Origin of the sequence: Streptomyces sp. NBC_01390, from assembly GCF_045040105.1 — a bacterium.
In the GTDB taxonomy this organism is placed as follows: Bacteria; Actinomycetota; Actinomycetes; order Streptomycetales; family Streptomycetaceae; genus Streptomyces.
This window is the reverse complement of record NZ_CP109551.1, coordinates 1-57,671: the sequence shown is the minus strand read 5'-3', so window position 1 is coordinate 57,671 and position 57,671 is coordinate 1. Positions and strand designations below refer to the sequence as shown.

48 protein-coding genes, 2 tRNA genes and 6 pseudogenes (1 of these 56 running past the window's edge) are annotated in these 57,671 nt (G+C 68.3%); 31 read left to right on the top strand and 25 right to left on the bottom strand.

What is annotated here, in order from left to right:
• Together OG241_RS00280 and OG241_RS00275 are read left to right on the top strand one after the other, a co-directional pair.
• Positions 1-2,169 carry the 3' portion of a transglycosylase domain-containing protein gene (locus tag OG241_RS00280; RefSeq protein WP_405812680.1) on the top strand. The gene continues 9 nt to the left of window position 1, outside the view, so the window shows 2,169 of its 2,178 coding nt (coding positions 10-2,178); its start codon lies beyond the left edge, outside the window; the stop codon is at positions 2,167-2,169.
• A 417-nt stretch (positions 2,170-2,586) separates the two neighbouring features.
• The gene (locus tag OG241_RS00275; RefSeq protein ID WP_405812678.1) at positions 2,587-2,952 is read left to right on the top strand and encodes a hypothetical protein; all 366 of its coding nucleotides are present in this window, start codon (positions 2,587-2,589) and stop codon (positions 2,950-2,952) included.
• A 316-nt stretch (positions 2,953-3,268) separates the two neighbouring features.
• On the opposite strand, the gene OG241_RS00270 is transcribed toward OG241_RS00275, so the two are convergent.
• Entirely contained in the window at positions 3,269-4,516 is a 1,248-nt protein-coding gene (locus OG241_RS00270) for a hypothetical protein (protein WP_405812676.1), read from the bottom strand.
• Positions 4,517-4,720: 204 nt separating this feature from the next.
• On the opposite strand from OG241_RS00270, the gene OG241_RS00265 reads away from it, so the two are divergent.
• On the top strand, positions 4,721-4,882 hold the full coding sequence (locus OG241_RS00265; protein WP_405812674.1) for a hypothetical protein: 162 nt from the start codon (positions 4,721-4,723) through the stop codon (positions 4,880-4,882).
• 92 nt (positions 4,883-4,974) lie between these two features.
• Positions 4,975-5,050: transfer RNA gene (locus OG241_RS00260), tRNA-Trp, on the top strand.
• Between the two features lie 666 nt (positions 5,051-5,716).
• On the opposite strand, the gene OG241_RS00255 is transcribed toward OG241_RS00260, so the two are convergent.
• Complete coding sequence (locus OG241_RS00255; protein WP_405812672.1) at positions 5,717-6,409, bottom strand: hypothetical protein; 693 nt, start codon at positions 6,407-6,409, stop codon at positions 5,717-5,719.
• A 36-nt stretch (positions 6,410-6,445) separates the two neighbouring features.
• Here OG241_RS00255 and OG241_RS00250 point away from each other — a divergent pair, with 36 nt between their 5' ends.
• Entirely contained in the window at positions 6,446-7,168 is a 723-nt protein-coding gene (locus OG241_RS00250) for an RHS repeat-associated core domain-containing protein (protein WP_405812670.1), read from the top strand.
• Here OG241_RS00250 and OG241_RS00245 read toward each other — a convergent pair.
• From OG241_RS00245 to OG241_RS00235, 3 genes and pseudogenes are all read right to left on the bottom strand, one after another.
• Entirely contained in the window at positions 7,151-7,543 is a 393-nt protein-coding gene (locus OG241_RS00245) for a hypothetical protein (RefSeq protein ID WP_405812668.1), read from the bottom strand. The two genes, OG241_RS00250 and OG241_RS00245, sit on opposite strands and share 18 nt — an antisense overlap.
• Positions 7,544-7,798: 255 nt before the next feature.
• Positions 7,799-7,960, bottom strand: a pseudogene (locus OG241_RS00240) (MarR family transcriptional regulator); the annotation flags it as partial.
• Between the two features lie 81 nt (positions 7,961-8,041).
• Positions 8,042-9,907 (bottom strand): M1 family aminopeptidase, encoded by a 1,866-nt coding sequence (locus tag OG241_RS00235; protein WP_405812666.1) that lies wholly within the window; start codon positions 9,905-9,907, stop codon positions 8,042-8,044.
• 203 nt (positions 9,908-10,110) lie between these two features.
• Between OG241_RS00235 and OG241_RS00230 the strand changes: the two are divergent.
• Positions 10,111-12,705, top strand: a pseudogene (locus OG241_RS00230) (hypothetical protein); the annotation flags it as partial.
• Here the strand turns inward: OG241_RS00230 and OG241_RS00225 are convergent.
• The gene (locus tag OG241_RS00225; RefSeq protein ID WP_405812664.1) at positions 12,688-14,262 is read right to left on the bottom strand and encodes a hypothetical protein; all 1,575 of its coding nucleotides are present in this window, start codon (positions 14,260-14,262) and stop codon (positions 12,688-12,690) included. The pseudogene OG241_RS00230 and the gene OG241_RS00225 overlap by 18 nt on opposite strands.
• Before the next feature lie 99 nt (positions 14,263-14,361).
• On the bottom strand, positions 14,362-14,580 hold the full coding sequence (locus OG241_RS00220) for a DUF6207 family protein (protein ID WP_405812662.1): 219 nt from the start codon (positions 14,578-14,580) through the stop codon (positions 14,362-14,364).
• 368 nt (positions 14,581-14,948) lie between these two features.
• Between OG241_RS00220 and OG241_RS00215 the strand changes: the two genes are divergently transcribed.
• The 3 genes and pseudogenes from OG241_RS00215 to OG241_RS00205 form a co-directional block, all read left to right on the top strand.
• The gene (locus tag OG241_RS00215) at positions 14,949-15,302 is read left to right on the top strand and encodes a hypothetical protein (protein WP_405812660.1); all 354 of its coding nucleotides are present in this window, start codon (positions 14,949-14,951) and stop codon (positions 15,300-15,302) included.
• Between the two features lie 571 nt (positions 15,303-15,873).
• Positions 15,874-17,657: pseudogene (locus tag OG241_RS00210) on the top strand (reverse transcriptase domain-containing protein).
• Between the two features lie 110 nt (positions 17,658-17,767).
• Positions 17,768-17,920 (top strand): annotated as a pseudogene (locus OG241_RS00205) (IS5/IS1182 family transposase); the annotation flags it as partial.
• 66 nt (positions 17,921-17,986) lie between these two features.
• On the opposite strand, the gene OG241_RS00200 reads toward OG241_RS00205, so the two are convergent.
• Positions 17,987-19,378 (bottom strand): hypothetical protein, encoded by a 1,392-nt coding sequence (locus OG241_RS00200; protein WP_405812658.1) that lies wholly within the window; start codon positions 19,376-19,378, stop codon positions 17,987-17,989.
• A 414-nt stretch (positions 19,379-19,792) separates the two neighbouring features.
• Between OG241_RS00200 and OG241_RS00195 the strand changes: the two genes are divergently transcribed.
• Complete coding sequence (locus OG241_RS00195) at positions 19,793-20,017, top strand: hypothetical protein (RefSeq protein WP_405812656.1); 225 nt, start codon at positions 19,793-19,795, stop codon at positions 20,015-20,017.
• A gap of 119 nt (positions 20,018-20,136) precedes the next feature.
• On the opposite strand, the gene OG241_RS00190 is transcribed toward OG241_RS00195, so the two are convergent.
• The gene (locus OG241_RS00190) at positions 20,137-20,262 is read right to left on the bottom strand and encodes a hypothetical protein (RefSeq protein ID WP_405812654.1); all 126 of its coding nucleotides are present in this window, start codon (positions 20,260-20,262) and stop codon (positions 20,137-20,139) included.
• Positions 20,263-20,775: 513 nt separating this feature from the next.
• On the opposite strand from OG241_RS00190, the gene OG241_RS00185 reads away from it, so the two are divergent.
• The gene (locus tag OG241_RS00185; protein ID WP_405812652.1) at positions 20,776-21,327 is read left to right on the top strand and encodes a hypothetical protein; all 552 of its coding nucleotides are present in this window, start codon (positions 20,776-20,778) and stop codon (positions 21,325-21,327) included.
• On the opposite strand, the gene OG241_RS00180 is transcribed toward OG241_RS00185, so the two are convergent.
• Positions 21,284-22,075 (bottom strand): IS5 family transposase, encoded by a 792-nt coding sequence (locus OG241_RS00180; protein WP_405812650.1) that lies wholly within the window; start codon positions 22,073-22,075, stop codon positions 21,284-21,286. The genes OG241_RS00185 and OG241_RS00180 overlap by 44 nt on opposite strands.
• Before the next feature lie 288 nt (positions 22,076-22,363).
• On the opposite strand from OG241_RS00180, the gene OG241_RS00175 reads away from it, so the two are divergent.
• Entirely contained in the window at positions 22,364-23,074 is a 711-nt protein-coding gene (locus tag OG241_RS00175; RefSeq protein ID WP_405812648.1) for an SAVED domain-containing protein, read from the top strand.
• Positions 23,075-23,105: 31 nt separating this feature from the next.
• Here OG241_RS00175 and OG241_RS00170 read toward each other — a convergent pair whose 3' ends face one another.
• Positions 23,106-24,230, bottom strand: a complete 1,125-nt coding sequence (locus tag OG241_RS00170; RefSeq protein WP_405812646.1) for a hypothetical protein — start codon at positions 24,228-24,230, stop codon at positions 23,106-23,108.
• A gap of 410 nt (positions 24,231-24,640) precedes the next feature.
• Between OG241_RS00170 and OG241_RS00165 the strand changes: the two genes are divergently transcribed.
• Genes OG241_RS00165 through OG241_RS00150 form a run of 4 tightly spaced genes read left to right on the top strand, consistent with a single transcriptional unit; the run spans position 24,641 to position 27,946 of the window.
• Positions 24,641-25,618: a hypothetical protein gene (locus tag OG241_RS00165; RefSeq protein WP_405812644.1), complete on the top strand. Its 978-nt coding sequence runs from the start codon at positions 24,641-24,643 to the stop codon at positions 25,616-25,618.
• Positions 25,615-26,199, top strand: coding sequence for a hypothetical protein (locus OG241_RS00160; protein ID WP_405812642.1), 585 nt, complete (start codon positions 25,615-25,617; stop codon positions 26,197-26,199). Before OG241_RS00165 ends, OG241_RS00160 begins: the two co-directional genes overlap by 4 nt.
• The gene (locus tag OG241_RS00155) at positions 26,193-27,473 is read left to right on the top strand and encodes a HesA/MoeB/ThiF family protein (RefSeq protein WP_405812640.1); all 1,281 of its coding nucleotides are present in this window, start codon (positions 26,193-26,195) and stop codon (positions 27,471-27,473) included. The genes OG241_RS00160 and OG241_RS00155 overlap by 7 nt, the downstream gene beginning before the upstream one ends.
• Positions 27,470-27,946 carry a Mov34/MPN/PAD-1 family protein gene (locus tag OG241_RS00150; RefSeq protein ID WP_405812638.1) on the top strand — a complete coding sequence of 159 codons (477 nt, stop codon included), beginning with the start codon at positions 27,470-27,472 and terminating at the stop codon, positions 27,944-27,946. The genes OG241_RS00155 and OG241_RS00150 overlap by 4 nt, the downstream gene beginning before the upstream one ends.
• A gap of 20 nt (positions 27,947-27,966) precedes the next feature.
• Here OG241_RS00150 and OG241_RS00145 read toward each other — a convergent pair whose 3' ends face one another.
• The 8 genes from OG241_RS00145 to OG241_RS00110 all read right to left on the bottom strand — a co-directional run bounded on the left by OG241_RS00145 (position 27,967) and on the right by OG241_RS00110 (position 37,076).
• Positions 27,967-28,371 (bottom strand): hypothetical protein, encoded by a 405-nt coding sequence (locus tag OG241_RS00145; protein WP_405812636.1) that lies wholly within the window; start codon positions 28,369-28,371, stop codon positions 27,967-27,969.
• A gap of 82 nt (positions 28,372-28,453) precedes the next feature.
• On the bottom strand, positions 28,454-28,651 hold the full coding sequence (locus OG241_RS00140; protein ID WP_405812634.1) for a hypothetical protein: 198 nt from the start codon (positions 28,649-28,651) through the stop codon (positions 28,454-28,456).
• Positions 28,652-28,904: 253 nt separating this feature from the next.
• Positions 28,905-29,978, bottom strand: a complete 1,074-nt coding sequence (locus tag OG241_RS00135) for an ATP/GTP-binding protein (RefSeq protein ID WP_405812632.1) — start codon at positions 29,976-29,978, stop codon at positions 28,905-28,907.
• Positions 29,978-32,353 (bottom strand): Mu transposase C-terminal domain-containing protein, encoded by a 2,376-nt coding sequence (locus OG241_RS00130; protein WP_405812630.1) that lies wholly within the window; start codon positions 32,351-32,353, stop codon positions 29,978-29,980. The genes OG241_RS00135 and OG241_RS00130 overlap by 1 nt, the downstream gene beginning before the upstream one ends.
• Positions 32,350-33,057 carry a hypothetical protein gene (locus OG241_RS00125; RefSeq protein WP_405812628.1) on the bottom strand — a complete coding sequence of 236 codons (708 nt, stop codon included), beginning with the start codon at positions 33,055-33,057 and terminating at the stop codon, positions 32,350-32,352. The genes OG241_RS00130 and OG241_RS00125 overlap by 4 nt, the downstream gene beginning before the upstream one ends.
• 285 nt (positions 33,058-33,342) lie before the next feature.
• Positions 33,343-33,954, bottom strand: a complete 612-nt coding sequence (locus OG241_RS00120; protein ID WP_405812626.1) for a hypothetical protein — start codon at positions 33,952-33,954, stop codon at positions 33,343-33,345.
• A complete protein-coding gene (locus OG241_RS00115) occupies positions 33,951-35,828 on the bottom strand; it encodes a DEAD/DEAH box helicase family protein (RefSeq protein WP_405812624.1) in 1,878 nt (625 codons plus the stop codon). Before OG241_RS00115 ends, OG241_RS00120 begins: the two co-directional genes overlap by 4 nt.
• Before the next feature lie 225 nt (positions 35,829-36,053).
• Positions 36,054-37,076 carry a TniQ family protein gene (locus tag OG241_RS00110; RefSeq protein ID WP_405812623.1) on the bottom strand — a complete coding sequence of 341 codons (1,023 nt, stop codon included), beginning with the start codon at positions 37,074-37,076 and terminating at the stop codon, positions 36,054-36,056.
• Between the two features lie 271 nt (positions 37,077-37,347).
• On the opposite strand from OG241_RS00110, the gene OG241_RS00105 reads away from it, so the two are divergent.
• A complete protein-coding gene (locus OG241_RS00105; RefSeq protein ID WP_405812621.1) occupies positions 37,348-39,696 on the top strand; it encodes a Helicase associated domain protein in 2,349 nt (782 codons plus the stop codon).
• A gap of 33 nt (positions 39,697-39,729) precedes the next feature.
• Here OG241_RS00105 and OG241_RS00100 read toward each other — a convergent pair whose 3' ends face one another.
• Entirely contained in the window at positions 39,730-40,347 is a 618-nt protein-coding gene (locus OG241_RS00100; RefSeq protein WP_405812619.1) for a hypothetical protein, read from the bottom strand.
• 443 nt (positions 40,348-40,790) lie between these two features.
• Between OG241_RS00100 and OG241_RS00095 the strand changes: the two are divergent.
• Positions 40,791-40,844, top strand: a pseudogene (locus tag OG241_RS00095) (hypothetical protein); the annotation flags it as partial.
• A 235-nt stretch (positions 40,845-41,079) separates the two neighbouring features.
• The gene (locus OG241_RS00090; protein ID WP_405812618.1) at positions 41,080-41,280 is read left to right on the top strand and encodes a hypothetical protein; all 201 of its coding nucleotides are present in this window, start codon (positions 41,080-41,082) and stop codon (positions 41,278-41,280) included.
• 129 nt (positions 41,281-41,409) lie between these two features.
• On the opposite strand, the gene OG241_RS00085 is transcribed toward OG241_RS00090, so the two are convergent.
• Positions 41,410-42,426, bottom strand: a complete 1,017-nt coding sequence (locus tag OG241_RS00085) for a hypothetical protein (RefSeq protein WP_405812616.1) — start codon at positions 42,424-42,426, stop codon at positions 41,410-41,412.
• A 182-nt stretch (positions 42,427-42,608) separates the two neighbouring features.
• Between OG241_RS00085 and OG241_RS00080 the strand changes: the two genes are divergently transcribed.
• From OG241_RS00080 to OG241_RS00065, 4 genes and pseudogenes are all read left to right on the top strand, one after another.
• Positions 42,609-42,872, top strand: a complete 264-nt coding sequence (locus tag OG241_RS00080; RefSeq protein ID WP_334661510.1) for a helix-turn-helix transcriptional regulator — start codon at positions 42,609-42,611, stop codon at positions 42,870-42,872.
• 172 nt (positions 42,873-43,044) lie between these two features.
• Complete coding sequence (locus OG241_RS00075; protein WP_405812613.1) at positions 43,045-43,902, top strand: DUF6083 domain-containing protein; 858 nt, start codon at positions 43,045-43,047, stop codon at positions 43,900-43,902.
• A complete protein-coding gene (locus tag OG241_RS00070; protein ID WP_405812611.1) occupies positions 43,899-44,381 on the top strand; it encodes a hypothetical protein in 483 nt (160 codons plus the stop codon). Before OG241_RS00075 ends, OG241_RS00070 begins: the two co-directional genes overlap by 4 nt.
• Positions 44,378-45,364 (top strand): annotated as a pseudogene (locus OG241_RS00065) (UvrD-helicase domain-containing protein); the annotation flags it as partial. The gene OG241_RS00070 and the pseudogene OG241_RS00065, both read left to right, overlap by 4 nt.
• 373 nt (positions 45,365-45,737) lie before the next feature.
• Here OG241_RS00065 and istB read toward each other — a convergent pair.
• From istB to OG241_RS00045, 4 genes are all read right to left on the bottom strand, one after another.
• On the bottom strand, positions 45,738-46,556 hold the full coding sequence (istB, locus tag OG241_RS00060) for an IS21-like element helper ATPase IstB (RefSeq protein ID WP_405812609.1): 819 nt from the start codon (positions 46,554-46,556) through the stop codon (positions 45,738-45,740).
• A complete protein-coding gene (gene istA / locus OG241_RS00055; RefSeq protein WP_405825968.1) occupies positions 46,553-48,181 on the bottom strand; it encodes an IS21 family transposase in 1,629 nt (542 codons plus the stop codon). Before istA ends, istB begins: the two co-directional genes overlap by 4 nt.
• A gap of 218 nt (positions 48,182-48,399) precedes the next feature.
• Positions 48,400-49,689 (bottom strand): IS256 family transposase, encoded by a 1,290-nt coding sequence (locus OG241_RS00050; RefSeq protein ID WP_405812607.1) that lies wholly within the window; start codon positions 49,687-49,689, stop codon positions 48,400-48,402.
• 78 nt (positions 49,690-49,767) lie between these two features.
• Positions 49,768-50,367: an O-methyltransferase gene (locus OG241_RS00045; RefSeq protein ID WP_405825966.1), complete on the bottom strand. Its 600-nt coding sequence runs from the start codon at positions 50,365-50,367 to the stop codon at positions 49,768-49,770.
• 212 nt (positions 50,368-50,579) lie between these two features.
• On the opposite strand from OG241_RS00045, the gene OG241_RS00040 reads away from it, so the two are divergent.
• From OG241_RS00040 to OG241_RS00005, 8 genes are all read left to right on the top strand, one after another.
• The gene (locus tag OG241_RS00040) at positions 50,580-50,900 is read left to right on the top strand and encodes a 3'-5' exonuclease (protein ID WP_405812605.1); all 321 of its coding nucleotides are present in this window, start codon (positions 50,580-50,582) and stop codon (positions 50,898-50,900) included.
• A 197-nt stretch (positions 50,901-51,097) separates the two neighbouring features.
• Positions 51,098-51,499: a hypothetical protein gene (locus OG241_RS00035; RefSeq protein ID WP_405812603.1), complete on the top strand. Its 402-nt coding sequence runs from the start codon at positions 51,098-51,100 to the stop codon at positions 51,497-51,499.
• A gap of 116 nt (positions 51,500-51,615) precedes the next feature.
• Positions 51,616-51,903: a helix-turn-helix domain-containing protein gene (locus tag OG241_RS00030; RefSeq protein WP_405812601.1), complete on the top strand. Its 288-nt coding sequence runs from the start codon at positions 51,616-51,618 to the stop codon at positions 51,901-51,903.
• Positions 51,900-53,465 (top strand): helix-turn-helix domain-containing protein, encoded by a 1,566-nt coding sequence (locus OG241_RS00025; RefSeq protein ID WP_405812599.1) that lies wholly within the window; start codon positions 51,900-51,902, stop codon positions 53,463-53,465. Before OG241_RS00030 ends, OG241_RS00025 begins: the two co-directional genes overlap by 4 nt.
• Positions 53,465-54,037 (top strand): transcriptional regulator, encoded by a 573-nt coding sequence (locus OG241_RS00020; RefSeq protein WP_405812597.1) that lies wholly within the window; start codon positions 53,465-53,467, stop codon positions 54,035-54,037. The genes OG241_RS00025 and OG241_RS00020 overlap by 1 nt, the downstream gene beginning before the upstream one ends.
• Before the next feature lie 62 nt (positions 54,038-54,099).
• A tRNA-Met gene (locus OG241_RS00015) sits at positions 54,100-54,173 on the top strand.
• A 401-nt stretch (positions 54,174-54,574) separates the two neighbouring features.
• A complete protein-coding gene (locus OG241_RS00010) occupies positions 54,575-56,401 on the top strand; it encodes an ATP-dependent nuclease (protein ID WP_405812595.1) in 1,827 nt (608 codons plus the stop codon).
• 376 nt (positions 56,402-56,777) lie between these two features.
• Positions 56,778-57,671, top strand: an 894-nt coding sequence (locus tag OG241_RS00005; RefSeq protein WP_405812594.1) for an exonuclease SbcCD subunit D, incomplete at its 3' end; no start/stop codon positions are given.

Genomic DNA, 57,671 nt, shown 5'->3' with positions numbered 1-57,671 from the left:
AAGAAACGTCGGATCGACTACCCGCGCCGAGGCAGGACGGGCCTGCGCCGCTGGCTGCCGTCGCTACGCCAACTGCTGGCGCTCTGCCTGCTCTTCTTCGGCGGGACGGCAGCGGCCGTCGGCTATGCCTACGCCACGGTCACGATCCCCGACCCCAATCCCACGACACTGCTGCAGAGCAACGTCTACTACTGGTCGGACGGCACGGTCCTGGCGACCGACGGCAGCGTCAACCGGCAGAACATCACGCTCTCGCAGGTACCCGCCGACGTACGGTGGGACTTCATCGCCGCGGAGAACTCCTCCTTCTACACCGACCCGGGCATCGACCCGCAGGGCATCCTCCGTGCCGTCGTCCACATGGCCGAGGGCGGCTCCGTCCAGTCCGGATCGACGATCACCCAGCAGTTCGTCAAGAACACCTACCTCGACCAGTCGCAGACGGTCTCACGCAAGTTCAAGGAACTGCTGATCTCCACCAAGATCGGCGCCGCGATGACCAAGGAGCAGATCCTCCAGGGGTATCTGAACACCTGCTTCTTCGGCCGTCGGGCCAACGGCATCCAGGCGGCGGCCCGCACGTACTACAACCTCCCGGTGGAGAAGCTCGACGCGAGCCAGGGAGCCTTTCTCGCCGCGGCGGTCAATGAGCCGAGCTTCTTCCAGCACGCGGACTCCGATCCCACGGCCAGGGCACAGGCACAGGCACGCTGGTCCTGGGTGCTCGACCGGATGGTGAAGATCGGCAAGCTGACGCCTGGGCAGCGGGCACGGTACGCGGCCGCCGGATTCCCCGCCCCCAGGAAATGGACCCCCGGTTCGGGCCTCACGGGCCAGGTCGGCTACCTGGTCCAACTGGCCAGGTCGTATGCCGAGGCGCACGACCCCACCATCACCGACAGCAGCCTGAGCCGGGGTGGCTACCAGATCCACACCACCTTCGACAGGAAGAAGACGGCGGAACTGGCCGCGGCTGTCGTCAAGGTGCGGGGGCAACGCCTCGACCCCGCCCACCGGCCGGTCGACCGGGACGTCCAGGTCGGAGCCGCGTCGGTGGAACCCGCGACCGGCAGGATCCTCGCGGTCTACGGAGGCGCCGGCTTCGAACACGCCCACTACTCGAACAATGCCGACACCTCCGGCGTCCCGGTGGGCTCGACCTTCAAACCCGTCGTCCTCGCCGCCGCGCTCCAGCACGGAGCCGTACTGCGACCCGGCAGGTCCCCGGAGCCGATCACCCCGGCCAGCAAGTTCAACGGCGACGACGGCATCCAGATCAAGGACCAGCAGGGCACCTACGTAGCCGACCCCAAGGATCCCACCGGCCTCCTCCACCAGCACAACGACACCCCCCAACGCTGGGGCTACATCTCCCTGCGCACGGCGATGGAGCAGTCGGTGAACACGCCGTACGTCCAACTCGGAGAGGACGTCGGCTACGGCAACGTGGCGAGGACGGCGAAGACCCTCGGCCTGCGCCCGGGCAGCCTCGCCGCTCCCAGCGCCGGCTTCTACATCGGCACCTCCACACCGAGCGCCATTCGCATGGCAGGCGTGTACGCGACCTTCGCCGCCGAGGGGATGCAGGCCACCCCGTACTCGGTGGCGAAGGTCACCGACAACGGCTCGGCGCTGCCCGGCTTCACCGCCCCCGACCCCGTGCGGGCCCTGCAGCCAGCAGTCGCCGACAACGTGACCGACGTGCTCCGGGGTGTCATCGCCCGGGGCACCGGCACCAGGGCCCAAGCCCTCGGCAGGACGGCCGCGGGCAAGACCGGAACCACCGACGACTACCGGTCGGCCTGGTTCGTCGGCTACACCCCCCAACTCGCCACCTCCGTAGTCCTCTTCCGAGAGGACGCGACCCACCCCCAGCTGCAGTCCCTGGTAGGCGTCGGTGGCCTGCGGAAGGTGTTCGGCGGCGACATCCCCACCGCGATCTGGACCCAGTACATGCGCGACGCCCTCACCGGCCTCCCCGACGCACCCTTCCCCGCCCCGGCCACCCTGGGCCACGGCACCGACGAGCCGGGCGCTCCCTCTCCCACTCCCTCCGCACCCCCCACCAAGGGCAGCACCAAGACCGGCAAGAAGACGCCCCCCACCCTCGCCCCCACGCCAAGCGCCACGACATCCCGCCTCAAGTGCCACTCCCACAAGTGCCGTTGACAGCGATCGCGCCGGGCACCGCGGGCAGCACCGCCCGGCTCGCGCTGTTTGCCGGGCTTCGTCCGTTGTACCGTCTGCCTGTGTGGACGCCGGTCGACGCTCCTGTGGAGGTCCCGGTGGGGCGGCCGCTGTTCTGTTCCGAGTCCTGAAGCGGATTCGCATGATCTCTGTCCTGATTGTGATCACCACGACATCGTCGTCCCGACCGACTTCGCTCCGGCCGAGACGCTGGTCCGCGACCGGCGTACCCCCGGCGAGGGTGCGCAGAGTGCTCCATGGTCCGTGCCGGGCAGTCCTCGGAGTAGGCGGTGCTGATCCACCAGCACTCCGGGTCCGGACGGTGTGGTGGAGCTGTTCTCGGACCGTCGGACGCTGCCGGGTGGCACGGGCACGTCGGCGGTGCGGACGGTGCGTGTGATGACGCGTACGGAGGCGTTCGTGTGGCTGCCGGTGGCGGCCTCGGAGGACCTCACGCCCCGGCAGCTGCGTGCGTTCGCGCTGATCGCCTTCGCGCAGGCTCGGGGGATCGCGCTGACGGAGGCTGAGCTGGCGGCCGGCCTGCGGCACCACTCGGGCCGGAAGGCCGGTCAGCCGCTGTCGGTGACGGCGGCTTCGGCGGTCGTGGACGAGGTGGAGGCGGCGCGGTGGGTGACGGACTTCGATCGTGCAGGGGGGCCGCCCCTCGATCGTGCGACAACGACAGCGGCGGGGCAGCTTCCGAGGGGGGGATCACCGAGTCTGCCGCCGCGCAGGGGGACCTCGAACTGGACGACCTTTTCCTGACCATCGGGCACCGCTTCGGCCGAGTCGCTTCATTCAGGAGGACCTCGTTGCGGGTCGAGCAGCGGTCGCGGTCGGCGTCGATCCAGTGGCGGAACTTGGAGCGTTCGTAGCCGGTGCGGTCCTCGGTCTGGACGGTCAGGGAGTTCAGGGCGTCGCGTACGGGCAGGACGACGGTGGCGCCGGGGGCGGTAGTCGGGGAGCACAGGACGGCGAGGGCGCAGAACGGGGGCAGCGGCGCCGGCTCGTGAGCGGCCGTGAAACGAGCCGAGAGCATCATCGAAATAAACCGGCTCAGACCATTAAAGTAAGAACAAGCTTACGGTGCTCCGGCTACGGGAATCCCGAGTTCGGTGCGCCATTTCCAGGTCAAAGCCAGGCATGCCCGGCCTTCGGGTACCGTCGATGGGTCCTGCGCGTAGCCGAGAATGTTCTCCGACGTGAAAGGGAGTCCGTGAAAACCTCCGGTCCTCCTTCGGCCGCCTACGACAAGCACCCCCTCATCGTTCTTATGGAGCATTTCTGTGAATATTCTGTCGAATGCAGAAGCGTCCCAGATGCAGGCTACGCATATCTCGGGTTTCCACGTGAGTGGGTTGATGCCGATGCCCAGGAACCGGAACCTCACATTTCCCGATCGTCGCGCGGCCTCCATATCAGAAAACGGCCTGTCTTTGGCGTAGTTGATGACGATACCGCTGTCTCCGGAAGCATCCGGGTGGCCCAGAAATTCCTCAGCGTACTCGCGCATGACGGTGTGCCAGAGGTTGAGATCGGATGTTCGCACCGGGAGCGCGTCGGTGTGGGGTTGGAACTCTCCGGCTGGCGTGACGTGTGTTGAGTTCATTGCGGCGCCGACGCCTGTGTCAGACCGCCGTTGCATGAAGAAGAATGCCTTGTCGCCTTTAACTCTCACCGTCACGACATTGATCCCCGGTAGAGCACAGCGGCGAGCAAGAACAAAGGGATCGCCCAAGTACCGGCGCAGCGGACCTTTGAATGGTCTGGCGCTTCCCTGCAGGTGCCGTGCCGCCACCTCGTACAGCAGCGCTTCGCCGAGGTCCTGATATTCGAAGTACCGGGCCAGGCAGAGGTCCATGCTCAAGCTGCCGTTAGATTCCACCCCCACGTCCAGCAGTCGATAGACAGGCGAGTCGAACCAGATGGTCGGCGGATCATGCTTGGTGATCGCAGCCGCATACCCCACGGGCCGCTGCCCGTCGGCGCCGACCGGCCAGTAGCGAGAGGCGACCCGCCGCGCCCGCACCAAATCGGCATCCGCCGGAGCATCACGTAGCGTCAGGACTACCCGTGACGGGTCCAAGGGGGCCGGGGGAATCCACCCGGGACGTGTCAACAGCGGCAGGGCTGAATCAGCGGACCCGTGCGGCGTTTCTTGGCTGGCCAGAGTCAACTCGGGCCAGTGACCCTTCAGGTGTCGACGCACCCGCAGGAATGTCTCGACCCCAGCCTGCCGTTGGACATCTCGCTGTGGAGCCAGCGCGAGGTATGCCGCTCCAGCTGCCAGAGGTAACCCCGTCAAGGTCGCCCACGTCGCCACATCCACTCGAAGTCTCCTGCATCTTCCGTCGGGACGCGCACTAAGTATCGCGGCCAAAAGGCCATGCCGCCCCCTACCGAACGGGCCGACCTGTAGGCGTTCCGCCGTGTCGCTACAGGCCCGCCAGAGCGTTCTCCTCCCAGCCATGGCGCTGCCCGGCCCGTAACTCACCCGCCGACCTGAGCACTGATCCGCCAAGTGAAACGCTCAGTGACAGCGTCGCAGCCCGACAACATCCGCGAGCACCGATGGTGGACCCTCACCGAACTGAACGCCACGGTCGAAACGGTCTACCCGATCGGTCTCGTCGGCCTGGTCACCGGCGTCCTCGAACACGGTGCACCCGTGCGCCCCGTCGTCCTGGACGGATAGTGCTCGCTCGAGCGAACCGGAAGCCGTGCTCTGATGTGCCGGAAAACCCTTGGCGATCCGCCTGTTGATCCTGGCAAGCTGTGACGCGCCGAAGGGGTGTAGCTCAGAGGCCAGAGCGCCGGTCTCCAAAACCGGATGCCGCAGGTTCGACTCCTGCCACCCCTGCCACGACAACGTCACGACCGGTCGTCCCTTCGAGACGGGGAGCCCTTCCAGAGCAGGCACGGGCAGTAGCGGAATCCGGAAACGGCCTCTGCCGCCGCCGGCGCGCCGCGCCGCGAGACGATGACTTCGTTCCTCGCTGACCGGTGCCCCCGGAGGCCTTCGTGTCCAGAGCTGTGCTCACCACCGACCACGACCACGGTGGCGATGACCGACGGAGCTGGGCCCCTCTCATGGCGTACGAAGAGGAGCAGGAAGGCGCGATCGTCGGCCTGGTGACTCAGAGCTCTACGACACGGTTTTGGACGACTGCCAGCCGTGCCGCCAGCAACTCCTGGACCTCCTCAAAGACGACCCGGCGACCACCGGCATACTGATCCACTGGACCTGCCTGGTCACTTCCGAAACCTACGGTGAACTACCGGAAGTGCTCATGGAGGGAGCGAGCCGGCCGACGCACCCCTTCCACCCCACCGCAGCGTTCCGGAACGTGGCCCAGGCGTACGCGGGCCAACTGGGGCACCGCCAACGGGGCGACGAGGGCAGTGTGCGCAGCGTGTACCCCCGAGGAACGGCTCGCGGCGGTGGCTCTGTCGGTGAATCGGACCAGCGTCGCCTGTCCGCGCGTACGCCTGCTGTACCACTGGGCCCTGGATGTCCGCTGACAGATCGTCAAGCAGCAGATCCAGCTGGGTCTTGACTGCCAAGGAGGGCTGCCACGAGCTCCTGCGCACCGTTCGGGGACGTCAGCCGGGCCCACGACCCGTCCTGGAAGGAGATCTTGAAGTCGGTCCCGGACATGCTGAACGGCTTGAGCTCCGCGCCGATGATTTCCTTCCGGGGAAGCGACCACAGGACGACCTCGGATCCCGGAACCCTCTCGCCGCCACCCCAATAGAGGAACTGGCTGCCCCGGGCCGTGTCCTTGTACGACGTGATGCGCACGAGCCCATCAGACTCGGAAAGTTCGATCTCGGTTACGATGGGCCAGGGCCGCCGGGAGGGATCGAGCTGCCAGGGCAGCGTACGAGCCGTCTCGCCCGCTCCCGCCCACATGACGGGGAAGTCGTCGACCTCGTTCTCACGCTCCTCCAGCCTCCCCCGCTTGGCTGGGGACGAGGGACTGCCGAGAGCGTCGGCGATGATGTACAGCGGCAGCATCAGGAGTGCGGTCACGACACCAAGAACGTACTGGCCGAGCCGGCCGAAGAACCCCCGCACCGCGAAGGCCCGTCCAGGGGGCCAGCCAGGCAGTCCGGGTTCAATGTCGTTGCGCTCGCGGTCTCGGTAGGACCGCCGTTTCGCCACCGAGGCGGCCGTACCCGTGGCGAACTCAACCCGGAAGTGCTCCGGTTCCTCGTCCATGACCTTCCCTTCCCTGCCAATCTGGCAAGGTCAACTATGCCAAGCGTCTTCGGCGGCGCGGAACAGATCACCCTCAACGTCTCCGCCAAGACCTGGACCGGCCTGCGCAACATCACCGGCCCCGACGGCACCACCGTCACCCGCTCCAGCACCGGCTCCGTCAGCTACCAGATCGCCAACGGCCAGGGCACCGCCGTCACCGCCGTCGACGCCTCCACCCTGGTCGTCACCCGCCGCTCCTACGACCCCTTCGGCAACCCCCGCGGAACCAAGCCCGGCTCCTGGGTGGCAGCCGACGAGAACCACGGCTTCCTGGGCCAGCCCACCGACCCCGTGACCGGCCTCGACCTGTTGGGCGCCCGCGACTACGACCCCGTACTGGGCCGCTTTCTCAGCCCCGACCCGGTCTTCGAGGCCGGCGACCCCAACCAGATGGGCGGCTACACCTACGCCGGAGACAACCCGGCCAGCGGCTCCGACCCGAACGGTCTGATGCTGGCCCCGATGGACGGCGGTGGAGGAGGCTGCGACGCCAAGTGTGTGTTCGTAGCGGCGCGGCGCTATCGGGATGGTGTTGGAACTGCTGTTGACCTGGTTCAGGCAGTTCGCTGGCTTTTGACTCCGCTTGATCGTGGAAATGGCGATGGAATTCATGACGCGATTGAATTGGTCGGCTCAATGACGGTCGAGCAAATCTGCGAAGCTGGTCAACTATCTGGCCATTCAGATGAGGCTGAACTGCTAATCCGTAGGCGTTAGCCATAAGTGATGCTCCAGGGGTTCCTGTGACTCCAGGCAGCAACTTTGTTCTTGGCTGACTTCTCCGGTGACACGCGGGCCGGGTGCCGCCGGCGCCTGCCCTTGGCCGACCTGCACCGTTGCCGGGCCAGCCTGCTGCACACCGGCCCGGCGGCGCACCGCCTGTGCCACGGCCTTGAGCGCGGGCTTGGCCGCCTCGACAACGACAACCGCGAGCACGTTGCCGACCCCACCGATCGCTACCTGTACCAGATCCTCGGTCACCCCGCGCTCGTCGGCCAGGTAGTAGACAGCGTCCCCGGCCTCCACCAACTCCCGTGCCACGACCGCGTCGAGCTCCAGTAGCAAGGGGCGCGCCCCGTCTCGGTCCGTCATGGAATCAGGGTAGAGCTGCGGTCGTCTGGAGTGGCTTCAAACGAGTCGATTGGCTCCATGGCTCTAACAGTGGGTACTGGCCCCGCCTGTGAGCTTGGGTTCTCGAGGTGGTCGAAACACCCCTCAGGGTCTGGTGTTGCGACCACCTCTAGAACCCAAGTCGTTCCCCTGGGGCCAATGGACTCGTTCGAAGCCATTGTGGGCGTGTTTGAGACCGGTGCGGGCCGACATCCGGTCGCCGGCATCGACAGAGCTCCACCGCTCCGTCATGGCCGCGGCCTCGCCCTCGACGAACTCGAAGAAGGCGAGCGTCTCGGCCATGCGGCGACCTGGCGGGGGCTTGACGCCGAGACTGCTCACCCCCTCGCGCAGCGCGTCAACCCACCGCTTGATGACGGCCTCACGGTTGGTCAGGGCTCACCATCGTGCTTGCCCCCTGGTCGAGGAGGACGCCTCGGTGCTGACCTTCCTCGTCCCGGTCGGCTGACTTCCGCCGGCTCAGCCGTCGATACGGTGCGTGTTCCAGAAGGACGTGAGATCCGTGCTGGTCGCTGCCTGGGCCGCCGCCTTGAACTCGGCGGTGGTCGAGACGCCGTACCAGTGTGACTTCGCGTAGTTCTTCAGCAGGTTGGTCATCGCCGTGTCACCGATCAGCCGCCGCAGATCGTGCAGGGCGCACTTGCCGTAGCCGTAGACGACGGTGGAGTACCGGGACGAGTGGGCGTCCCAGTAGGCCATGGAGTTGGTGATCTTCTCCGCCGAGGAGGCCCAGGAGACGCTGTTCCAGCAGTTGGCGCCGGTCTTGCCGAGGGCGAGGTCGGTGGCGTAGTCGGTGAACGCCTCGTCCATCCAGGGGCTGTTGTACTGGTCGTCGCCGACGATGCCGTACCACCACTGGTGGCCGATCTCGTGGGTGAGCGCGGTGGTGCTGACGAGGTCCAGGACGAAGCCCGGGTACTCCATGCCGCCGAACCAGTAGTTGTTGTCGATGACCGCGTCCAACTCGCTGTAGGGGTAGGCCCCGAAGCGGCCGGCGTGTGCGTCCACGGCCGTCTTGGCGGTGCTCAGCATCGACTGCGCGTCGGAGGAGGTGATGCCCGAGACGGAGTAGATGTTGATGGCCGTCCCGGCCGCCGAGGTGCCGGAGATCTTGCTGAACGGGCCTGCCGCCCAGGCGAAGTCACGGACCTTCGTCGCGGTCGCCGTGGTGACGGTGCGCCCGCTGGAGCCGGGGGTGTCGGTCGAGGTGCCGGTGGCGGGGACAAGGAGCGAATTCGGGTGGTCCAGCGTCACCTTGAAGTCGGAGACCAGGGAGTAGAACGACTCGCCGTTGTTGGTGTACGGGTCCAGGTGCCAGCCCGAGCCGTCCTTCACCGCGAGCACGGGCAGCGCGTTGCCGATGTTGTTGAACGCCCCGTCATGGCCGAACCGGTCGGCGCCGCTGGGCACGGTGATGCCCAGGTCGAAGCCGATCGTGGCGGACTGACCCTGCGTCAGGGGTGTCGGCAGGGTGATCTGGAGCGCCGTGCAGGCGACGGAGAGTGAACCGGCTGTACCGCCGGTGACGTTGGTGACCGTGATCGGCATCGCGTCGCAGGTGCCGTGGTAGTTGTCCCACAGGCGCAGGTACACCTCGCTGAGCGCGGTCGAGGAGGCGTTGGTGAAGGTGGCGCTCTCGTGGCCGGTCCAGACGGTGCCGGAGGTGTTGCTGCTCAGGTTCACCGTGTACGAGGGCGCGGCCGGCGTCCGTGTCGAGTCCGCCGGCGGGGCGGTGTCGCCGGAGGTGTCGAGGGCGATGTCGTCGAGGATGAAGCTGGTCTGGAGGCTGGAGTCCTCGGTGCCGGTGAAGGCGAGGGTGACGGTCTGCCCCGCGAACGACGACACGTCGAGGGTCTTCTTCACATATCCCGTGGCCTTGTCGAGGTTCGACCAGGTCGCCAGCGTGGTGCTGCCGATCTTCGCCGTCAGCTTGTCGTAGGCGGTGGACGAGGTGGTCTCGGCGGTGTCGATGTGCAGCCAGAACGACAGGGTGGCGGTGCTGCAACCGGACGGGATCGTCACGCTCTGCGAGAGGGTGTCCGTGTGCGTGCCGCCGGTGCCGTCGATCCAGGCGAAGCTGGTGCCGCCGTGCGGGGACTGGCCGGAACGGCTGGTGATCACGCTCGTGGACGACTGTGTCCAGGGCGAAGTGCCGCTCTCGAAGCCGCCGTTGACGACCGCCTGGGTCGGCGTGCAGGCCGCGGCCGCGGCCGCGGCCGCGTCGGTGGCGGCGGACGCCGGGTGGACGGGGAGCAGGGACACGGCGGCCAGCGCGGCGACGGCGAGGGCGCGCGCGGCGACGGATCTGTGGGGGGTGGTTCTCACGCGTAACTCCTTTGCGGCGACCGGGATTCCGGTCTGCTCGGCGGCTACCCACCGGCTGGGGTGCGTCGGTGGGTGGTCGTGGACTGCGTGCATCGATTGATGGGAGCATGTCATATGAGAGGGTGTGATGGGGATGGGCACACCGGTTCGGACGTCAGTTCACCGGGCGTGGATCTGGTGGGCCGGGATCAGTCGTCGGCGCCATGGAGCTGTGCGAGGACATGGCGCCGCTGCTCACGGAGCTGCGCAACTGCCGCCTCCCAGTGGCGGTCCAGGCCTTCGCGAGCGAGATCGAGGGCTTCCCCCTCGACTGGGCGCCGCTCTCCGTGGTCGCCCCGGTCACCGAGGCCTCCGCCGAATACCAGGCCATCGCCTACGCACTCGACACCCCGGACGTCGAACTGGTCCTCGTCGACCGCTCCTCGGACCACGTCTTCCAGTGGGAGACCGAGCACCTCACCGCACCAGACACGGCTGCGGACTCCGACCCCGACGCTCCCGAGACGCCGCAGCAGGCCGCCCTGCACGGCGACGCCGTCGGCGTGGAGATCGGCGACCTGCGCCCGCGCTTCGCCGAACTGGAGGAGCACCTCCTGCGCCACGGCCGGGTCCGGCACTGGTCGGAGTGGTGGCACCAGTACGTCGAACTGCCGCTCGGCGACAGCGACCACGACACCTACCGCCAGGTGATGCTGCTCATCGGCAGCCTCTTCCGGCGCCTCGCCCCCGGCGACCCGGGGAAGGTGCGGGTCGACGAGAACCGCGAGCGGTACATGTGGACGCGGATGCGCGAGCACCTCGCCGCCACCGGCGCCGACCCCGCCGACTGCCTCTACGTCTGCGGCGCCTTCCACGCGGCCAGCAGGGTCGAGGAGTTCGGCGTGCACGGCAGGGACACCTTCACCATCAGCCCGCCGAGCCCCACCAAGTGGCGGCACGGTCTGATCCCGTCCAGCCACGCGGCGATCGAGGCGCAGTTCGGCCTCGCCGCGGGCTCGGTGTCCATCGCCGCGTCGGAATGGGCGAAGAACGTCAAGCGCACCGGCGTCCGCCCGTTCCGCCTGGAGGGCCAGGCGGGCACGAAGAAGAGCACGAAGAAGAGCACGAAGAAGCCCACGGCGAAGAAGGCCCTCCCCGCGCCGGTCCCGGCCCAGGCCGCCCTACCCGCCGACCGGCTCACCGGCTTCCTCCGGCGCCCGCCCACGCTCGACCCCCTCGACGAGGCCGAACTGCTCGGCTGGTCGGTGGACATCGTGCGCGCGGCCCGCCGGGGCGGCTACCTCGCCTCCACCGCCGACGCCATCGCCGTCTTCGAGACGTCGATCCTGCTGGCCGGGATGCGCGAGCGCGCCAAGCCGACGCCGTACGACTTCCAGGACGCGGCCGTCACCTGCATCGAGAAGGACGCCGTCCCGGGCCGGCGTGACGTCGGCCGACTGGTCGAGATCATGATGGGCGGCGACCGCGTCGGCCAGGTCGGGTACGACGCGCTGCCGCCGCTGGCCCGCGACGTGCACGACCGGCTCGCCCCGCTGAACCTGAAGCTCCAGCAGCGCGGAGTGCAGCGCGCCCTCCTGGACATCGCCTCGCGGCCGGAACTGGAGCACTGCTCCGACCTGTTGTGGATGCTGCGCCGTCTGCTGCCCGACGGCGCCGCTCGGCCCATCATGGGCGAACGCCGGCTCGGCGAGCGCCCCATCCAGGAGTCCTGGGACCTGGCCCTGGGCACCCACCAGCGCGCCCTCATCGAGCTCGGATACGAGGGCGTCAGCATCGAGCAGGTCCTCGAACAGCGGCTGCGGCGCGCCGCATACGCCCCGCAGGCCACGGCGGCCCAGGTCCTGGAGGCCGTCGAGGACGCCCTCCTGCATCTGCGCAGCCGTCGGCTCGCCGGCTAGCTCGGCACCCGTGCCCTGGAGGTGCTGGCGGGTGAACGCAGCGTCGACGGCGCGCCGGAGGTGCTGCGCCGCGTCCGCCGGCTGCTGGCCTACTACCGCACCGCCGAACCGGTGCTGCCGCCCTGGATCGAGTCCTTCGTCAAGGCCGGCTACGCGCACTACTGCACGCTGCTGCCGACGGCGTTCACCGACGACGACGCCACCGTCCGCCAGGTCGCGGCCATGCTGGGCTTCCTGTTCGGCATGGAGAGCCTGGCCCTGTCCCTCGGCTGCGACCGCACCCAGCTCGAACTCGCCCAGTCCCACCCGACCGAGCCCTCCCGCACCGCACTGCTGTGGGCGGCGCAGACCCACCTGGGCACGCTGTCGAGGACGGCGCTGCGGGCGCACTGCGCCGAACTGCTCGGCAACCCACTGGTCGTCCCCGCCTACCCCCACTACCTCAGCGGGTTCGTGCACGCCCTGGAACCGGTGCCGGGACTGGCCGACTTCGTCGTCGAGGCAGTGTCCAACGCCTTCGCACGGCTCCCGGACCCGGTGCTGCTGCCCTGGCTCCCGACGCTGATCACCGGCCTGCGGGCGGGCGGCAGCGACCTGGCCCCGCTGCTGATCCGCGAGGCCGGCCGTGTCTTCCCCGCCCGGCTCGCGGAGCTGGACAACTGGGTGCCGCCCTGGCGACTCCCGCAGAAACCGCCGCGCCTGCACCTGGAGTCAGCAGCAAGCACCGGGACCGGCCTGGCGCTCCTGTCCGCCCACCCCGCGACCTGCGACGCGCTCGCGGACCTGCTGGGCTGCGAAGGGACATGGGAGACCGCCGAAGCCACGCCCGCCGGAGCAGCCCTCCTCGCCCGCCACCCGGAGACCGCGACGGCGCTGGACGCGCTACTCGCCGTCGGCTGACCCGGCGCAGGCGCTCACCAGAGCGCGGATCGCCGGTGCGGGCAACGCCGGGTTGGCGGCCGCGTGCTGGGCCAGCTCCTCGTCGTCGAGGAGCTCCGCCAGCCGGGACGACGGAAGGTTCGGGTGGCGTGCGAACGCGGCCCGGACGGCGGGGTCGGGGTCCCGGGTGAGCCGCTCCACGGCGGCCGGCGGGACCTTGGGGTCGCGGGCGGCCATCGCCCGGACGGCGGGATCTTCGTCGTCGGTGTGGACGGCCAGTCCGTCGGTGGGGAAGTGCGGGCGGGTGAGGAGGCGGTCGCGCTGATGGCCGGTGTACTCGAGGAAGCTGCGCAGGAGCAGGGCCGCCGGGGCGTCCGGGTGGTTCTGGGCCAGCAGGACGCGCACGCCCAGGTCGTCGTCGGCGGCAAGCCGGGCCACCAGGTCGGCCGGCAGGGTGTGCACCCGCGCGGCGTCTCGGCGCAGCATCGGGTGACCGGACAGCGCGTCCCGGCGGACGGCCTCGGGCTCCGGAGGCGTCAGCGGCCCCGGACAGAACAGGAAGAGCCCGTCCAAGGGGACCATGTAGCCGATTGCGGCCCGTTCCTCCTCGCTCCACGCGGGGTGCACGGAAACCGCCAGCCGCACGCCCGGGTCGGGATCCGTGGCGAGGGCTTGCCGCTGGGCAGGGCCGAGGTCCGGGTGGCGCGCGATCGCCCTGCGCACATCCGGTACGGGGTCGGCGGCGAGGGTGCGGAGCTCGGCGGGGTCGAGGTCGGTGCGGCCGGCGATCTCCGCACGGATCTCCGGGTCCGGATCGGCGGCCAGGAGCCTCACCACGTCGGGGGGCAGGGTCGGGTTCCCGGCGATCATCGACCGGTCACTCGGGCCGGCCGTCGCGGTGAGGACCGCGTCCACGACCGCCCTGCTGAGGGCCCGCTGCATCAGGATGTCGGTGCGGCCGTGACACGGTCTGTCGGGCAGGACGCTCTCGACCCACACCGGGTCCTCGCCGCGCAGGTGCCGCTGGGCCCTCGACCGGACCTCGTCGTCGGGGTCCGTCAGCAGCGCGGTCCGTGTCTCGGCGGGCAGCCACGTCCACATGCCGACGCCCCAGGCGCGGACCTTCGGATCCGGGTGCGTGGGCATGGACCGGCGCAGCCCGGGCGAGAACTGCCGGTAGAAGGAACCGCCGAGGTGTTCCTGCTCGTAGCTGTTGAGCATGTGCACGACGGCGTCGTCGGGCAGCGGCGGCCCGTCGTAGTCCAGCCCGGGTCCCTCGGCGAGGTGGGCGCGGACGAACCAGTGCGGATCATCCAGGAGCCGTGCCCGCTGGGCCGGATCGGCATGGGGGTTGCGGGCGAAGAAGCTGCGGGTGTGATGGTCGGGGTGCGTGATCACGGCGTCGACGACCGCCGGCGGCAGGACCCGGTCCCGGCACAGCACCATCCGTACGGCGAGCGGGGCCTGGGCCAACAGGTGCAGCAGGACCTCCGGCGGAGCGGCGGGATTCAGCGCCAGCCCGGCGAGCCGCCGGGTGGGCAGGTCGGCGTCCTGCCAGATCTCGTCAGGTGTCGGCACGCCTCGAACCCCCAGGGAAAGACCACGGAATGGACCCCCTGCCACAGGACAGGGGGGTCCATGACCCTAACCGCTCACTGCCGCCCTACCGGTGTCGGATCAGAGCAGCCGGACGCTGGGCTGGCCCGGATCCCGGGTCGTGTGCGTCGCCGTCGCCCACCGCGCGGCGAGCAGCTCCTGCACGGCGAGGGCGGTCTGGTCGTCGCACGCCGCGATCTCCACCACGGCCAGCCCCGGCCGTTCCACATGTGCTTCGTTGATCGGCCCCGTGCATGGCACTACGCGCCAGCACCCGAAAAGGTTCTGCGATCCGGCCATGTTCACCTGGCCGAGTCGGGTCCCAGCATGTATGTCGACCATGGCGGCGGCGCTGGCCGCACTGAACGAGCTGCGCGGCGATCTGCAGGCGCGGCCCGGGCAGTCGGATGAGTACGAACGGCCTGACTTGTCCTTTTGGCGCGGGCGGCCGAGGCAGTCTCGACAGACTGGAGCTGGTCGTCGACACTGCCATCGTGGGGGATAGCGCGGTGTGGGTTGGGATTTTCACTGGTAGCACGGCGGTCCTGGCGAGTTGGGTGACCACCCTTGGCAACGCGCGAGCGGCAAGGGTTCAGGCGGAGACATCGTTACAGGCTCAGGATCGGGACCGTGTACGAAGCAGTCGGCGTAGCGCCTACCTGGAACTGATGGAGCAGGCTCACGTCACCGGCGAGTTGTACTGGAAGGTTGGCGACGCCAACTTCCATCTCACCGATCACGTCGACCGGTTGGCGCGCATCGAGGAACTTAGAACGCAACTGCGTAATGTCTTCGATCCGCTCATGCGCTGCGTACGGGTCATCGTGCTGGAAGGACCCGACACAGTCGCCAAAGCCGCTCGCGGCGTGCTGGAAGCAGCATCGGAAACCAATTCGGCCCTGTGGCGTATTGCCCAAGAGGAACCAGAGGCACGTGAGCGATTCGAGGCGGCTCAGGGACGTTTCCGGGCCTGCCTGGAAGAGTTCATCGAAGCAGCCCACAAGGCCGTCAGCGGCCAATGAGCGTGCTGCCTCGCCGCTGGAAAGTCGAGCGCACGATGTGCGCCACGAGGCGCTCTGTTTGTATCCCCGGCTCAGCCGGGAGGAACTCGGAAGGAGGTTTCTGGGCCCGATGACTTACCTGGAACCGAAAGGCGAAGGGGACAAAAGCATGTCAGAAAACCAGTGACCGGGCCCAGTTGTCAGGGGCGGTGTGCTGGGTGGCCCGCGCGATATGGCGAAGACTGAATTGTTTGAAGCCCAATCTCCAGAAGATGCAAGTTCCCATCCGTCGGAAAGACAGCTGAAACCGACGCCGTGCTCTGCACTGGCTTCTATTGTGCGGTCGGTGCACCTCCGGAGCGCGGGCGATGTCCAGCGAGGACATTCAAGGAGATGAGTGGGTCGCCTACGTCGCGCTAGAACGTACAAACAGAGACGAACGTGGGATCGCCTACGGGACGCGAGTCCTATGGCGACGGAGGCCTCGTAGTAGTCGCCGGAGCAACGCCCGGCCAGGGAGGATGGGAAAGCCGTCCGCAGGGCGAAGGGGGCCAGGTGATTCGGACACCTTCAGACTCGGGAGGTATGCGAAATGCAGAGTGCCGAAACGGTGCTGGGTGTCCTGCGTGAACGCGGCAGGCGTGGCCTGCCGTGCGAGGAACTGTATCGACAACTGTTCAACCCGCAGTTGTATCTGCTGGCCTACGGGCGAATCTACGCCAACCACGGCGCGATGACGCCCGGGGTCACAACGGAAACCGCTGACGGCATGTCGCAGAGGAAAATTGACCGTACTATTGAAGCGATGCGCCACGAGCGTTACCGCTTCCGTCCGGTCCGGCGCGTTCATATTCCCAAGAAGAACGCGGGAAGACGCGTCCTCTGGGGCTGCCGACGTGGTCGGACAAGCTTGTCGGCGAAGTCGTCCGTCTCTTACTGGAGGCGTATTACGAGCCGATGCTCTCCGGCCGGTCTCATGGGTTTCGGCCTCGTCGTGGGTGCCATACCGCGCTGCGGGAGGTGGCTCACACCTGGACCGGGACAGCCTGGTTCATCGAGGGTGATATCGCTGACTGCTTCGGCAGCCTGGACCATCAGGTCCTGTTGGCGATTCTCGGCGAGAAGGTCCATGACCAGCGGTTTCTGCGGCTGGTGCGGAACATGCTGACAGCCGGATACCTGGAGGACTGGAAGTGGGGCGCCACGCTCTCCGGAGCGCCGCAAGGCGGGGTGGCCTCCCCGATCCTGTCCAACATCTATCTGCACAAGTTGGACGAGTTCGTAGAGACAGTACTGATTCCGGAGTACACCAGAGGGGTGCGTCGGGCCCGAAATCCGGCGTATTTGGAGCTGCAAAATCTGCTGGCGAAGGCTCGCCGACGCGGTGACCGGGTTCAGGCCCGGACGCTGCGGCAGCAGATGGTCAGCCTGCCGAGCTCGGATCCACAAGATCTGGGATACCGGAGGCTGCGCTACATCCGCTATGCAGACGATCACCTCCTCGGATTCACCGGACCGAAGGCCGAGGCTGAGCAGATCAAGCAACGCCTGGCGATGTTCCTGCGCGAAGAACTCAAGCTGGAGCTTTCCCAGGAGAAAACGCTGATCACTCACGGTCGCACCCAAGCGGCCAGGTTCCTCGGTTACGAGATCGCGACCCAGCACAACGACACGAAGAAGACCGGCCGTTACCGACGCGTCAACGGTCAGATCGCTCTTCGTGTCCCTCTGGACGCGATCAAGTCCAAAAGTGCCCCCTATCTTGCCCGCGGCAAACCCGCAAAGCGAGATGCCCTCATCAACAGCAGCGATCACGCGATTGTTGCCACGTTCGGGGCCGTCTATCGGGGCATTGTCCAGTACTACCTGCTCGCCGGGGATGTTTCCCGGCTGCACCGACTGCGATGGGTTATGGAGACATCCATGCTCAAGACCCTTGCGTCCAAGCACCGTTCATCCGTGTCGAAGATGGCTGCCAAGCACAAAACCAGAATCGACACGGATCATGGCCCTCGAGTCTGCTTCGAGGCCCATATCGAGCGGGAGAACAGGAAACCGCTGGTGGCGCGGTTCGGTGGAATACCCCTCTATCGGCAGCGGGCGGCGAAGGTGGTCGACCGGCGGCCGACGTGGGTGGACTATCCGCACAAAGAGCTGGTCACCCGGCTCCTGGCGGACACATGCGAGATCTGCGGGCACAACGGTGATGTGCAGGTGCATCACATTCGCGCCCTTGCAGATCTCGCCCATGCCGGATGGCCGCCGTCCGACTGGACGCGCGTCATGCTCGATCGACGCCGTAAAACGGTCGTGGCTTGCGATGCCTGTCACGATCGGATCCACGGGGCGCAGGCGGCCAAGCCCTTCACGTCGTAGTCACTGGAGAGCCGGATGACCAGGAAACCGTCATGTCCGGTTCGGCGGGAGGCCGTGCGGAAAAGGGCCTGCCACGGCAGGCACCTCGCCGCGCGGCCGACCCAACCGGCTGGTGCATGAACGCCCGCCGCAACGCACGCGACTACGAACGTCTTTCCCAGCACTCCGAAGCACACCTGAACTGGGCACTCATCACCATGATGACCAGGCGCCTGACCCGCAAGAGCCCCCGAACGAGCCAGTGGACCCGGAAGCCATCGTCCGGCGGATGATGGCCGTCCTTACCCGGCGCCGTCCGGCGCGCTGGCGCTGCTTCAACGTCTGCTGAATCAGGAGTCGGCTTCTGGGGGGTCCATCATGCCCTGTTCGGATACCCGGAGGAGTTCAGTAAGCGACAGAGCCGAGTGCGGGAGCCAGCGGCGTTCTGCGGAGTCGTGCTCGGCGTCCTCTTCCCAAGGACCAGCCTTCCAGGTGTCGATGACGGAATCGCGCGATTCTGCGGTGACGGGGATCCACGTAACAGTGTCGGCCTCGATGCGTCCTGATGACGCGCGGACTGCGTCGACGAGTTGCTGTTCGCTGAGCCGGGTCCGCACGTGAGCGAAGAAATATGCGGATGCCTCAAGGGCGTAGAACCCGAACCACGAGAAGACGATGTGATCGTAGTAGTCGGAGCGGTCTGTAAGGCCGATCTCCTCCTTCAAGGCCCGCCTCGCGAGCTTGAACCACCATTCCACGTCTTCCTGAGGGGCGGGCCAGTTCATGGTTTCGTGGGCACCTGCCTGGTGGAAGTCCGCCCAGACACGCTGTCCCGTCGGACGGCCGATGACCATAAGCGTGCCGGTGCGGCTCTGGACCGTGACGTTGATGGCGATGTTGGACCTCGGGGCGGACCTGATGATGCGGCGCAGCCCTTCTTGCCGGCCATTGGTGTACTTGCCGTGGAGGATCCTGTTACGGATTGCTTCGTAGGCGGCCTTGTCAGCGCGCATGTAGTTACGCAGGGCTACGTGACGTGAGTAGACGGAGCGGGACACCTTCAGGTGCAGTTGCTCGCTGCGGGGGTCTTGTTCCCGATCGTCCACCTCGTAACTGACCAGGGCAGGACATGGGCTGCCCATGCCTTCGGCCTGAGCCTCGGCCAGCAAACGGTCGAACAGCTTATGGTCACGGATCCAGTCTTCGCGCTGCCCGTGGCGGGTCAGCTCGGTCGCCCAGTCCACGATCTCGATCGGCGCCACGTTGCGGTCCTCGACCATCGGGCGTGCCGGGTTCCATGTGGAGATCCGAAAGAATCCGAGGTCCTCAGAGTCGAACGGGCTGAGCTGATACACCTTGGGCTCCGCTCCGAGAAAGGTTCTGGTGAAGTCGAGGGTCGGGGCGATTTTGCCTGCGATCTGGGCGCACCGGCTCAGTTCGTCCTCCACCGCTTGGAGGAAGCGCTGACGCAGATCGAGATCCACCGGAAGAAGCCGACAGTTCGGCTTGAAGATCAGTTCGATATCTTCAAGTGACATACCCAGAGCGGGATGTCGCTCATGTACGAGCTGGGCAAGCCATGTGCGGTTCAGCGTGAAGGCCGCGCTGTATGGCCCGAAGCCTCCCTCCGGAGCCTGCCTCTTCGGTGCGCCTGGCCTGGGCCTGCGCTGGTTGATCCTGTCGCATTCAGCCTTCACCGCATCGCGGAATCCGCCACTCAACTGTGCATTCAGGGTCGGCACTTGACCTCCCATCAGGTGCCATCAGCGTATAGCTCACATACCTCAGGAATCTAGGGCATGTGGGTGCACCCAAAAGGCGCAGGTCAGGGCGTCGAGGTTACCCACGCAGGTGACTTGAAGATCGAATACATGGCCGGACAAGCAGCATCACTACGGAAGTGCATTGGAACTATGCACAGGTCAGGGCGCTAATAGATATCCATGGCCATCCACCTGAAAGGCTTCCATCCACGCACGATCAAACGCGTGGCTGGTTGGGCACCACCACGATGAGGGCGTGCATGCTCCATGGCATACGACCTTCAAAGAAGTGCGGGTCCGCCGACCCTGGCCTGGTAACCCTCGTGCCGACGGACCCGCCAAACCACCCGACTGTCGGTCGGCGCGGCCGACCGACAGCAGAGAGGCGGAACTGTGACCTACCTGGTTATGCCCACCATCGGCGCCGCACTCACCATCACCCTCATCACGATCGCCTTCCTGATCTCCTGTTGCGCGGCACTGATCGCGGGCTTCCTCGCCCGCCTTCAGCATGCCGACGTAAATACGATCACCAGGAACGCCGGGGCGGCGTTCGCATCGACCCTGACTCTGTGCATGGTCGTCATGGCCGCGGCCGGCATCCTCAACGGCGGTTGACAAGAAGAAGAAAAACACCTAATCAAGAGCTGCATCTTCATCTGGCACCGCCTCACGCCCTCACCCTGAAGGCGCGAGACCGGTGTCGACGACGCCGGAGGCGAGGAGGGTGATGCGGCCTACTCGGTGGCGGCGGCGCGCTTCTTCTTCGTCTGCCGCTTGGCCGGTGGTGGTTCTTCGACGGAGGCGCCGTTGTTCATCCGCGTAAAGGCTTCCAGGACCTGGTCGATGATGCGGCGGCGCATCTCGCTCTCGGGGTCCTCGCCCAGGTTCTGGGCCAGGCGCTCCGCGGTCAGGCCGCGATCAGTCCGGCCGCCACGCTCCTACGCGTTTCCTGGCCCCCGGTTACTGCAGCTACCTACGCGGGTGCCGAGTCTCTGCGGGCGATCTACAGTCCGCTACATGACCGTTCTCATCGTTCTCGGAGGCGCCCTCCAACTGGCTGGCCTTGGCGCCGCAGCCTGGGGCGTGACCCTGACCAGGAGGACGTATGCCCCAGAGCACCCCAGCACGTTCCACCAGGCAAAAGAGCTGTTGGGCAGCTGCCTTCGGCGGCTCAGCCGCAGACCGGCCGGGACTCCCTCCAGCTCCCCTGCACCCCTGCAGACCGACGCGGTCGGGACGGCTGAGCGGGCGTACGTACTAAGAAGCTGTTGTCTTTCCGGACTTGAGGACTGCGTTTCCGCTGGTCAGGCGTAGGGTCGGCGATCCCGTGGGAGTTGTGGCCTGTCGTGTTGTCGCTGCCCGGGAGGTCGTGGATGCCGTCGGTGGTTGGGCTGTTGGAACAGCGTGAGCTGGGTGCTCGCCGTCGTGTTGACGAGCTGCGGGAGGAAGCCGACCGTGTCCAGGCCGAGTTGGCCGTGGCCGAGCGGGAATGGAGGGAGTGGGCCATCGCCTGCTCGCGGGTCGGCGAGGTGCTGGCCCCCGTGGACGAGAGCGGGCAGGACCCCGCCCGGGCCGAGGGGACCGCGCCAGCCGCCGGGGAGCAGACCGGAAAGACGCCGCAGGTGCCGGAGGCAGCGAAGAGGAAGTCGCAGGTTCCGATGTGGCGTGAGGGGCTGGCCTGGTCGGTGCTGTCGGTGGACTATCAGCGCATCCTCACCGCGCTCGCGGACCGGGACCGGCTCCGTCAAGGTCCGCTGACCTGCCAGGAGTTGGCCGTGTTGTTCGGTCTTGACGTGGTGCCGGCCAAGGTGGAGGCGCTGCGGTCGAAGGCGAAGCGACTGGTCGCGCGGGGCTGGCTGGCCGAGGGGCAGCCGGGACGGTTCACGCTCGCTGCGGGTGTGGCCGGGCGAGGCGGCGGGTCATGAGCAGGGTCATCGACCAGTAGATCATCGCTTCGGCGCTGGTGGTGCGGCGTTCGTAGTCGCGTGCCAGGCGGCGGGTGCGCATCAGGTGGGCGAAGAGGCGCTCGACGATCCACCGTTTGGGCAGGACCACGAAGCCGCGCATGTCGTCGCTGCGTCTGACGATCGCGAGGACCAGGGCGAGCACGGTGAGGCAGCGCTCGACGAGGCTGCCGGTGTAGCCGCCGTCGGCCCAGACCAGCTCCAGCCGGTGGTGGGCGTCGGCGACCTGCCGCAGCAGGACCTGGGCGGCGGCGCGGTCGCCGGTGTCCGCGGCGGTGACCATCACGCCCAGCAGCAGGCCGAGCGTGTCGACCACGACGTGCCGCTTGCGCCCGTTGACCAGCTTTCCGCCGTCGAAGCCGCGGCTGTCCGCACCGACGACGGCGTCCGCCTTGACGGACTGCGAGTCGATCACGCCAGCCGTCGGCTCCGTGTCGCGCCCGTCCCTTTCGCGGATCCTTGCGCGCAGCCGGTCGTGGAACTCCTTGACCAGCCAGTGGTCGCGCCAGCGGCGGAAGAACGCGTAGACCCGGTCCCACGGCGGGAAGTCGGCGGGCATGGCCCGCCACTTGATGCCGTTGTCGACCAGGTAGCGGATCGCGTCGAGTATTGCCCGGTGGCAGTACGCCTCCGGCTGTCCGCCCCGGCCGCGCAGCCAGCCCGGCACGGGCAGCAGCGGCCGGGCCACGGTCCACTCCGCGTCCGTCATGTCCGAGGGATACCGCCGAACACGTTCCGGGTGATCGGCTGCGTTTCCGAACCGGTGGGCGACACAATCACACGTCGGTGCAGCCGAGTTGAACTCCACCGGCGTGTGCACGTACAACTGCGGCAACAGGGTCTCCTGGATCTCGGTTGGCTTCGCAACCCCGAGCTACCAAGAGGCCCTGCCTTCATGCCCGCAGCCGGCGCCAACCACCCGATCGAGACTCCCGTTCGACTCACACCCCTCAAGATCGGAACGACAACAGCTACTGAGGGTTCGTCACGTGCGGTGGTGTCCATCGCCACCCTGAAGCCGGACCCGATGGCCGAGGACGCCGACTACGGGGTGGACTGGGCGGAGCGCTTCGAGGGCGCCTCGGCCTATCTGAAACGGCGCCCGCTGGCCCCGGCAACCTGGGCTCAGCTGCAGGAGGACATCGAAGCCGCACCGTATCGGATGCCGCCCGGCACCACAGCGGTTGCCGTCACCGGCAGCCTGCGTCTGGCACCCGCGTTCGTGGTCGGTGCGGCCTTCCGCATGGTGACCGGCGCCGACCTGGCTGTGGTCCAGCGCGGCCAGTTGTGGTCATCCGCCGAGCCTTACGAGACTCCGCTGCAGCCGGCCGTCGACGAGCACGTCCTCGATCTCGGGCCCGACCTCGCCGTCGCCATCGCGGTCGCCACCGACCCTGCTCAGGATGTGCTGGACTTCCTGACCGAGCAGCAGATCCCTGTCTCCCGGCTGCTGGTACTGCGCCCGCCCGGCGGGGCGAAGGACAACTCCATCCCGGACGCCGCAACGGCCAACGCACTCGCCGTCGGCATCCGGGAACACCTCCGCCGTGCCTGCCGCGCCCACCCCGCGATCCACCTTTTCCAGGCCGGCCCCATGGGCCTGTCCCTGCTGCTGGGCAACCGGTGGAACCGGCTGCGCCCGACCACCGTGTACGAGGACGTCAACGCGCAGCAGGTGTACGAGAAGGCGTTCGTCATCGACGCATGAGGACCCGCCACAACCACTACGATCCCGCTGCCTACGGCGGAGTCGCGCCCTGCGCCAGCCGCAGGTCGTGGTGGACCAGAGATATCCGGTCACGGGCCGTCAGCCAGCCCAGCGCGACAGCGATCGGCAGCGGGCCGTGGAAGAACAGCAGCCCCTCCACCGCGGTGGCGACGCCGAGCCGCTGCGCCCACTCCTGCCGCGCAGCCTGCCAGCACTCCCAGACATACGTCGTCACCGCGGCGTAGACACCGGGATCGTCGGGCAGGTAGGCGTTGCCGGTGTCGATGACGAGATAGGCGCCGCACGGACCGTCCGTGCCGCCGGGGCCCGCGGGCGGGAGACGGTAGCCGGTGTGGTGTCCCGGCCCGTAGGAATCCTGCCCGGTCACCGCCACGTGGCGTGCGTCATCAACCATGGAGCCGGCCGATGCCAGACGCACGATCAGCGCGATCCGGTGACGTTGCGCTCCGGCTGCGGCGGGGATCTCCACGAGCTGCGGACGGCCGCGCGTCGGGGCCACCAGAAGCCCGGTGACCTGCGCGCGCTGTGGGGGAGTGAGCGCAGCACGCAGCGAGCTGCCGAGCTCGACGCCGGGGACCACAGAGCGCCCGGCCTGCTGAGACAGATGCATCACGGCCAACGACAGCTGTGCATCGTCGGCCAGGCGCCGGCCCAGAAGGAACCCGTCCTGCAGATGAGCGAGCACGTACAGCGCGACCTCGGGCTCCGCTCTGCCGCCCGCTCGCAACTCCTCAATCTGCGCGTCGATGAGCCTGGCCACGAAGTCGGCGACGTCCGAACGGCCTTGCACAGAGCGCTCGCCGGGCCACAGGACCGCGCGATCGATGACCAGCGTCGCGCTGTGCGCGGTGCGGGAAGCGTTCTTCAGCGCCACGACCCGCGAGGCCTGCGTGCGGTCCGCCGGGTACAGGCTGACCACTACGCCGAGTCCACGGGGGCGCTGCAGCACCCACCCCGCCAGCATCAGGACGAGAGCGCCGGCGAAGACCACGACAAACACCCACTGCCGCTTGGTCCACTGCTCCAGGATGCTCGGTACGACACCGAGCGCGACGGCCGTGGAGGCCGCCATCAGCACCGTGCCGGCGCCTTCCCGGGAGAACAGCAGCCGCCTCAGTTGCCCATGCCACCTCACACGTCCCCCCCATCCTCCGGTCGAAGTCTCCTCTGCAGTGTCCCGCTGTGTGCCCGCTGACGCCGAAGATGTGAAAGGTGTGTTTTGCCCGGCCGTCCGCCTCGTCCTTCTGTCGTCGGACGAGCCCGCATCGGGCCCCGGGGCCACTGGCCCGGCCCTGGCGGGCTCCTCAGCGTGAGGCCGCAGCCCCGAGGTGCCTCCCACCTGCACAAAGCGCGCGGATCCGATATGTGCGAACGCCACCGCGAACAATCAGCTAGTCCTGGTGCAGGAGGGTTTGTCAGTGGCGGGTCTTACTGTGGTGAACGAGCAGCCACCGATGCCTGTTTGCGGCCGCCGCACCCCCACCCGGGAGCCAGCGGCCACGGCGTGCACCCGGGCTGGACGACGCGCCCGAGGAGGCACACCCCATGGGAATCAACGAGGCATTCGACGCGCTGCAGAAGGCCGTCAACGAGGACATCGGCAAGACCGGACTGGCTCGTGAGCGCCGGGACCTGTTCAAGACCGCGCTGCTGAGCGAGCCCGATGTCCTGGAGACCTTCGGCTCGGGCTCCTTGAGCCGCAGCACGCAGCTCAAGCCCATCCACGACGTCGACATCATCGCCGTCTACGACCAGGCTGAACAGCCCGAGTGGGGGAGCGAGGGCTCAAGCGCAGAGGATGCTCTCGAGCACGTCCGCACCCGGGTAAACCAACTGCTGAGCCAGAGCGACGGCACTCACGCCAACCAGGTCCGGCATACTCTCCTGCGTAACCACGCGGTCAAGTGCTTCCTTGACGACCCCGAGGATCCCGATGCCTTCACGGTCGACGTGATGCCCGCGCTGCGCCAGCCCGACGGCACGCTGCTCATCCCCGAGAAGCTCAGCACTCGTTGGGTGCCCGCCAACCCGGAGTACCTCATCGAGCAGGTCGCCGATCACCAGCGTGACTGGTCGCACTTCCGGCCCCTGGTCCGAGTCCTCAAGCAGTGGCGGCTCGACGCCCCGGTCGAGGGACGCATCAAGTCTCTCGTCATGGAAGTCCTCGCTCTCAATTGCATGCCCAGGACCGGCAACCGGTCCCAGGCGCTCAGGACGTTCTTCACCGCGGCTGCGGTCCGCGTCAACGAGGGTGTCTGGGACCCGGCCGGCCTGTGCGGTGAGATCCAGCCGGACCTCGACCGTGCGGGGCTGTCCGCCGCGTTCACCAACGCGGCGGACATCGCCGAGCGGGCCTGCGCGGCCGCGACCGAGGGCGACACCGACGACGCTCTGCGACTGTGGCAGGAGATCTTCGGAGACGACTTCCCGGCACCCGCTGCACCGGCCAAGCCTGCCTCGCTGATCACCGGGACGCCCGCGCTCATCACCCCGCGGCCCATCAAGGACGCACCCCAGGGATGACCACCGCACACACGCCCAATGACCGCACGCCCATCACCTGGTGGGCGTGCGAAGCACGCCGGCTTCGCTGCGACCACGACGAGATCACCGCTCAGTTCCCCGGCCTCGTCTGGAACGACGCCGGAGCAGGAACCTGGGAAGGCAGGCTGCCCCGCTGGCCTTTCGACCGGCCCGAGCCCGAGCACCTCACCACCTGGATCGGCGACGAAGGACTCCTTCTGCGCCTGGAGTACAGCCAGGCGTACCCCATGGTGGCGCCCCGCCTCGTCCCCCTCGATCCGCTGCCCGAACCGTTTGAATGGACCCAGCACCGCTGGCACGTCAACGGCGACGCCAGCCTGTGCCTCCTGCGCGACGACGTATGGACGGGCCGCGAGTCCGTTGTCGATCTGCTGCTGAAGGCCGCCGGCTGGCGGATCGAGTACGCACTGATGAAACACCAGATGATCGAGCAGATGACCGGCAGCGGCATCGTCACCGACCACAGCCTCGACCACTTCCTGGCCCAGCCCCTGCCACCCGAGGACACCACTGGCCACCCTGAACTGGACACCGGCGGGCAGGACGGTCCCGCGTGCTGATCCTCATCCCACAGGACGCCGCGACCACACTCCGCACCTCGGGCGCGTGGGGCCGACTGTCGTTGCGTATCAGCCAGCCGGACGACCTAGCTGTGGTGGGCGGCATCTCCGATGGCGGCGGCTCCATCATTTCTGTCGACCCGCCGCCGCCCGTCCCCCGCCTGCTCGCCAGCTGCGACTCCCGTCCTACCGGCTACTGGTACCAGGCCAAGAGTGAACTCCACGCGCTCTGGTACCTCCTGCGGGTACGGCGTGGCACGTCCATGAAGTTGGACGTGTTCAAGGACGCCGTGCCCAGCGGTTTCAAGACGCCGGGCGACGGCGGCTACGTGGCCATCACCCACGCCCCCGAAGTGAAGGACGCCTTTCCCGAAAGCGGTCTGCCGGACCTCGTCGCCTGGCACGTCACCCGTGCGGGCTTCCAGCCCCTCGAGGCGTCGGCCGAGCCCGAAACCACCGGGATTGGGCAACTCAGCGGTCACTGGCCCGTAAAGGAACTGCAGAACACGCGGATCATGCTGATCGGAGCGGGGAGCATCGGCTCGGCCACCGCGCACGCACTCGCCGGCTACGGCGTCGGCCATCTCACCCTCATCGACCCCGACCGGCTCGACTGGCACAACCTCGTCCGGCACACCAGCGCCCGCAAACACATCGGCCGACACAAAGTCACCGCCCTCGCCGAGGAACTCGCCTCCCTGCGCCCTGACACCGCGGTCACCCCCCTGCCCCTGGACGTCATCGAACACGCCGACCACGTCCGGGCCCTCCTCGCGGACACTCACCTCGTCGTGTGCACGGCAGACGGGGTGGCCCCGCGCCGTGTCACCGGACACCTGGCCCGCCGCGCCGGCCTCACCGCAGTCCTCGCGTGCGTCCTGCAGGACGGTGCCCTCGGCGAGATTCTGCGGTTGCACCCCTGGCCCCGGCACGGCTGCCTCACCTGCCGGCGCCAGAGCCTCGCCGAGGCAGGCGGCCTTGACCCCGAGCCCGCCCTGGACGCCGGGTACGGCACCGGCACCCGCCACCGGCCGATGACCGCCGTCGGCTCCGACCTTCACCTGGTCGCCCAGCTCGCGGCCAAAACCGCCGTCGCCACCGTCCTCGAACGCGCCGGGCACCCCGACCAGCGACTGCCGGGAGAGCACGCCCTGCTCGGCCTGCGCCGACAGCCCGACTGGGCCCCGCCCTTCAACCTCGGTCACACCGCCGAGCTGCGCTGGCTTCCCGCCACACCACCGAGATCCGGCTGCCCCACCTGCGAAGCACCATGACCCAGCAGCCCGTCACCACCGTGCACCTCACCGCCCCGGCCGCCCGGATCATCACCACCGAACTGCGTACGGCTGACCACACCACCGAGACCGGAGGCATCCTGCTGGGACACCACACCCACAACACCGTCACCGTCCACCACGCCGGAACCCCCGGTCCCGCCGCCGTACGTACACCCACCTACTTCCTCCGCGACCTGGCACACGCCCAGGCACTGGCCGACGAGGCGTTCGCGAGCGACGCCAGTGTCTGGGTCGGTGAGTGGCACACCCACCCCACCAGCCGCCCCGTCCCCAGCGCTCGTGACGCCGCCACCTACAGGCAACTTCTCGGCGACCCGGAACTGGGCTTCCACAGCGTCATCGCGGTGATCCTCGCTCCCCGCGAACACCACTGGGTCGGCGCGGCCTGGGCAGCCCGGCACGGTCGGATCACGCCGGTGGAGTTACGGCTGGACGGACCCGTCGGATGACGCCATGAGGGGCCACGCCGTTAAACCGGGCGGCGCAGTACGTCACCCCGCACGATCAGGATCTTGTGGGCGGACCAGTCGGCGTGGCAGGTGTCGCAGACCGTTTTGATCCATCCTCCGGGGGCGTCGTTGCGTGAGCGCGGTCGGCCGACTGCCCCACAGAATTCGCATGTAGCAGCCGCCTCCGCGACAGATGCCGCCACCAACGTACTTACCTTCTCGGGCACAGCCTGCTCGCCGGCGGTGACATGGATGCGCAAGCCGCCGAGCTTCTCCGTCACGTCGGTGACCCGGTAACCGGGCATGTCCACGGTGAGCTGCGCGTGGAGGCGTTCCAGAAGGGGATGCCAGCCCGGTCCGACGGCACGCAGCCGTGCGGGGATCTGAGCTCCGGCCGCAGCGGACCGGTTCCCTTCGTTGTCCATGCGGGCATCGTCCCTCACACGGCCTGCCCTTTGACGGACCATGACCTCCAAGCGAGCGGTACGGCAGGCCGGCTCGGCAGAGTCAGCCCGCCCCGGACCGCTGGCGCCCGGCGAGGTCCCCGTTCGCGGTGGCGACGAGATCTGCCAGGCGCTGCTCGGCATCCTGGCGGGTTCGCGGGGCGAGGCCGGCCAGCCCGCTGCGCAGCAGGCTCCCGACCCGCTCCACGAGCGGCTTGTCCTGCGGCCGTGCGCACCGGACCGTGGACTGTCGCCGCGGCACGTCAGCGTAGGCGACAAGACGTGCCGCGGAGATGCGCAACGGATCGCTGTCCACGCTGAACAGCCAGCGCCAGCTGGGGGCCGTCGCCGGTCGGTACGGTGATGACGTCCGATTCCTGCACGATGATCACCTCTCTGTGTCGGGGCCGGCCCCTCTCCCGAGGGCGGCTTGTGCCTGCAGCCTTCTGCGGAGTGAAGAACCGGTCGGCGGCTTCCCGCCGTGCTGCGGCGGTCGTTTCCGGCGCCGGGATTCCCTAATCCCAGTCGTTGCCGGGGTCGTGGCGGCCGACGATCATGTTGTTGAGGGCTTCTTCGGTAATGGCTTCTGTTCCGTATTCGATGGCTTCCTGGGCGGTCTGGCAGATGAGTTGGTCGAGGGTGTCCATGTAGCCGCCGGTGCGTGCGTGGAGTTCTTCCTCGAGGTCCAGCAGCGCGCCGGGCCTGTGGTTGTAGAGCCGGAGGTTGTCGTCGTAGCGCTGCACCACGCCCCGCCATCCCCCTTCCTGCCCTGCATGCAGGGGGATGGGGTTGATCCGCATGACGGGCAGACTGCTGTTGAACTGCTCGGAGGTGCGGGGGCGTTCGCTGCGGCGGCGGTTGTGCAGGCCTTCGTTGACGATGTCGGTGGCGCCGCGACCGCTGTAGACGACGGAGACGCGCAGGCGGCCCTGGAGGCAGTCGAAGTAGTCGAAGGCGGTGGCCAGGTCGCTGTCGTGGATGCGGTCGACGCCGTCGATGAGGATCAGGGAGGTACGGCTTTCCCACATGGCGTGCACGACCGGTTCGGTCATGTCGGTGCTGCGGTAGGTCCGCTTGTCGATGTTGATGGTGTGGTCCATGCCGAAGAAGTCCGCGAAGGGCAGGGACCAGTCCATGTTGCTTTCATGGCGTGGCGGGACGTTGATGTAGACGACGGGGGTCCACTCACTGTCCGGCCGACGTTCGGTCTCCAGCACTCCCTGGTAGGCGCGTCCGATCTGGAGCAGCAGCGTGGTCTTGCCGGCACATCCGTCGATGATCATGCTCATGCGTTTGCCGGTGGGGCGGAACCTGTTGGTGCGCAGGGTGCGCCGCGCGTCCTTCAGCCCCTGGGTCACGTCGGGGGTGCTGACGGCGATCATCTCCCCGTGGTAGATCATCCGCGGATCGGTGTCGGTGACCTTCGTGCCCTGGGGGGCGCAGTCCTGCAAATCCGGGGGTTTGAGAGTGCGGTGCACGAAGTCCATGAACCCCTCCCGCACCGTGAGCAGTTCGGGATCCATCGGCGCCCACCGTGCAGCGAGAGCTGCGGAGGCGGCTGATTTCGGGGCGGTGCGCGCAGTGTCCATCACGTCTCCTGGGGGTCTTGGCTGGGCGGTGGCGAGTCCTGGCCGGGCCACGGCGCAGGCGGCTCGGACGGATCCGGGGCCAGTTCCCGGAAAATGTCGCCGGCTGATCCGCCCAGGCTGTGCCCTCCCGCAGGGGCGGGACGACGCCGCGGCGGCCGCGCCTGGACCGGCGACGCAGGCGGGGCGGCAGGTTCGGGCGCAGCGGGCGGCAGCGCGGCGCGTCTGCCGGGGAAGAGGTCCTTGGCATCGACGTTGAGAGACGGTGCGGGCGTGACGCTGCCGGGTTCGGCCCGGGTGATCCCCGCGTACGGGTTGACCGGTGTTTCGGCGATCTCCAGGGGCTGCGGAACGAACGCGGCCACCGGCTTGGCGGAGGGGGAGGGGCCGCGCCGTGCGCGGGCCAGGAGATCGTCCACGGCCCGGGCGATTTCTTCCTCGCTGCCTTCCCTGCCGGTGAGGCCGGCGACGAGGTCGGCGGCCTTCTCCCACAGGTACTGGGTCCAGGAGTCGTAGATCAGGTGCTGGTACTTGAAGTCGAAGGGCACCCACGGACTGCGGGTGGGGTCCTTCTCGACCGTGTGGTCGTACAGCCACACCCGGCTGGGCTCGTAGGGGTTGTAGTGGACCGACCAGCTTTGGCCCTGTCCCTTGATGCCGGTGTGGCGGTTCTTGAACTCCCGGATGCGGTGGCTGACATACGTACGGTTGTCGATCTTGATGCCGTCACGGGTGACGGTCCGTTTCACATGGAGGAGCAGCTTGCGGCTCTCATCCGGTGTGACCGGCCGCGGCACGCCGCCTTCCACGGCCACCGCCGCCGCATACATCTGGTTCGGCGTGAGCACCAGAGAGGGAAGGAAGGGGGAGCGCAGTCCTTCGTGCGGCCGCCGCTGCCACTCGGTGACCACCCACTCGTGCCACAGGTCCTGCAGCTTGTTCAGCGTCCACAGGCGTTCCTTTTCGACGTCCTTGCCGCGTGTGGCCAGTGTGTTGCCGGTGTAGCCGGCGACGAACTGGGAGAACATGCTCTTGACCGAGGCATTGGTACGTTCGATGACCGCCTTGTCGGTGGGCGTGCGCTCCCGGGCGGACTCCACCTCGATGCCCAGCATGCTGCACACGTCTCTAAAGTGCCGGGCCTTGAAGATCTTGGCGTTGTCGACGACCACCGTCTTCGGGCGGATGACCGGCCGGGCCGCGGCGCCGGCCATCCGCGGATCGCCGGCCAGCATCTGCGCGTAGGGCAGGTCCGAGTTGGCGGCCAGGGCCTGCGGCGACCAGCCGGGGCGCACGGCGAGCGGCGCCATCGCCTGGCCCAGCAGCAACGCGGCATCCAGCGACTTGGTGCCGCGGCCGCCGCGGCGTCGGCTGCCCGGCCCCTTCTTGCGTCCCGAAGACTTGGGAACGATCATTCCGGCGATGAAGCTGCGGCACAGGATGTCGAAGGCATAGGTCAACTCCACTGCCACGGGACGCCCGTCGTCGCCGAGCGCCAGGACGTCCAGCCCGGTGCCGTCGATCTCCACGCGTTCGCCCAACAACGACACCGGCGCCCGATGGTAGGGAGGCTCGGGAGGGGCGGTGGCATCCTCGCCCTGCCCGGGCGCGGCCTCCAGCGACTCCTTCGAGATCCCCAGCCGCTTGAGCAGGTCGTAGAAGGTGGTGCGCGCCGGCATCAGGGCGCGGTACTCATCCGGGTACGCGCGGCGCAGCGCCGCGCGCACTCGTTTGTACAGCCGGGAGAAGGTGCCCGCCGACGCGCCGCCCTGGGCTTTGTCCTCCTGGCGGATCAGCTTCACCACACGCTCGTCGACGTTTCCGTAGACGGTGCCGGTGCGCAGCCACCGCTTGTCGACCAGACCGAGCAGCCCGTGTGCTTCGTAGGCCAGGCATTTGCGCTGCACGGTGGCGACCGACCCGGTGAGACCGGCCGCCTGCAGTTCGGTAGCCTTCAGGGCGTAGCGGGCGGTGCGGGTGGTGGTCGCGGGATCATAGCCGTGCCGCGGAGTGAAGGCGCCGTCCCGGGCGCCGACAGGACGGCCGGTCAGCACCTCACGGACGTGCTTCTCCCATTGGCGCGCCTCCTTGAGCTGGTCCTCCTCCAGGCGGTCCAGCACGGACAGGTCCGGCACCGCTTCCGGCTCCTGTGGCGTCCCGTCGGCCTTCAGCACGGCGAAGTCCGGGGTGGACACCAGGACGCAGACCAGCACCAGCGCGTCCTGGCCGGCGTCGTCCATCGCCGCCAGGTGCACGGTGGCGCCCTGCAGGGCGCCCACCAGATAGCGGTCGGCCTTCCACCGGACCGTCATCCCCGGCCGCAGCGTCCCTGCAGGCTCGTCCGGGGCATCGACCGGCAGGGCAAGCACGGCGCTCATGCTGCCGCTCCGGCCGCCCACACCAGGCTGTCGGGGGTCAGGGGCTCATCCCAGTGCGTCGTCAGGTCGTACGTCCACAGCAAGTGCCAGCTGCGCGCGCGGCCCTGTCCCGGGGGAAGATCCACAGCGTCGGCGCCCTCGCCCAGGGGCAGGGGCCGGGCGAATGTCTCCAGCAAGACCGTCTTGGACCTCTCGTCGGCGAACTCGTCGTGACGGAACTGCGAGACGATGTACACATTGCGGCGCAGCTGGCCGCCCGGGGCGCGGGCGACATCCACCTGCCATCCCGCCTCCTCGGCAACTGCCCGGGCCACCGACCATTCCTGATCGTCCGGCTCCCTCCCGGCGGGGGAGTGAAGATACAACATCTGCTGCCCCTCGGCGGTGCGTGCCATGAACGCCGGGTTCACCACTCCCGCACGCTCACCCTCCCGCCACTCGACCTGCAGCGACGGCGCAGCCAGGCAGACGATGCGCGGATCGCGGTCGAGGAACATGGCCGCGTACGCATGCTCCTGCGACCTGCAGCTGACGCCCTTCTTGGTGGTCGACGACCACCACTGCCGCACCTTCGACTTCCGCCCCCGGTAAGCGCGCTGCTCGTGCAGCACCGGCCACTCCTCCACCGGAAGCCCGTGCACTGCCCGCGGCGTACTGACGCACTCGCGGCCCAAGTCGTCGCGGTAGCGCACCTGTAAGTCCACGAGCTGCTCCTCTCGTGCCGCGGCCGCTGTGCTGCGCGGCAGACGTTCAACAGGATCCGGGTCCCGCCCACTCCCGTAGGACCCAGCTGCTGGAGTTCACCCGAAAGGATTCAGGTGGGCTTGCGGTCTTGACGATGTCCCCTGGTGCGGATGCGCTCCGTGTGCCTGTTCAGCCGGACGATGCCTACGTGTGTGTCCGCCATGTGCCGTCGGTGCATCGTGCGGCAACCCGTGACTTCGCAGGCCGGCGCGTGGGAGCAGGAGCAGGCCGAGCCGGCTGCAGCTCTACCCCAGGCGCTGCTCTCGGTTGTCGACCGTCAGGAGCCTTACGAGTTCCGTGAGCTGGTCGGGCTCCAGATGCCGTCGCAGGGCCATCGCGGCGTCCTCCGTGCTGCTGACGGGGATGCTTAGCTTCCGCTGGCGAAAGCCCGCCCTGATCATGGCGGCGTGCGTCGACATGCGTCCCGCGAGGACTTCGGCATGCAGGTCGGGGCGGTTCTTGCGCAGCCGGCGAAGGCCGGCCGCTCTGGAGGTCCCGGACGGAGCGGCCGCCTCAGCAACCTTTTGTATGTCATCCAAGAGGTCTCTCCGTCTGCCCTGCCGCCCCGCGACGGCCTGATCGAGCAGATCGCAGGCGACGGGATCATCGGCAACGATCTTCCGGATCAGTTCCATGGTCGCCCCGAGGCCTTCGGTGGGCGGTGCCGCCACGAAGTCGACGAACCGCTCGTGCTCAACCAGCCTGCCCAACGGGGTGATGAAAGCCCGCCACGCTTCTTCCTCCACGACCCGCCGAAGCAGCACCGGAAGATCCGTCAGGCCATTGCCCGTGGAACGGATGCCGCTGCCCAGAGCCTGCACCAGGACGGCATTGGCCTTCGGCGAGCGCGGGGTCACGTGTTCTCAATCCACCGGTCGAGGATGACGAGCCGCTGGCTGAGGGTCTCGAGGGTGGCCTGATCGATCGATCGCTCGCTGAATGACCGGTTGAGTTCGTTATGGAGGTGGCTGTGAGGCTTGCGCGTCATCCGGCTGAGCCGGCCGACCTTGCGCTTGATCAGGTCCCGGACTTCCTTCTTGCGTTGCGACATCGTCAGCTCGACCTCGGGCTCCGGCGCCACGCCGGGTTTCGCCGAGGTCCCGGTGAGCCGCAGAAGCCGTGCGATGGCCGATGGCTCGGTCCCCGGCGGCAGACCCGCCTGTTGCCCAAGACGTCGCGCGTGCAGCAGTTCCGCTTCCTCGAACGCGTCGCCGCTGCTGATCGTGAAAGCGTGGGCGGCCGTCGACGACCCGATCACCTCCGGCGTCCTGGGCAGCGCCCGGTCCGTCCCCTCGCCTTCCGCAGTGGAACGGCGGACCCGGCTCTCCTCGTCCGCGAGAACAGCATCCACCGTGCGCTCGATCGCGGCCGCGTACCCGAGGAGCTGGGTGATGGAGGGAATGAAGACGCGGGCGCACATGTCGTCTTCGTCGCCCTGCTTGCGCACACAGCGGCCGACGACCTGGCGGAAGAACATCTCTGTACGGATGCGGGTGGCGTAGACGATCACTCCGATGCGGGGGATGTCGACGCCTTCGGACACCATCTGCACGGCAACCAGCCAGCGGGAATCACCGGCGCCGTAGCGCTCGATGACTTTGGAGGCAGCAGGATCATCCGATACCGCAACATCCACCTGATCGCCCGTCTGGCGACGGAGAATCTCGGCGTAGGCATGGGCCGAGGCCTGGTCCGTCGCGACGACCAGGCCGCCGCAGTCCGGTTTGTCCATGCGTATGAGCTCCAGTTCCTCGTGCGCCCGCAGCAGCACCGAGGGGATCCAGTCGTGCGTCGGATCGAGAGCGGCCTTCAGCGCTGCGGCCAGAGTGGTCGGATCCGTCTCCGACAGCTTCTGCGCCATGGGGTGTTGCGAGGCGAACCGCCATCGGGCCTCACCGTCCATGGCGGGAAAGGCGACCGGGCGGACGACCTCCTGGTCCTGCAAGGCCATGCCGTAGTCGTAGTTGACGTCGGGCACGACACGCCGGGCGGCGTCGTAGTTGAGGAAGGGGATGGGCTTGCTGTCACTGCGGAAAGGCGTTCCGGACAGCGACAGGCGGCGGTAAGCCTCACCGAATGCCTCGGCGAGCGCGGCACCCCAGGCGAGGTGCTCGGAGTCTCCTGCGTGGTGGACTTCATCCAGGATGACGAGCGTGGGCCTGCGACGGTCGCAGGCGAGCTTCTTCCACAGCAGAGGGCTCGCGGCGACTGACTGATAAGTGGCAACGACACCGTCGAAGTCCCGTGCGACCTGCTGGTTCCGGTTGACGAAATCGGAGTCGAGCTTGATGCCCTCCCTGTTGGCCGCCTTGGCCCACTGCCCGCGCAGGTGAGCGGTCGGAACGATGACGATGATGTTGGAGATTTCGCTCCTGTCGATCATCGCCCTGGCCGCCTGGAGGGCAAAGGTCGTTTTGCCGGCCCCGGGGGTCGCAACCGCCAGGAAGTCCCCCCGCGCGCCGAGGAATTTACGGAGGCCGTCTTCCTGCCACCTGCGAAGTCTCATGTAGGTCGTGCCTTTCTGAAGGTTGCAGCAGGGGCAGAGGGCCTGCCCGTTGACGACGTCGGTGGGGCCGCCGACGGAATAGGGCTCGATGTGATCTCCGTGCCAGCCGGGCTGGAGCGGCGTATCGCAGCGCTGGCAGATGCCATCCGCGGCCAGGTACAGGGCAGTGCGCTCGGCTCCGTTGAAGCGCCGCCTGGAGACTGGGAAAGGGATTCTTTCGGCCACCGAACGTCCCGTCGTCTGGGGCCGTCTTTGGCCAGGAGGTAACCGGATATTCACTATTCTGACGGAAAGTTATTCATTGATCGAGCGAAAAATGACAAAGTCACAATTCGCTTTCCGGTACGACTACTTATCGGTACTGGATATTCTGTTCGAATTTGCGGAGTTTTTTGGGAGTTGACGGCTGGCAGCCCCGCTCGTCGGGGGAGACGTATGCGGCGCGGACGACTACAGGAACAGCCGGTCCATCGAGTTGGGCATGCGTACCCACGGCAGGCATGTCAGCTCCTCCACCGGCGCCAAAGGGGAGGGCAGGGCGTGACCTGTCACCCTTTGTGCCTCCGCGCGTGAGGGCACTTCCTCACCGGAGAGCTGTGGAATTCCCTGCTTGAGAGGCCGGTGCTGGTGGTGCCAGAGGGTCAGCGGCTCGATAAACCGGTAGCCGTGCCGAAGCGCTGTCCGCGGCAGCCAGTCCTGGTATTCGGTCTTGTCCAGTACGCCGTTCAGGCGGCGCACCTCGAGCCAGGCCAGATCCCGGGTCAGCAGCGACAATCGGCTGAATTGCGCCAGCGGCCGCACCCGCTGTTCGCCCAGCTTCGCCGCGAGAACAGCCCACTCCTCCGTCTGTGCCGGGTCCTCGAGATACCCGGAGCGGACGAGGACGGAACAGGCGTCCGCGAACACCCACCGCCCGGCAGGTCCCAGGCGTTTGCGCATCCGGTTCAGGCGCTGCTGCGCGCGGACGACCTCCGCGAGCTCGCTGAGATCGACGTAGGGGTGCCTGGTGCTGCGGGAGTTGTCCGTCCAGCGCTGATGGCGCAGGCATACCTGCCAGGGGTCGGGCAGGATCAGCCAGGCAGGCGAGCGGGTGCCGCGGCGCGCCGCACACAGGGAGCAGGCCTGCACGATGTAGCCGGCCCGCGCATCCCAGGGCCACTCCCAGTCGTCCTTGGCGTCCTTGGGCATGAGGAATTCGTCACGCAGGCCGACCAGACGCTCCTGCATCTCGGCCACGGTGTGGCCGGCCAGCGTGGCCAGCCGCTCGCGCGCGTAGCGGCTGACGTACATCTCGGTGTACTGGGGATCGACCGGCACCGGGCCGGTGCCCATACTCCTCAGCACCTCTTCCCGGGGGCGGTTGTTACGGGCAGCCAGCCGCGTCACGTACGAGCCGGTGGACTCGCCCTGCAAAAACCGCAGCCGCAGGTGCATCCGGCGCCGCCCGAGCCATTCGTCCCGCTTCTGCGCCATGGCGGCGTCCTCCTTCCGGGATGTCTGGCTGCGGCTTCATCTAACTCCCGCCGCCCCTCGGCAGGCAGCTCAGGCCGACGAAACGGTCCGACCTGGCGCGCATCCGGTCCCAGAGTCGACTTCTTACGCACATGTGAAGAAAAGAAAGAGCAGATTCGATCAGTGCCGACCGGAACCTGCAGGAAGAGTGCCACGCTCTTGTACTGCAAACAGGCTGGTGAAGGTGCCCCCGCGGGCACGGAGTTCCGCGACGAGGGAGTCAGCGCGTCACATGTCCGGCCGTGTTCAGCTGCGCCCCCACCAACGAGAAGCCGTCGGCGCGGGCGTTGACGCCCTGAGCGGGACGGGGCACGCGGCCGTGACCATCATCGCCGCCTGCGGCACCGGCAAGACCCTCATCGGCAAGCGCGTCGCCGAGCACTTCGCCGCGCGGGGCCCCGTTCTCGTCCTCGTCCCGACCCTCGAACTCCTGACGCAGACCGCGGCCCGCTGGCTGGCCGACGGTGGCTTCGACCAGCTCATCGGCGTGTGTTCACTGCCCGGCGTCCACGACCGCAGCCTGCGCGGCCACCTGCTGCTCACCGGAGACGCCGGGGTGCTGGCCCGCCGGGTCGCCGAGGGAGGACGCATCGCCGTCTTCGCCACCTACGCCTCCCTGCCCACCATTGCCGAGGCCCACCGTGACCAGCGGCTGCCGCCCTGGGTCTTCGCGCTGGCCGACGAAGCCCACCGCACCAGCGGCGACTGGGACAAACGATGGGCGCTCATCCACGACGACCGCGCCATCCCGGCCGCGCACCGCCTCTACATGACCGCCACGCCCCGCAACTGGCGCACCACATCAAATCCAAAGGCGCGCACCCGGATCGAACGGCTCGCCTCGATGGACGACCCCACCATCTACGGCCCCGTCGTCTACCGCCTGGACCTGGCCGAGGCCATCGCACGCGGCATCCTCGCCGACTACCAGCTCATCGTGCCGGAAGTCCACGACAGCATGCTGCGCGACATCCTCCACGCACCCCTGCCCACCCCGCACCAGGACGGCCTCCGTCTGGCCGCGATGCAGGCAGCCCTGCTGATGTCCATGGCCGAACACGACGTGCGCCGGGTGCTGTCCTTCCACGGCCGGATCGCCGCCGCCCGCGGCTTCGTCGCCTCTCTGCCCGAAACCGCCGACCTGCTCGCGGAGCGCACCGGCATCCGCAACCCCTGGGCGAACGCCCTGTACTGCAACCAGCCGACCTGGCGACGCCAGCAGATCTTCCGTGAGTTCGAGCACTTCTCCGCCCACACCCCGGGCAGCACCGCCGCCAGCCATGACTGCGCCGTGCTCGCCAGCGTCCGTGTACTGAGCGAAGGCGTCGATGCCCCCGACACCGACGGAATCCTGATCGCCGACCCGCGCCGCAGCCCGAGCAACATCGCCCAGAGCATCGGTCGGGCCCTGCGTAAACCTCCCGGCCAGGCCAAGTGCGCCTCCATCTTCATCCCCGTCTACATCGCGCCCGGCCAGTCCACTCAGGAAGCCATGGACTCCTCCTCGTTCTCGGACTTCTGGCGCTTCTTCAACGGCCTTGCCGTCTACGACACCAGGGCGTACCAGCGCTTCGGCTCCCGAGTAAAGGCGCGACCACAGCCCCTTGCACCTCGCCCGCACCGCGCCGACGAGGTCACCCGCACCCTGAAGCTGCGCACCCACAAAGCCCCCAACAACGCCTTCTGGAACGACGGTTTGCAGGCCGCCCAGGCCTTCTGGACCAGCCACGGTCACCTGAACGTCCCCAGCGAACACGTCACCAGCGACGGCCTGGCCCTGGGCCAGTGGATCGGCCAGCAACGCTCTCTGTACGCGGCAGGCGCCCTGCCCGCCGAGCGCATCGCCGCCCTCACCAGCATGGGACTGGCCTGGCCGCATCCCCCCGAAAGTTTCGAACACCACCTGGCCCGGATCACCGCCTGTGCCGCCCGCCACGGCACCCTCGCCCTGGGCAAGAACGCCCACGGCGGCGACCGCCGCCTGGCCGCCTGGCTGGAGACCATGCGCTGCCGTGCCGACACCGGCCAGCTCGCCCCCGCCCGCATCGCCTCCCTCAACGCCATCGACCCGTTTTGGAACCCGCCCTGGAGCCTGCGCTGGCAGTACACCTACACGCAGATCAGACGCCGCCTGACCACCAGCACCTGGCGGTGCACCTACCACCGCCACGCCAGCCGTGACTCCGCCTGGGACAGTTGGCTGGACCGGCAGATCACCCACTCCGACCTGCTCGATTCCCAGCAAAAACACCTCCTGGCCGCCCTGGCGCGCGCCTGCCCTGACGCCCACCCCCACAGCATGCTGCTGACCCGTCCCATCAGCCTCCGCGAGCGCGCCTTCAACCGCGGCCTGCGCGCGGCACGCCAGTACCACCAGCGCTACGGGCACCTCGACATGCCCAAGGACCACACCGAAGAGATCCTCGGCGACCAGGTCCACCTGGGTGCCTGGCTGGCCCGACGGCGCAGGGACAGCGCCCAGATGACGCCCCGCCAGCAAGCCGGCCTGGAGGCTCTCGGCTTCGAGACGATGCCGGTCTTCCTGCCGCCCGCACCGCCGCTCCGTGATGCGGCTGCCTGAACCAGCCAGCACGCTTCGCCGGGCGGCCGGACTTTAGCCCGTACCCGTGCCGTCGTTTCCAGCCGGTCCGGCCGCGGAAGGTGTGCCGACCGAGAGGTAGAAGACGCGCGAGCCGCGCTTGGCCCGCCGTACCCGCCCCTGCGCGACCAGCGCCTCCAGCGCGTGACGCATCGCGGGCTCCTTGATCCTCCTGCGGGGGTGCGCCCGGGCCAGTGAGGTGGCGACATCGTTCGACGAGCAGGGCTCGCCACGTCGTTTCAGCTCACCGGTCACCAGATCCCGCAGCGTCGGCGCCTTCTTCGCGGGCTCCGGTGATTCTTCTGCTGCCACGGCCGCCTGGCCAGAACCAGCAGCGGCACTGCCGTCCGTGTGCGGCACGCCGTCGGACACGGGCGGAGCGGCAGGACTGCCGGCGGTCGTGGCAGCACCGTCTGCGCCCGCCTCCGGGCAGGCGGTGGCGGAGTGATCCGAAAGGGCCTCCCGCAGGCTCAGCAGCAGCGCGTGATTGCCCTCCAGGGTGTGCAGTTGATCCTGCAGCGCGGTGATCTCCGCACGGACGCGCTCGCGATCCTTCTCGACGAGCTCCAGGTCGGCATCGATCTTGGCCGTGTAGCCCGTTCTGAGAGTGAGAAGATCCGAGACCGCTTCCACTATGACGTCCAGCCTCCCGCAGAAGTACGAACTCTGGGGGACGCTAGCGCCCGCACCGCCATGCTCGGCCGCAAGAACGAATCATGACCGCTCCCTGTCCGAGCGTGCACATACATGATCAGTTACAGCCATTGTCCGACCGGATTCGCACCTTCATGAGCACGCGAGCCATGAGCTGGTGGACTGGTGCCACGTGTGCGGCAGCAGTCGGGACCAGCCTGTCGCGTCTGCGAAGCGGACCGCCCGGATCTTTGCAACCTCGGCCGCCCAGAGGGTACTTGGCCCGCAGCGGAGATACTGCACCGTAGAAAGCGCGGAGTGCCGAGAGAGGGGCGAGCGTGCGGGCCTGCGGGTCGGACGCGGACACCGAAGGCCGACGATGCAGAGGGCTGCGGACCGACGCGGTGCGCAACCGGACCAGGATCCTGGACGCAGCCCAGGAGATGTTCGTGGAGCAGGGGCCGCAAGCACCCCTGGACGAGATCGCACGCCGCGCAGGAGTCGGTAACGCCACCCTCTACCGCCACTTCTCCGGGCGAGAGGCCCTCCTGGCGGACGTACTCGAGCGGGCTGCCACGGCCGGCGCTGATGCGGCTGAGGAAGACGACCCGTTCGCCGCGCTCGGCCGTTTCGTGCAGGCTGCGGCCCGCCAGCGGCTTGCCTCCCTGTGCTGCCTGTCCGCCGAACTCGCCGGTGTGCGCCCGGAACTGGTGCGCCAGAAGGATCCGCCTGGTGCACGCCGCGCAGCTGCTGCTGACCCGTGCGCAGCAGACGGGACAGGTACGCACGGACGTGTCCCTGGAGGAGCTCATGACGGCCGTCACCCAGCTCAGCCGCCCGCTGCCGGGCATCAGCTGGTCGGCCACCGACCAGCTCAGCGCGCGCATCCTGCAGCTGTACCTCGACGGCCTTCTCCTCCCCAACCCGACCTGAACCGGCAGTCCTTTCCCCGGCCCGTCCTCCTGGCGCACCTCCCAACACCGAAAAGTGGCGCCGGGAGCGCTACCACGCAGGGCAGTCCCGACAGTGTGGGCGGAGCGGGACAACAGGCCCGCCGCGAGGTCACCTTCCTGGTGGGGCGCTGCTCGGTGTGCTGTGTTCGGGGAGGCGCCAGGAGATCTCGTCATGCTCCCTGAGGTGCTGCCAGGCGGCCAGGAGACGGCAGCGGACCAACTGGTCGAGGAGATCCTCCACCTGCTGCGGGGACTGACCGCCCAGCCGGGCAAGGACGTCGAGTTCCGCACTTCCGACGCCGTCGGACGTATGGGCTGCCAGGACCAGAGCGGTGAGCTGCACCGCGGGAGACACCCCGCGCGGCGCGACCAGCGGAACAGGGCGCAAGGCCCAGTGCGCCGCGCGGGCGCCGCGACCGGACGTCTGGGTCTGCATGTCCGCATCGAGCAGACGCGCTTCCACGTGAGGACGCAGCGGGAGGGAACAGCGGAGCCACCCGGCATGCTCCAGTTCGCTCCAGAGTTCGGCACGGCCGTGCAGCCGCATGCTGCGCAGAAGACCGTTGGGGAGCCGGACGCGGCCTCGGCCGTCGGCGCGCAGGGCGCATTGCAGGGCCAGCAGCCGGGCGGCGGGGGAGGAGTAGCAGGGCAGCGCCACCCCGAGGTAGGTGAGCATTTCCCGCACGCGCAGCCGCTCGCCCGGTCCGTGCGAGGGCCTGATTACCGGACCGGCCTGCCGCGCGCGTGTAGAGGCGAGCAGGGTGTCGGGTACGACGGCGGTGTTGGTGGTGGCGGCCGCGCAGGCGGCGCATGCATCCGCGAGGCGCCACACGCGGCCGCTGCGGTCGCAGGTCAGCGCCAGGAGCACGGGGCCGGCGCAGCCGCGGTGGCGCGGGTGCCAGGAGCAGCTTCGAGCCCGGCACTGGCAGGTCCGCAAATGCCTGGGCAGCACGTCCCGTCGGGCGTGACGGGCCAGGTGCGTCAGGGCAACGGAGCGGGCCGAGGCGGCCGGTAGTCGGTAGCCGTGCAGCGTGCATTGAGGGCAGCTCAGCAGTGGCCCGCCCGGCTGCGGGTGCAGCCGCACCGTCCAGATGCGCTGCACCGTCTCGTGCGTGGAGAGCCTCATCGGGCTCGCTTTCCTCCGATCTGATCGGTGCCGTCGAACGGGCGTGCCCCAGGCGTCGTCCGGGGCGGGAACAGGGCACGCTGCAGCACTTACTCCAGCACCGCCGAGTGTCACCCCTTCCCTAGCAAATAGTGCAGAGGTCTGCACTGACAGGGCAGGGTCCTGCACCGTCGGATGGTGGAGTGACGATCTTGCCGCCCGATCCCGACCTCCTCGCGTTGCGCGTGACGCTGGCGAGGCTGAGGGGCGAGCGCGGCTGGACCTTCGACGAACTCGCCCGCCGCAGCGGCCTGGCCCGGCGCACCCTCATCGACCTGGAACACGGCCACACCACCGGCAGCGTCACCACCTGGCATGCTCTCGCCCATGCCCTCGACGTCTCCCTCGACGAGCTCCTCGGCTCCCTCTGTGCAGACCACACCCCACCCGGCACGCCGCAACTCTGAACCGCCCGTCAGGCCCCTCCGTCACCCCGGCGCGACATCACCTGAACAGGCGACCCGTCATCGAGCACGCGTTCGCTCAGTCGTGCGGGCGTTCCCCCGGATTGCGCCATCCGTAGGACACTCTGAGGTGCTGTCCCGGTGCAGCGGCGCGTCGTCTGGAAGCTTCACCGCCATGTGCCCCAACTCCGCCTCCGCCTCCTGCCACTGGGACGGCAGCCCGCCCGCCCCCCGGCCCCGACGGCCGCTGCGGGTGGCCGCCACCAGCCCCAGCCGCCTGCTGCGCACCGGTCAGAGCGGCCGCTGCCGCACCTGCGGCAACCACATTGACTTCTACCAGCGCACCGATCGGCGCCCCATCGCCCTGCACCCCGCCGAACTCGCCGTCGCTCACGTCCCCGCTTCCTGCCGCTGGCATCTGAGCTGCGGCATCGCCCACCCGCACGGCGACGGCAGCGCCTGGTGCCGCATCCCGCACGCCGTGCTCTGCCCGAGCCGCACCCCGACTGCCCGCCTGACCACCCACGTCGAGGAGATGCGCCGCCAACTCGGCGTCCGCTCCCGGCGCCTGATCGACTCCGGTGCCTTCGCCCTGTCCACACCACCCGCGCTCAAACGTGAGCCGGCGACCGCCAGCGCCTGGCCCGCCCGTCCCGTCGCGCAGCTGCTGCTGGGCCGCTATCTCGCCGACCGGCCGGTCGAGGACATCCAGTGTGTGGCCCAGACCCGGCACCGCCGCCGCTGCCCGCTGCCCGTCCTCGCCCCCGACGCCCCCAAAGGGGTCTGGGCACTCCTGCCCGCCAGCCCGCAGCGCGGCCAACTCACCCTGCCCGCCGGGCTGATGGCCCTCTACGACCTCAGCCGCCTGCCGTACGGGGAGCAGCTGCGCTGGCGCACCCAGCGCTGCCCCGCCCATGCCGCCGCTCCGAACGCCGCCGACCTTGCCCTGGCCGGATGGCAGGTCTTCGACCCCCTCCTGCACGCAGCACACATCCGCACCCGCCTCCCGCACCGCCCCGGCGGCGAGGCATGACGATGGCGCACCACGCCCTGGAAATCACCCTGACCCGATCCCTCACCGCGGCCGAACTCCATCACGCCGGCCGCACGATGCCGCTCGCCGCCAACTCCGACGCCACCCGGCTCATGACCGTCGTACGCGCCAAAACCCCGGGAAAGGCCCTCACCCGACTGCGCCGCCAGATCGGCACACGGCTGCCCATCGACGTCATCACCACGCACTACCCCGACCGAAGCGGCAAGATCCTCCTCAACGTCGCCTTCCCGCCCGCCGCACACACCGCCCTCGCGGCAGCGGCCGACCGCGCAGCACAGACACCCCAACGCTTCGTGGAACTGGCCCTTCACCGGGCCCTGGCCCAGCACGCCAGCGACGAGGCCGACCGCCTCGACCGGGCCCTGCAGCAACTGCTCGCCCACACCACGCCCGCCCATCTCATCGCGGCCGTCGGGCACGCCCTGAACCGCACTTCCGGAGCCGCGCCGTGCTGAAACCGACCGACGAACAGGCCGCCGCGGCCGACGCCTTCCGCACCGGCGAACACTTGGCCCTGCAGGCCGGTGCGGGCACCGGCAAGACCACCACCTTGGCCCAGCTCGCCCACGCCACCCAGCGCCGCGGCCGCTACCTCGCCTACAACCGGGCCATCGCCCAGGACGCCACTGCGCGCTTCCCCAAGAGCGTCCTGTGCAAGACAGCCCACGCCCTGGCCTACGCTGCCGTCGGCCACCGCTACACCCGCCGCCTGGGCGCCCCCCGCCGTCCCGCCTGGCAGACCGGGCAGGCCCTCGGCATCACCAAAGCCCTCCGCATCGGCGAACGCGACCTCTCCCAAAAGACCCTCTCCTACGTCACTTTGCGCACTGTGGCCCGTTTCTGCCACACCGCAGACACGACGATCACCAGCCACCACATCCCGCACCTTCGCGGCCTGGAAGAGCCCAGCCTGCACGCGCAACTCGCCGCGCACGTCGTCCCGTTCGCCCGCAAAGCCTGGATGGACCTGCAGCATCCCGACGACGGCGCCGTCCGCTTCGATCACGACCACTACCTGAAAATCTGGGCCCTCACCCAGCCGAAAATCGACGCCGACTTCCTGCTCCTCGACGAAGCCCAGGACACCAACCCCGTCGTCGAGCAGATCTTCCTCGCCCAACGCGACCACGCCCAGCTGGTCATGGTCGGCGACTCCGCCCAGGCCATCTACCACTGGCGCGGCGCCAAAGACGTCATGACCGGCTTCGACGGCACCCAGCTCGCCCTGTCCCGGTCCTTCCGCTTCGGCCCCCGCCTCGCCGAAGAAGCCAACCGCTGGCTGCACCTGGCCGACGCTCCCATCCGTCTCACCGGGGCCGACACCGTGCCCACCGAACTCGGCCCCGTCACCCGGCCCGACGCGGTGCTGTGCCGTACCAACGTCGGCGCCATGGCCCAGGTCATGGACCTGCTGTCCGGCGGACACCGGGTCTGTCTGTAAGCACTTCTTTGGGCTCCACTGCACCGAGTTCTTTTGGCTCCATGGGCAGGCTGGTGGGGGCGTGCGGGGAGGGTGTTCGCGCCGCTGTAGCAAGGTGATTTGGCCCCACTTCGATCGGGTGGTTCCGCTGGCCGGGACGGGGGGTCGGCGCGGTATTTTTGGGGTCTCGGTCAGACCTCTGTCAGCGTGCCCCCGACAGGTGCGTGGAGGCTGCCGACCCGACTCGGCTGAGGTCGCGGACCGCCCAGTGTCCGCGATGGCTGGACGAGAACGGGCGATGGTCCGGTCGGCACTGGGACTTGGCGGCCGGGTCCAACAAGGCTGCGGCCGGCCTCCCGTGAGGGAGGCCGGCCGCAGTTGTCGGTTGCTGTCAGCGGCGTCGTTGCTTCTTCTGGCTCTGTGCGAAGCGGTAGGAGTCGGTGCCGGTCTCCACGATGTGCGCGTTGAAGGTGACGCGGTCGACGATCGCTGTGCAGAGGCGGGGGTCGGTGAAGGTCTGCTTCCACTCGGAGAACGGAGCGTTCGACGCGATGGCGATAGCCCTGCGTTCTTCACGCTCGGTGAAGATCTGGAACAGCAGTTTCGCTCCGGCCTTGTCCAGATCGAGATAGCCGAACTCGTCCAGACAGAGCAGGTCGACGCGGCCGTAGCGGGCGATGGTGCGGGCCAGCTTCTTCTCGTCGGCGGCTTCCGCGAGCTCGTTGACCAGGTTGACCGTGGTCGTGTAGCGGACCTTGAGGCCGGCCTCGGCCATGGCGGTGCCGATCCCGATGAGCAGGTGGGACTTGCCGGTGCCGGAGTCGCCGATCAGGCAGAGCGGCTGCCCGGCCTTGACCCAGGCCGGGTCCGCCAGGGTGCCGACCAGTTCCGGCGTGACGTTCGGGTTCTCGGTGAAGTCGAAGTCCTCCAGGCGCTTGGGCCGGGGGAAGTTGGCTTCTCTGACCAGCCGCTGTTTGCGGCGTTCCTCGCGTTCGGCGCACTCGGCTTCCAGCAGGTCCGCCAGGAAGTCCTTGTAGCTGGACCGCTGGCGCATCGCCTCCTCGGCCATCTCCGAGACCCGGCCGCGGATGGTGGGCAGATGCAGGCTGCGGCATGCCTCGTCGATGACCGTGTCCACGGCCTCCTCCGGTCCGGCATCCCGGCGGGGTCCAGGAACGTGCTGGCGGGCGGGTGCGGCGGTCGTGCTCATGCAGTGCCTTTCGGTTGGCGGGTCAGGAGCTGGTCGTAGTGCGTCACCGTCGGCAGCGGGCGCTTGTCCTCGGGCAGCTGGGCTCTGCGGGCGGTCAGTGACACGACCCCGCTGGGCTCGGCCCACGGAGGCGGGTCGCCCGCGTCGTCCAGGTCCTCGGGCGGGGCCGGCGCCTGCGCGGCGGCCTTGCGGGCCTCGATGGCCACCACGTCCGCGGTGGTGGCGCCGGCCCGGATCGCGGTCGCCATGCCCAGCTGGACCGCGTCGGCCGGCATGCGCCGGTGCAGCAGCAGGACCTCGATCAACGCTCTGGTCCCCGCCGCGTCTCCGTGCGCGGTGCGGGCCGCGGCCCAGAACGCCTCGTGGGCTTCGGTGAACGACCCGTTCTGGCGGGCCGTGGCCAGCGCGGTCGAGCCGGCCATGGCGCCGGGCTTGGCCAGCAGGATCTCCAGGTAGTGATCGAGTTCGTCGCGGAACTCGCCCCGCCGGGTCAGGCGCGGGTGACGGGCCACGATCTTCCGCCGTTCGAAGACCAGCAGTTCATTGCCCCGCAGCAGCACGCGCACGTTCTGCCCGATGAAACGGGCGGGCACCGAGTAGTGGCACTGACGGACCGTGATCCGGCTGCTGCGGTCGGCCTTCGGAGTCAGGGTGATGCCGCACTCGAACTCCTCGAACGGCAGGGGCAACAACTGATCGGTCTCGGTGATGAAGTTGAAGCCGATCGTGGTCAGCCTGCCCGACAGGATCCGGGCGTCCTCGGCCGCGTCGATCTCGGTGATCTTCTCGTTCAGCTCTTCCAGCGAGGCGACGTCCGGGACCGGGACCAGGTGCGTGCGCCGAAACCGTCCGCCCTCGTGCTCGACCCCGCCCTTCTCATGAGCGCCCTCCTGGCCCGGGATGCAGTAGAAGGCGTCGAAGCCGTAGTGCGCGCGGAAGGTGAGCCACCGCTCCGACTCCACCCGGCTGCGGCCGGTGCAGACCCGGTTGACCGCCGGCTTCAGGTTGTCGTAACGGATGTGCCGGGCCGGCACCCCGCCCAGGACGTTGAACGCCTCGACATGCCCCTCCATGAAGGACTCCTGTGCCTGCGAGGCATAGACCCGGTGGACGGCCTTGCCCGAGTACGACATCCGCAGCGTGAACAGGTGGCACTTGACCACCTCACCCGCCAGCCGGACCCACACATCCGCGAAGTCGACCTCCGCTTCCTCACCGGGAAGATGCACCTGCGGAACCATCCCGTCCATGTGCCGGTGCCCCTCCCGGGCTTCCGCTTCGATCTCCTTGCGCCGGACCACGACGTAGTCGCAGACCGTGGAGTACGACGCCTGCTCGAAGCCGTACTCCTGCGCGAGACGCTGCCAGATCCGCCGGGCGGTGTGCTTCTGCTTGCGCGGCGCGGTGAGGTCCTCCCGCAGCATCGCGTCGACCCAGCCCTTCGCCGGGTCCAAAACAGACGCCCGCGGCACCGGTTTCTTCCTCTGCGGCGGAACCGCCGAGTTCAGAGCCTGGCGCACCGTCCGCCGGTGCACCCCGTACTTCTCCGCGAGAGTCCGCTGTGACAGCTCCGGATCGAGACGCTTGTCCCTCCGGATCGCGGCGAACAGCTCAGCGCGCGACAAACTCACCCGGCCTCCCGACATGACCGCGATCAACACTCACGGCCTCCGACAAGACCGTGATCGACGCACACACCCTGCCGTCGCCGGGCGGACGGAGCAGCGCATTCACTCCAAAGAGGGCACGTCGCGGACCTGCCTGTCGGCGAACTCGATGACGTCGCCAGCCTTTAGCGGGCGTTGGGTCTGTCAAACGAGCGGTGTAACTGGGGTTGTTGGAGTTACTGACGGGCTGCCGAGAGGCGGCCGTCGAAGGTGATGTCGAAGGCGTTGAGTGCGGTCTTCCAGCGCATGGTCCAGCGGGCTTGTCCCTTGCCGGTGGGGTCCAGGGACGTGATGGCCATGTAGACGCACTTCAATGCGGCCTGCTCGGTGGGGAAATGTCCGCGGGCTTTGACCGCCCGCCGGATCCTGGCGTTGACGGACTCGATCGCGTTGGTGGTGCAGACGATGCGCCGGATCTCGGTGTCGAAGCGGAGGAACGGGGTGAACTCCTCCCACGCGTTCTCCCAGAGCCGCACGATCGCCGGATACTTCCGGCCCCAGGCATCGGCGAACTCGGCGAACCGCTCGAGTGCGGCCTCCTCGGTCGCCGCGGTGTAGACGGGCTTGAGGACGCGGGCGATCTTGTCCCAGTCCTGGCGGGCGGCATAACGGAATGAGTTCCGCAGCAGGTGCACCACGCAGGTCTGGACCGTGGTGCGGGGCCAGACGGCCTCGACCGCGTCAGGCAGGCCCTTGAGCCCGTCGCAGACCAGCATGAGGACGTCGTTCACACCGCGATTCTTGATCTCGGTGAGGATGTGCATCCAGTGCTTGGCGCCCTCGCCGCCGTCGCCCGCCCACAGCCCGAGGATGTCCCGCCGACCCTCGACAGTGACCGCCAGGGCCACGTAAATGGGCCTGTTGGCAACCGCCCCGTCACGGATCTTCACGTGGATGGCGTCAATGAAGATCACGGGATAGACGGCGTCGAGGGGCCGGTTCTGCCATTCGGCCATCCCGTCGAGAACCTTGTCGGTGATCGTTGAGATCGTCTGCCGGGACACCTCGGCCCCATAGACTTCGGCCAGGTGGGCCTGGACCTCACCGGTCGTCAGGCCCTTCGCCGCGAGCGAGATGACCATCTCGTCCACGCCGGACAGACGCTTCTGCCGCTTCTTGACGATCTTCGGCTCGAAGCTGCCTTCCCGGTCGCGGGGCACGGCTATCTCCACCGGGCCGACATCGGTCAACACGGTCTTGGCCCGGGTGCCGTTCCGTGAGTTGCCGCCGTTCTTCCCGGCCGGATCGTGTTTGTCATAGCCGAGATGGTCGGTGATCTCACCCTCGAGAGCGGACTCCAGGAGCCGCTTGGTCAGCTGCTGGAGCAGCCCGCCCTCGCCGGTCAGCTGAAGGCCCTCGGCCTGAGCCCGGCCCACCAGCTCGTCAATCAGTCGGTTGTCCACAGACTTCGCCGGCGCCTCAGACGGCTCGACGGCCTCGGGCTCAGTCACGTTGTTGCTGGTCATCGATGCATCTTCCATGATCGGGAGTTACACCGAACGTTTTACAGTCCCCGGGCGTTGTATTTGGCTGCTGCGGTGCTGTCAGCAGGTGGGGAGACGGGTTCCGACGACCACACTGAGGTCTGCCGCGAGGCGAAGTTCCGTGGCCCGGAGTTCGGGGTGTTCCAGCCAGTGCAGGCGGGACCGGTCGGGTGCGCCATTGAAGTGGGGTGGCCATGTGGTGGCGGGGGTGAAGTCATCGATCACTACTGTTCCGCCGGCGGTGAGCAGGCGGGCGGGATCAGCGGTGCCGTCGCCTTTGGCCTGCCCTCCACCGTCGAGCACGAGCAGGTCGTATGGGCCGTGATCTGCAATGCGTCGCCAGTCGCCGTGGAGGACGTCAACGTGATCGCAGTCTTGGAAGACACCCGCCGCAATGCGGGCCCGTTCCAGATCACGTTCGACGCTGATGAGCCGGGCTCCGTTGACCGCGCCGGAGGCCAGCCAGGCCAGGCCGACACCGCATCCAGTCCCGGTCTCGCCTATGCGGCGTGAAGCCCCTGCAGCCAACACCTGTAGCAGACGTCCTTGTTCGGGCCTGCAGGAGAACGCGAAACCGTGATGGCGCGCTGCCTGCACGGCCCGCTGGACCAAGGCGGGGATGTTGTTGTCCTGGTACGCATCGGTTCCCTGAAGCGACATGCCGTGATTATGGCCGCACAACGTTCCTGCGAGCTGGCGGAAGCAGACGAGAGCGACAGCAGCCCTGGCGAAGGCGAGAAAGCATTCCGGCATGCGCTCGTAGCACCGTTGCCGGCGCCGGACACCGCCCACATGGTGGGTTCGACCGTCCACTTGTAAACCACCGAGTGGAGCCAGATCAACTTCTTACGTCCTGGAGCCACTTTCAGTCCGTGCAGTGGAGCCCAAAGAAGTGCTTACAGACAGTCGCCCATCTCGCCCCCGAAGACCAGTCCGAGGTAACCGTCTCCACCGCGCACAAGGCCAAAGGCCGGGAATGGGCACAGGTGAAGATCGCCGACGACTTCACCCCGCCCTCCGACGGCCCGCCGCGCGACACGGGGCAAGGGACTGCCCGCCGGATCGACGACAAAGAGGCATGCCTGGCCTATGTGGCCGTCACCCGCACCCGGCACCGCCTCGACATCGGCGGCCTGTCCTGGATCAACGAGCACCCGGAAGGAGCATCGGCCAGTCCCCAGCCACCGCAGTGATACACGGGGCGGGGTATGGGCGTTCGGTGCCTCCGTCTGGAAGGAGCCCACGGAGGAGCGGCGGTACAGATCGCAATGATCCGGGACGGTGCAGCATTGAGTGTGACGGGCGCCGACCCTACCGGTGACGGCACATCCGAGAAGCCCTCAATGGTCGCCCGCTGTCCACAGACGGCCCCCGGCAGGCTTCTTGAGCTATGAACATCAGCTCCCCGGGCATCACCCGGAACAACAAGACGACGCCGCGCTGCGAACGCCACGACGCGCTCCTCCAGCCGGAAGAGCGGACCGAGTTCGCGGCCCGGTTCCCGGCCGGCCACCGGGCGCAGATGGCGTTCCTCCTGGCCAACTACGCCGACAACACCTCCGTGGTCGGGGCGCTCTTGGGCACCGGAGTGCGTACGGTGCGCCGCCACTGCCGTGGGTGGCCGCCACCGCCCGGGCTCCGGCTGCGCCGGGCTCTGCGCCGCCGTGTCGTGGACCTCGTGTGCCCGCGGTGCCTGTCCGATCGTGCGGTGGAAGCGGCGCGCCAGGCGAAACGGGAAGCCCGGCGCGCGGCCCGACGGATCCCGCGTGATCAGGGCGGCCCGGATCACTGATACCCGCTTGCCCAGGATCTTCAGCTCCTGCGTGACGATGAAAGCTTTCCTACATCGCTGATAGTAAAAGGCTGATTCACATGCGAGAGTTGCATAGATCCAGGTAAGATGGCGGCATGGGATTGAGCTTGGAGGAGTCGCTGCGGCTGACAATGGCCGCGTTGATGCAGGTGACGGGTGGCTCGCAGCGGTCGGTTGCGGGGGTGCTGGGGCTGACGCAGACGCAGGTGTCGCGCCGGCAGTCGGGCGCCATCTCGTGGAGCCTGCGCGACGTCGACCTCCTGGCCGAGCACTACGGCATCGGCGCGCTGGACTTGCTGGCGGGTCCGACCAGAGCGTGCGAGGTGCTGCCCGCCGACAGGCGCCGTTCTGTCCGGACCGAAGCGAAGGGGACGAGCCGGTGAGCGACTTCGATGCGATCGACTCGCTGCTCGATGCTGTCGGCCCGGAGGCCGAACTCCCGCCCTGTCAGGTGCGCCGCGAGCTGCGGGAGTGGGCTCGGTTGTCCAAGGCGCAGGTGGCACGCGCGCTCGGCGTGAGCCCGTCAACCCTCAGCGGATGGGAGAGCGGCCGGGACCCGGCCGGCGAGATCCGCACGAAATACGCGTACCTGCTGGACGGGCTGAACACCAAGCTCGCCACCGAGGCCGAGGCGGCGCCGGCTGCGGAGCAGCCCCTTACGTCAGACACGGCCGCGACCGTCACCCCCTCGTCTTCGCCGGATCCCGCGCAGGACGAGGACGGGGACGACGTAGAACTGCTCGTCGTACCCGAGCCGTGCGTGCTGTGCGGCCGTCCGGCCGGACAACGCGTGGCGGGGTTCGCTCAGCACCTAGCCCCGGCCGACTGCCAGCCCATCGCCACCGGAGCCCCCGCCACCGCGCCTGCCCCGCCAGCCGAACAGCCCACTGCGCAAACCCCGAAAGTGCCGCCGCGCACGACACGTCCGGCGCGTGCGACGGAGCGTTCCAAGGGCCCGGCCCGCCACGCGTTCCAGGAGCCGTCCGGCCCGGTCGACCTGATCCGCGATGCGGTGCAGGGCGCGCTCGCCGAGCACCGGGGCGACGTCGACGCAGCCACGGCGGCGCTGTTGAAGCGGGCGATCCCGGACGCGATGCGACTGCTGGACGAGACCCGCAAGGGCGCCCGCTACGACGTGATCGCGCACCCCTGGATCCCCGACATCCTCAAGAAGCAGACCGCGCGCGGCGCCGACCAGATCTGGGAGGCCCGCCCCAAGTGGACCCGTCACGAACTCCCGCCCGGCCAGCATGAGGTGACCGCGCTCGACGTCAACGGCGCCTACCTCTCCGCCCTCAAGACGCACCTCCCCCTAGGCCAGCTCGAGCACTCCACCGGCCTGGCCCACGACCGCCGCCGCTCCGGAGTCCACCTGATCACCCCGCCCGAGTGGGAGCACGAGGCGGTGCTGCCCAACCCGATCGGCCAGAGGGACGAGCCCGGCCCCCTGTGGGTCACCGAGCCGACGCTGCGCCTCCTGCTGCGCCTGTCCGGCCCGAAGCGCCAGCTGTGCGCGCCTCCTCAGATCCACGAGTCGTACACCTCCGGGGCCACGGAGAACCTGCTGGAAAAGTTCCGCATCGCGTTGAAGGACGCCCGCGACACGGCGATCGAGCAGGGCGATACGGTGACGCTGGAGTACGTGAAGGCGATGTACTCGAAGTTTGTCTCCACGATGGGGGAGTCGAACTACAACCGGGAGCTCTACCGCCCGGACTGGATGCACCTCATCCGCAGCCAGGCCTTCGCCAATCTGTGGCTCAAGGCGCTCAAGGCCCATGACGAAGGCCTGGCCGTCGTCCGGGCGATGGGCACCGACGAACTCCACGTCATCGGTGACTGGCACCGTGTCTTCGCCGAAGGTCGCAGTGTTACCGAGGTCAAGGTCAAGGACACGTACACCGCCGGAACTGACGCCGGTGAGCACACAGGAGAGGGGGAGTAGTGCCGGAGAAGAACATCGACTTCGGGAGGTTCGGCGCCCAGGGCATCAAGGGCAGCGACGCCGTCGCTCGCAAGCTCGACGAACTCGCGGGCGGCATCGCCACTCCTGTGACCGCCAAGCGTGGATGGACGGCGCGCCTGCACTATCTGACGAAGTCGACCCAGACCCTGAAAACAGCGCAGGACGCCGGACTCACAGTGACCCACCGGACGCTGAAGGCCTGGCTTGAGGGCGAACGCCGCCCCTCCAAGGCCAACCTGAAACGTATCGACCAGGTGTACCGGGCGGTGCGCCGTCACAACGTCGCCCGCCATCTCCTCAGGCGCCTCAACCGCGACGGACGTGGTACGCGAGTGGAGATCCACCCGCTCAACCAGTCCCAGGTGCCGCAGCCGCTGCAGCGCGTGGTGGAGTACCGGACGATGAACGTGCGCCGCTGGGACCGAATCGTCGGCTCCTGGGCGGCCGGCGACCACCAGAGCCTCGACGCCGCGTGGCAGGACACGATCGTCGACCTCGGCTCGCAGTGGGGCCAGTACGAGTACGTCACCAACGTCGGCTTCGCCGCGTAGAGCCCTGCGCCGGAAGGTGGTCTTCGGCGCCTGCTGGGATGGCGTACGGTGGGGATCACCGACGCGGGGTGGAGCAGCTCGGTAGCTCGCTGGGCTCATAACCCAGAGGTCGCAGGTTCAAATCCTGTCCCCGCTACTGCCGAAGAGGCCCGGATCTACACGATCCGGGCTCTTTTGCGTTCCCGGCGCAAGCCCATGTCTGCCTCCTGCCCAGCAGGAGGCCCGGCCGCCCTTGCTGCCTGCCCGAGGTGTGGAACCGAGCATTCTGGGTTCACGCTGGTCAAACACGTTCCCTGAGACTGTGCCGGTGCAGCTCCCGGCTCCTGCGGGATGCGGCGTTCCGCGCTCAGGAGGAGAGGCTCAGCCTCTCCTCGCCCAGACGCTAACTGGCGCAATACGGGGCACGGTTGCTGTACGTGCCTCTAGGATGACTGCCTGCGCCGGGGCCTCAAGCGCCTCATCCGCACGCGTAACGCCCGCACGCCACACCCCTGTCCGTCGCCCGGCGGAGCGGGGGAGATACGGAGCAGCTCGACCGTGCACCTCATCCGCTTCTCCGCGTGCGGGTTCCGCTCGCTGACCCACGTGCAGGACATCCCGGTCAGCAGCCCGACGATCCTGGCCGGCCGCAACGACGGCGGCAAGAGCGCGGTCCTGGCCGCGCTGGCCTTCCTCCTGGGCGAACACCGTCTGACGGACGAGGACCGCACCTACCAGCAGGACGAGGGCGTCAAGGGACAGCGCTGCGCGGAGACATGGGTGGAGGGCGTCTTCCGCCTGGACACCGCCGAGCAGACAGCAGCAGCCCTCTTACCGGCCGAGCTCCGTATCCGGCGCCGCTCACGGGCCGGTGAGGCGGCGTGCTGGGAGTTCTTCGGATCACAGCCCGCTGACAGCCGCCTGCAGGGCCTGGGCCGGCTGATGAAGAAGGACCTGACCGAACTCGTCACCGAGTTCGGCCTCGTCCCGTCGGGCACGCTGAAGGACGACCTGCTGGCCGCGCTCACCGCACACGCCGCGACCGTCCCGCAGACCGACCAGTGGCAGCCGCTGCCCAAAGACCTCGAGACCCGGCTGCCGCGGCTGCTGGCGTTCGGCGGCAAGGACGAGAGCCCGGACGACGCGGTGCGCACCGCTTTGAGTAGCTGCTACGAGACCCACCTGGAGGACGAGACCCTCCAGGGGCAGGTCCGGGAGATCGAGAAGGAGATCACGCAGCGGCTGGAGAAGGAAGCGGACTCCCTGTGCCGGCACATCCGCCAGCACTGCCACGAGTTCGTCGGCGTGGAGGTCAAGCCCGAGGTCTCCTTCAAGGGCGGCTTCAAAAGGGCGCCGCTGGAGGTCTCAAAGGCCGACGGCGAGCCCGTGGACCTGACCCGCTCGGGCCAGGGCAGCACCCGGCGCATCGCCCTCGCCGTGTGGGAGTGGACCAGCAGCCTCCTCGAAAGCAGTGAACTCGCCGCGGCGGGGGAGCAGGGCGAGCCGCAGCCCACGCAGACCATCGTCGTCTACGACGAGCCCGACACTCACCTCGACTACCGCCACCAGCGCACCGTCATGGACATCATCCGCAAGCAGTGCGCCCTGCCCCACGTCAGCGTCATCGTCGCCACCCACTCGATGAACCTCATCGACGGCGTCGACATCGCCGACGTCATCCACCTCAAACTCAGCGACAGCGGCCGCACCCTCGTCGAGCGCCTCGACGACGACACCCACGACGGCATCGACTTCCACCTCGGACAGATCGCCGCCGCGGTGGGACTGCGCAACTCCGTCCTGCTGCACGAACGCTGCTTCCTGGCAGTCGAAGGCCCCACCGAGCAGCAGTGCGTGCCCCTGCTCTTCCGCCTCTCGCAGGGGCTGCCCCTGCAGGCGGCCGGCATCGCCCTGTGGGCCTGCGACAACAACGAAGGAGCACTCCACCTCGCGGGCTACCTCGTCAAGCACCACCGCACCGTCATGCTGATGGTCGACGCCGACAGCCGCGCCAACAAGCACTTCAAGACCGAGAAACTCATCAAAGCCGGCCTCGACCTCACCAAGCAGGTCTCCTACGTCGGAGAGAGCGACGGCTACAACGAGCTGGAGGAGCTCTTCAGCGACCTCCAGTGGGCGGCCGCCGCCAACGCCCACTGGCCCCGCCCCAAGGGCCGCCCCTGGAGCGCCGACGACTTCACCGAGCACCGGGGCGGCAAGTTCAGCGAGCGCATCCTCTACATGATCAAACAGCAGGCCGAGGAGAGCAGCCCCAACGGCAAGGCCGACATGCTCTACGCACTGGTGTCCATGCTCACCACCCCCGAAGAGGTCCCACAGCAGCTACGGGACATCTTCACCGAGGTGCAGGCCCTCGCCTGCTGACCTGCTGCTGCGCCCGCCGCTGCAGCATGCGCTCCTTGCGCTGCTCATTGGTCGGCGCCGCCCAGGCGTGCCATCCGGCCTCCGCAGTCCATTGCCGCGCGTGAGCGCGGGCTTCGATTCCGCACCACCGGCAGCCCCCGGGCGCCACAGTGTGCTCGGTCCTGGCAGAACGCGATAACGACATCACATCCTCCTTCCCCCACTGCTTATCTTGCCTCCTGCCACTGACAATCACCCCGCGAGCCGCGTCCGGCTCCGCCACCCGGCAGCGCAGACGAAGAAACCTTTCCCTCGCGTGTCCCCAAGCCCCTGAAACAAGACCGTTTATCGGGAAAACCATCCGTAGCTCCCACCGCACTGGTTACGGTCTGTGCCCATGAGGTTCCTGCACACCTCGGACTGGCATCTTGGCCGCCGGTTCCACGGGGAAGATCTGATCGACTGCCAGCGCACGGTCCTGGACCACATCTGCGCCACCGCCCGCACCCACAAGGTGGACGCCCTCCTGATCGCGGGCGACATCTACGACCGTGCCATCCCGAGCCTGGACGCGGTACGCCTGTTCGACCGGGCTCTGCACCAGCTCGCCGACCTCGGCATCCCCACCGTCATGATCAGCGGCAACCACGACTCGGCCCACCGCCTCGGCACCGGCTCCGGCCTGTACGCCAAAGCCGGCGTCCACCTGCGCACCAACCCCGCCGACGCCGCCCGCCCCGTCCTCCTCGACGACGAACACGGCCCCGTCGCCGTCTACGGAGTGCCCTACCTCGAGCCCGCCCTGGTACGCACCCAGCTGGACGCCGAGACAGCCTCCCACCAGGCCGTGCTCACCTCGGCACTGGACCGCATCCGAGCCGACCTCGCCACCCGCCCGGGCACCCGCTCCGTCGTCCTAGCCCACGCCTTCATCACCGGCGCCACCAGCAGCAAAAGCGAACGCGACATCAGCGTCGGCGGCGTCGCCCACGCCGGCGCCGACCTCTTCGACGGCATCGACTACACCGCCCTGGGCCATCTCCACCGCCCGCAGCGCGTCAACGACCGCATCCACTACAGCGGCTCCCCGCTGGCCTACTCCTTCTCCGAGACCAACCACACCAAGTCCCTCACCCTCACCGACCTGCCGGCCGACGGCGCCCCCACGATCACACACCACGACATCCCGGCCGACCTCCACCTGCCGCTGGCCCGGCTGACCGGCCGCATCGAAGACCTGCTGACCGACCCCGCACACGAACCGCTCAGCGAAGCCTGGCTGCAGGTCACC

Coding starts and splice junctions, on each gene's coding strand:
- OG241_RS00075 (WP_405812613.1), top strand. CDS start 43,045: ATGTGCCCCAACTCCGCCTCCGCCTCCTGCCACTGGGACGGCAGCCCG.
- istB (WP_405812609.1), bottom strand. CDS start 46,556: ATGAGCACGACCGCCGCACCCGCCCGCCAGCACGTTCCTGGACCCCGC.
- OG241_RS00220 (WP_405812662.1), bottom strand. CDS start 14,580: ATGGCCGGATCGCAGAACCTTTTCGGGTGCTGGCGCGTAGTGCCATGC.
- OG241_RS00165 (WP_405812644.1), top strand. CDS start 24,641: ATGGGAATCAACGAGGCATTCGACGCGCTGCAGAAGGCCGTCAACGAG.
- OG241_RS00130 (WP_405812630.1), bottom strand. CDS start 32,353: ATGAGCGCCGTGCTTGCCCTGCCGGTCGATGCCCCGGACGAGCCTGCA.
- OG241_RS00030 (WP_405812601.1), top strand. CDS start 51,616: ATGGGATTGAGCTTGGAGGAGTCGCTGCGGCTGACAATGGCCGCGTTG.
- OG241_RS00180 (WP_405812650.1), bottom strand. CDS start 22,075: ATGACGGACGCGGAGTGGACCGTGGCCCGGCCGCTGCTGCCCGTGCCG.
- OG241_RS00245 (WP_405812668.1), bottom strand. CDS start 7,543: ATGACGGACCGAGACGGGGCGCGCCCCTTGCTACTGGAGCTCGACGCG.
- OG241_RS00190 (WP_405812654.1), bottom strand. CDS start 20,262: ATGCGCCGCCGCATCATCGACCAGGTCCTGGAAGCCTTTACGCGGATG.
- OG241_RS00160 (WP_405812642.1), top strand. CDS start 25,615: ATGACCACCGCACACACGCCCAATGACCGCACGCCCATCACCTGGTGG.
- OG241_RS00110 (WP_405812623.1), bottom strand. CDS start 37,076: ATGGCGCAGAAGCGGGACGAATGGCTCGGGCGGCGCCGGATGCACCTG.
- OG241_RS00105 (WP_405812621.1), top strand. CDS start 37,348: ATGTCCGGCCGTGTTCAGCTGCGCCCCCACCAACGAGAAGCCGTCGGC.
- OG241_RS00255 (WP_405812672.1), bottom strand. CDS start 6,409: ATGGACGAGGAACCGGAGCACTTCCGGGTTGAGTTCGCCACGGGTACG.
- OG241_RS00215 (WP_405812660.1), top strand. CDS start 14,949: ATGGAGCAGGCTCACGTCACCGGCGAGTTGTACTGGAAGGTTGGCGAC.
- OG241_RS00145 (WP_405812636.1), bottom strand. CDS start 28,371: ATGGACAACGAAGGGAACCGGTCCGCTGCGGCCGGAGCTCAGATCCCC.
- OG241_RS00035 (WP_405812603.1), top strand. CDS start 51,098: ATGAACATCAGCTCCCCGGGCATCACCCGGAACAACAAGACGACGCCG.
- OG241_RS00185 (WP_405812652.1), top strand. CDS start 20,776: ATGCCGTCGGTGGTTGGGCTGTTGGAACAGCGTGAGCTGGGTGCTCGC.
- OG241_RS00135 (WP_405812632.1), bottom strand. CDS start 29,978: ATGGACACTGCGCGCACCGCCCCGAAATCAGCCGCCTCCGCAGCTCTC.
- OG241_RS00045 (WP_405825966.1), bottom strand. CDS start 50,367: ATGTCGCTTCAGGGAACCGATGCGTACCAGGACAACAACATCCCCGCC.
- OG241_RS00150 (WP_405812638.1), top strand. CDS start 27,470: ATGACCCAGCAGCCCGTCACCACCGTGCACCTCACCGCCCCGGCCGCC.
- OG241_RS00050 (WP_405812607.1), bottom strand. CDS start 49,689: ATGACCAGCAACAACGTGACTGAGCCCGAGGCCGTCGAGCCGTCTGAG.
- OG241_RS00085 (WP_405812616.1), bottom strand. CDS start 42,426: ATGAGGCTCTCCACGCACGAGACGGTGCAGCGCATCTGGACGGTGCGG.
- OG241_RS00275 (WP_405812678.1), top strand. CDS start 2,587: ATGACGCGTACGGAGGCGTTCGTGTGGCTGCCGGTGGCGGCCTCGGAG.
- OG241_RS00250 (WP_405812670.1), top strand. CDS start 6,446: ATGCCAAGCGTCTTCGGCGGCGCGGAACAGATCACCCTCAACGTCTCC.
- OG241_RS00070 (WP_405812611.1), top strand. CDS start 43,899: ATGACGATGGCGCACCACGCCCTGGAAATCACCCTGACCCGATCCCTC.